Source organism: Niallia sp. FSL R7-0648, from assembly GCF_038007005.1.
Lineage (GTDB): Bacteria > Bacillota > Bacilli > Bacillales > Cytobacillaceae > Niallia > Niallia circulans.
The window spans coordinates 1,845,028-1,902,698 of sequence record NZ_JBBOWE010000001.1; the positions used below are offsets into that span (position 1 = coordinate 1,845,028).

The window sequence follows — 57,671 nt, forward strand, 5'->3', positions numbered from 1 at the left end:
TTAAAAGTAATGACATTAGATTCCCATGTGTAACAATAAGTGTATTTTCAGATTCACTGTTAAAAACGTCTTCTACAATATTTACTATTCGTTTCATTGCTTCCTGACTGGACTCTCCACCTTCAAATGTTAACTCAATATCTTCAAAAGTTGCTTTTAATTTATCTAACCAGTCAGAAAGACTTTCAGTGCTTAATACACGTTCTGTTAATTTTCTATTAATCTCTATCTCCAGATTTAATCGCGTTGCAAGTGGCTGTATCGATTGAATAGCACGCTTATAAGGACTCGAAATAATACGGTCGATATTAATTTCAGCAAAAAAATTAGATATTTCTATTGCTTGTTTAAATCCTTTATCCGTAAGGTGTGCTTCTGAAAGCTGGCCTTCAGCCTCACAATGTCTTATAATATAAACTTTCTTCAACTAGACCACTCCAATAATAATATGTAAATTTATATTAATTTTTTATAACACAATAAGTGGATTCAACGATTCAAAAATTTAAATGATAGAGTCGATTATTCTTTTGCAGTAGCCAAAAGGAAATCGACTCTTATCGTGATAGATCCTTCATCGAGCAGTCCTACTTTAATTTGTCATCATTACTATTTGGATTTATCCTTAAAAATCGTCTGTTTTACAAGCTGGTGTCCAAATACAGATACGCCTGTTGCGATAATTCCATTTGTTATAGCTTCAAATGTCATTCCATAAGCAAAAGCAGCTAAGGAAATGGAGGTTAGAAGAAGAATCCAAATGATCAACCAATCAGAGATAATGGGGGTTTGTTTAAGCGCATAGCCAATAATCCATAGGACAGGTACTAATATATAATAATGTTCTAGTAGAAAACCCTGTAACCATTCCAAAGTATCTTCCCTCCTTTATTTTACATGATTATCATATGCACTGATGAGAAAATCTGATTGTTTACATAACCATTCTCATTTCAGAAAGTACTATTAGCATGCTTGTAAAAAAACAACTGTCCTTTTTGTCTTTTTCTCTCTATGTAATAGTTGAAAGGAGGTGAGAGGCAATGGCACAGGCACTTTGGAATGAAGCAAGTTTAAAGTTGGCTTTTCTAAATGGGATGAAAGAAAATGGGGATCCGAATCTTGTAATAAAGACGTTTAGAAATTTAAATGAAACAGCTACTCCAGAACAAATTTACGCAGCTGCACAAGGACTGACATCATTAGTGACCTATTCTTTATATTCAGTTGAACGAAATGATATTTCAGAAATTGTAGAAGTAGAAGCTTAGTGATTTACACATTAGAGAAAAAAATAGAAAGGAGAAATCATAATGGCAAAAACACTAGAGATAACATTTGAAACGAATAATGGTAAAAGTTCAAAATTATCCCTTGAAAGTCCGATTGAACCAGTTAAGTCTGAAGAAATATTATCTGTCATGCAAAGTATTATTGCATCCAAAGTTTTTACTTCAAATAACGGTGATTTAACGGCGGTAAAAGGAATTCGACTAGTGGAAAGAAAGATTACAGATTATGAAATTTAACGTATAAATAGCAAGTTAACAGTTTACCTATTACGCTGGGAATAATTGATACACCTAAAACGTAATAGGTAACTTTATTGGGAGGCGTTCAGAGTGGATGAGGTTATATCATTTATAAGCCAAGTAGGGTTTCCGATAGTTATCAGCTTTTATCTGCTGAATCGTATCGAAACAAAGCTAGATATAATGATAAAATCTATTCAGAGTTTACCAGAATTAATCAAAAAGTAGTAAATCGCTTAAAAAATGACCCGAAATTATAATTATCCGAAAAATGAAAGGGTTTTCTATTGACAATAATAGTTAAAAATGTTAAATTTACATTAACCGTTATTGACGTATTTAGTATGTTATTTATTCAATCAACAACTTAAAATGAGAGATTAATAGCCAAATGCTTATGCGTGAAAATGGTAATTTAAAGATGAAGCTAGCAAGCTTTTTTAGGAGGATTTTTTTACATGAAAAACGGTAAAGTAAAATGGTTTAATGCAGAAAAAGGGTTTGGATTCATTGAAGCTGAAGATGGCAATGACGTATTTGTACACTACTCAGCGATTCAAGTAGAAGGCTTTAAATCTCTAGAAGAAGGCCAAGACGTATCATTTGAAGTTGTTGAAGGTGCTCGTGGACCTCAAGCAGCTAACGTTACTAAAATATAAGGATAGCTATTCTTCATATATAAAAGGTCAGACCAAAAAATTGGTTTGGCCTTTTTCTTTTGATAATCTGTCAAACGAATAATGACTCCTTTTATAGAAATAATTGATTTACTCCTTCTCCCACATCCTCATCTTTTCATAGTTTGTTATAATAAAAGAATATATTCTTTTATTTATAATGAATATACAAAAAAAGTGTAAGTAGTTTTTTCAAACATAGAGGTGAATGTGATGAAATTTATTCATACAGCCGATTGGCATTTAGGAAAATTAGTGCATGGTTTATACATGACAGAGGACCAAAGATTTATGCTAGCACAATTTATGGAACTAGTGGAGAAAGAAAAACCAGATGCAGTTATTATTGCTGGTGATTTATATGATCGCTCGATTCCTCCGACTGATGCAGTGAATCTATTGGATGAAGTATTATATTTTATTAATGTCGAGTTAAATACTCCGATTCTTGCTATTTCCGGTAATCATGATAGTGCAGAAAGATTATCTTTTGGTAGCTCTTGGTATCAGAAGAATCGTTTTTATTTAAACGGTAAAATAGAAAATAGCTTTATTCCGATTTCATTTTCGGGAGTGAATTTTTATTTAGTGCCATACTGTGAGCCAGTAGTGGTAAGAAAATTATTAGCGGACGATACTATCCTTAATCATCATGATGCTATGAAAGCAATCATCGGCAAGATTGAAAGTAATTTAAATGTAAATGAGCCAAATGTATTCATAGGGCATAGTTTTGTACTTGGCGGAAAAACAACAGATTCTGAGAGAATATTATCTGTAGGCGGATCTGGATGTGTCGGTGCGGAATTATTTGCGCCCTTCTCTTATACAGCATTGGGTCATTTACATAGTCCAGATGCTATTCATCATCCAACTGTAAAGTACTCAGGATCACTAATGAAATACTCTTTTTCCGAGGCAAATCAAAAGAAGTCAGTATCTATTATTGAAATAGATGAAAAAGGGAATTTCACACAAAATTATCAAACGCTTATGCCGAAAAGAGATATGCGAGAATTAGAAGGCCACTTAGAAGAATTGCTAGACGTTTCCTATTATCAGCAGCAAAAAGTAGATGATTATCTAAAAATTACATTACTTGATGAAGGGGCAATTCTTGATCCGATACAAAAATTACGACAAGTCTATCCGAATGTCCTTCATTTAGAAAGAAAAATAGAAAACAAAGACCGGAAAGAAAAGAGTATTTTACAAGTTCAAAAAGAAGTTCAAAAAAACGAACTAGAGTTATTTGCTTCTTTTTATGAAGAAATGACAACAGCTGATTTTACGCAAGAAAAACAGGAATGGATGACTTCGGTTATTAATCAGGTTCTAAGAGAGGAGGGTGCTAAATGAGACCGTTAAAGCTAACGATGCAAGCATTTGGACCATATGCACGAAAAGAAGTCATTGATTTTACTGTTTTAGGAAATCGTACTATGTTTGTTATTTCTGGAAAAACTGGATCTGGGAAAACAACGATTTTTGACGGAATTAGTTATGCGATATACGGGAAAGCAAGTGGAGAAGACCGCAATGGTCCAGAATTAAGAAGCCAGTTTGCTGAAGACTCCTTGTTAACAGAAGTCAGTTTTGAATTTAAGTTAAAAGAAAAGCGATATTTAATTACAAGATCACCTCAGCAAGAGAAGAAAAAGGAAAGAGGAGATGGATATACAACTATCGGTGCTAAGGCAGAATTATATACGTTTGATGCAGAGGGAAATGAACAACTTGTTGCCTCCTCTATCCGTGATGTCGATGAAAAAGTTAGGGAGATTATGCAAATTGACAGCAATCAGTTTCGGCAAATTCTCATGATCCCGCAAGGAGAATTTCGTAGATTACTTACTTCCGATAGCAAAGAAAAAGAAAATATATTACAGAGATTATTCCATACGGAAATGTATAAGCGGATTGAAGAGAAATTAAGGGAACAAGCACAAGCACTAAAAAAAGAAGTGGAACAAAAAGTCCTGTTACGTACTAATGCTTTATCGAAAATAACGGCAGTTTATCATCAGGATCTCATCACTCAATTGGAATCAGATCGAGAAAATGATGTGGCGATTCTTCCCCTGTTAGAACAGGAAATTGTATTAATGGGAGCGGAGATAGAAAAAATACAGAAAAAATTGGACCGAAAAAACAAAGAACGAGATAGTTTGAAGCAACATTTATATGAAGCGGAATCTATATTAAAACAAATAAAGCTTAAAGAAGAGCTTTCTGCTCGTATAAATGAACTAAATAGTCAACAGAAGGAATATACAGAAAAAGAAAATAAAATTAATAAGGCGCAAAAAGCAGCACTTCTTGCCCAGCAGGAAGAAATTTGCCACCATTTAAAAAAACAAATCGATGACAGAAATTTGGAAGAGAAAACAATTCAATTCAACTTGGAAAAGCTTAATATTCAATTAACGGAGGCAGAAAAACAACTTAAACAAGAGGTTGACAAAGAAGTAGAACGTAAACAGTTAGCTGACTATCTTGTCGATTTAAAAAATGTGGAGAAGGATGTCTTTCGTTTCGCGGAAGTAGAAGGAAAACTAAGAACGATAAAAAAAGATTTAGATAGTATAGGTGACAAGGAAAAATTACTTCAAACTCAACGAAAAGAGAAAGAAGTAAGGATACAAAATATGAAAGAACGTTTAAAGCAGTTAGACGGGATAAAGGAAATGCTGCTAGAAAACAAAGACAAGCTTCGGAATTTACAATCTATTTTAGAGAAAATGAATGATTATTTAGAAGTACTTAATCGCGGGATGAGACAAAAGGCAGATGCAGAAGCAAAGAAAAAATTGCTAGATAATACATTAAGAAGAGTAGAAGATGCAAAAGGATTAGTAGAAGAGCTAGAAAAAAAATGGCTTATTAATCAATCATCTATTTTAGCGAGCAGCTTAAAGCAAGATGAGGCTTGTCCGGTATGTGGAAGTGTTCATCATCCTGATCCGGCAATAAATAGGAATCACGATGATAATGCGACGGAGGAAGACCGTAAGAATGCGAAAAAGGATTTTGAAGCAATAGAAAAGGAAAAAGCAAAAGCAGAAGCGGCTTGGCTTGAAGCAAATACGCAATGGAAATTATTAGCGAAAGATGCCCAAAATAAGCTAATGAAAGTGAAAGATGTTTACCCAGCTTTTACTAATGAAGAGAGTACGATAGCAGTAAATACGATTAAAAGCGAACTTCACAGAATTGAGACCGAACAGAAGAGACTTGAGGAACAATTGACAGAAAGAGATAAGATGGAACAATCTCTTGTTAGTGCTGAGCGCGAGTATCAGGAATTGCAATCTGAGCTTGAAAAAATTGCAGTAGCGATGCGAGATACTACTATCCAATATACGGAACATAATACGACATGGAAAAATATGAAAGATGTCATTCCAGCTGAACTGCGTGTTCTATCACAGTATAAAACAGTATGGAAGGAAAGTTCGCTTCAGTTAGAGAAGTTAGAAGCTCAATTTAAGTTAGCGCAAGAAAAAGTACAGATGACGAAAGAAAATTGGCAAAAAGAATCCGTTCGGTTTGAAAGCGTACAAAAACAAATCAAACAGCTAACTGATAGCTTGCAGACAGAAAGAGAGATTTTTTTAGAAAGCATGACAAAGCAAGGATTTCCAACCTATCGCTCTTATTCAGATAGTAAATTGTTGGAAAAGGAAGTGGAAAAGTTAAAAGCATCAGTCCAAGCTTACCGAGAAGAATGTCGGTCTGTTTCCGATCGATTAAGGGATTTAGAAGAGACGCTTAAAGATATTACCATTCCGAACACGGAAGATCTTCAAAACAAACTTAAGACAATTATTGAAGAAGCAGATAAATTGCAGGAAGAACATACAAATATGTTAATAAAGCAGAAAGAAAATAAAGAAATATATAATCAGGTGATTGAAATAAATCGACAAGTAAAGGATCTAGAAAATCAGTATAAACTTGTCGGCCACTTATATGATATTTCCCGAGGACAAAATGCTCAGCGAATTACTTTTGAACGCTATGTACTAGCTTCTTTCCTGGATGAAATATTGCTTCAAGCAAATAGCAGGTTAAATAAAATGACGAGCGGTCGATATCAGCTTGTCCGCAAGAGTGACCGATCAAAAGGAAATGTCCAAAGTGGTTTAGAGTTACTCGTATTTGACCAATATACTGGTCAAGAAAGACATGTAAAAACACTGTCAGGCGGAGAAAGTTTTAAAGCTTCACTAGCCCTAGCATTAGGATTGTGTGATGTTGTGCAAAACTTTGCTGGCGGTATTTCCCTTGAAACAATGTTTATTGACGAAGGTTTCGGTACATTAGACCCAGAATCCTTGGATCAAGCAATTGAAACATTGATGGACATTCAAAATTCAGGTCGATTAGTTGGGGTGATTTCCCATGTTCCAGAATTGAAAGATCGAATGGAAATTAGGCTCGAGGTAATCGCTGGGCAAACGGGAAGTACTACCCGATTTGAATATTTACGATAAAGAAATACATTTTGGTGTAAAACCTAATAATAACTTTTGAAGCTGGGAGCGGTATTTTGAGAAAAAAAAGAAAGAAGCATGGAAGAAGCTTATTTATTATATTGATTTTTTTCTCTATTCTTCTATTATATTGGAAATTAAACCAGCCTGATTATAGGGATGTTCCAATGCCTGTTGAATTAAACCCGGTTGTAAATGAGAAGAAGGATATTCTTGTTAAAAAAGCTGGTAATATTGGAATTCGGGTAGTTATCACAGAGGACTTCAGAAGTGTAGAGGAACAGGATCGCTTATATGAGCAAGGTAGAACGAGCGAAGGTTCTATTGTCACAAATGCAAAAGGGGGACAGTCATATCATAATTATGGACTAGCTATTGATTTTGCCCTTATGGATATTAATGGAGTTGTTATTTGGGATATGAAATATGATGGAAACGGTAATGGCAAAAGTGATTGGTCAGAAGTGGTAGAAATAGCAAAATCTTTAGGTTTTCAATGGGGTGGCGATTGGGCAAACTTTAAAGATTATCCCCATTTACAAATGGATTTTGGTTTAACAATAGAGGAATTGCAAAAAGGGAAAAGGCCTGAATAACAAAAAAGAGGGTGACTCATAATAAAAGATGTCATCCTCTTTTTTCTATTAAGAAACCACTATGTATGGATAGTTGCACTACTGCTATCTATCTGGACGCCTTACAATCTCATAACGTGAACGTCTTACAGCCCATTGATAGTTGGATAGAAAATTAGACTAAATCACTTAACAGATAATGATAAATCAATTGACCTGTTGCCTTAATAGACGAAAAGTGAGTACGTTCGTATGCATGAGAGGAATCGATACCTGGTCCGATTAATGCATGTTTAATATCATGACCAGATCGTATTGCTGCAGATGCATCTGATCCATAATATGGATAAATATCTAGTTGATAGGGAACCTCGTGTTTTTCAGCTAATTGAACAAGATGTTTTCGTAAGGCATAATGATATGGTCCGCTACCATCTTTCACACAGATGGAGACAGTATATTCGTCTGTAGATTGTCCGTCTCCCATTGCTCCCATATCAACAGCCATATATTCGATTGTTTCGGTTGGAATATTGGAATTGCCTCCATAGCCAATTTCCTCATTATTGGAAAGAAGGAAATTAGTTGTATACGGAAGTTCGATATTATTCTCTGTCATTTTTTTCATTAGTAATAACAGAATTGCCACACTAGCTTTATCATCTAAATGCCTTGATTTAATGAATCCAGATGGGGTAATCTCCACACGTGGATAAAAAGAAACAAAATCGCCAACAGAAATGCCTAGTTTTTTTACATCTTCTTGGTTTTTTACGATTTCATCAATTCTAACTTCCATATTGGCTTGATTACGCTCAGCAGTTCTTGCTTCCTTATATACATGAACAGATGCTTGATGAAGGAGAATAGTGCCTGTATATGTCTTGCCAGAAGAAGTTTCAATTACACAATTTTCTCCTTCAATGCTGTTATACGTAAATCCGCCAATTAAATCTAAGCGAAGTCGACCATTTGCTTTAATTTCTTTTACCATAGCACCAAGTGTATCAACATGGGCAGTCAGCATCCGCTGCTTTTCTGAGATTTTGCCTGGAATAGTTGCAATTAATCCCCCTTTATTATTTCGATAAGTTGAAATATTTGCGCTATGTAAGTATTTTTCCATTAATTGAATAATGGTTTCTGTGTTACCTGAAGGACTTGTAACATTCAATATTTGCTCTAATAAATCGAAATACTCTTTTTGATTAATTTGTACCAAGTAGAATTCCTCCTTTTAATATCCTAATCATTATACTATTAATAATAGAAAGATTAAATATGCTTATCCGCTGTTTAACTGACTTAATCTTAGGGTAGTAAGAAAGAGTTGTGAGTATTTACCATTTTCTTTTTGTAAAAGAAATGTTAATATACATTCTTGTCGAAAAAACACAAAACATGTGCTTTTCTTTCTTTTTTTCGTATAAATATAGATATCGCTGGCAATATTCATTCATTTAATGTAAGATGGGGTTGATTTGAAATCCAATTAATGAAAATTTACATTAATAGGAAGAAAAAGAAATGACCATTATAAAAATGATGTGTTATAATGGATTACGTCATTTCATCATCTGCTACTTCATAAAGAGATGAACAAAAGGAAGAGCAGTATCATATGTAGATAAGGTAGCACTTATTAAGGGAAAATAAATATTATATTAAAAATTGTTAATTATTTGAATTGAGGTGAACGGGATTGAAAGGTACAGTAGAATTATTTCGCAAATTTTTAACAAAACATTCTTCTTTCTTTTTAATCGCCATAATTTTATTTTGGTTGAAAACGTATATTGGTTATAAGGTAGAGTTTAGCATTGGTGTCCAAGGGCCTATGCAGGAATTTCTACTATTTATTAATCCATTGAGCTCTGCGTTGCTCTTTATTGGACTTGCTTTATTTGTTAAAGGGAAAGCACAGCCTATTTATATTACGATAAATACGGCATTAATGTCAGCTTTATTATATGCAAACATAGTCTATTATCGCTTCTTTACTGACTTTATAACAGTTCCAGTAGTAATGCAGGTGAAAGTAAATGGTGGTCAATTAAGTGACAGTATTTTATCGTTACTTAAACCTTATGATATACTTTATTTCCTTGATGTTATTATTTTAATCGTATTACTTGCAACAAAAGCATATAAACCTACGATACAAAAAAATAGAAAAGCAGCAAAATCAGTTTTTGCACTAGCTATTTTGACATTTGTTATTAATTTAGGTTTAGCGGAGGCAGACCGCCCGCAATTATTAAGTCGTTCATTTGATAGAAACTATTTAGTGAAATATTTAGGTGCATATAACTTCACTATATATGATATCGTCCAAAATGCTCGTTCGGAAAGTCAAAGAGCATTGGCAGACAGCAGCGACATTACGGAAGTACAAAACTTTATTAGTGCTAATTATGCAGAACCAAATGACAAATACTTCGGAGTTGCAAAGGGCAAAAACGTTATTTACGTTTCATTAGAGTCCCTACAAAGCTTTATTATTAATTACAAATTAAATGGAGAAGAAGTAACACCATTTTTAAATTCACTCATTAAAGATGACAATACATTTTATTTTGATAATTTCTTCCACCAAACAGGACAAGGAAAAACATCTGATGCGGAATTTATGATGGAAAATTCTCTATACGGAATGTCCCAAGGAGCTGTTTTTGTAAACAAAGCGCAAAATACATTACAATCAGCACCAGCTATTCTAAAAGGGGAAGGTTATACATCCGCTGCATTTCATGGGAATTATAAAACATTCTGGAATCGTAATGAAATGTATAAAACGATTGGATATGATAAATTCTTTGACGCAGAGTATTATGATATGTCAGAAGAAAATACAAAAAACTATGGTATGAAGGATATACCGTTCTTTGAACAGAGTATGCCTCTGCTTGAAGGGTTAAAGCAACCATTCTATACAAAGTTCATTACGCTATCTAATCACCATCCATTTGAAATGGATGAGGGAGATACGGACTTCCCAGCAGGTGACTTTGGTGACAATGCTGTTAACCATTACTTCCAATCTGCTCATTATTTAGATGAATCAATCCGTTTATTCTTTAAAGAACTTAAAGAATCAGGATTATATGATAATTCAGTAATTGTTATGTATGGTGACCATTATGGAATTTCTGAAAATCATAATAAAGCAATGGCCCAAGTACTTGGTGAAGAGGAAATCACACCATTTATGAACACGCAGTTACAACGTGTACCATTATTTATTCATGTACCAGGTGTTGAAGGGAATGTCGTAAGCAAATACGGCGGCGAAGTAGATGTAATGCCAACGTTAATGCATCTTCTTGGTATTGATACAAAGGACTATTTACAAGTTGGTTCTGATTTACTTTCTGAGCAGCATCGTGAAACAGTTCCATTTAGAAACGGTGACTTTGTTTCTCCTACACTAACAAAAATAGGTGATAACTATTATGATGCTAACGGCGAGTTAGTGGATGCAGAAAAAGGAAAAGAACAAGCGGAAGCAGCTGCTGCTGAACTACAAGCATCTGATAGCATTGTGATGAAGGATTTATTGCGATTCCATAAACCAGATGGATTTACCCCAATAAACCGTGAGGATTATAATTATATAAAAAGTAATACTAGTAAGACTGATTCAGAAGAATCACCGGAAGAATAAGCATTTAAAAAGTCTCTTTCCAGTATGTGGGAAGGGACTTTTTTATTGTTAATAAAATAGCGACATTTTATATTATTTTAGCTATATCTTGTTATCTGGCATTAGAGGAAGAAATATTTTCTTTATGCTGGAGAGGCTATTTATCATCATTCGGATTATGGCCTATCTAGATTTTGTGACCATGCAGGAGGTCATTTTCTCTCACTGTTTAAAAATGAGAGAAGGGATTAGGTTTCAATCAAAAAGAACATGGCAAAAATATAACTAAACACATAATAAATCCCATATCCGTAAAGGATATGGGATGTCTATTCTTATAATAATGGTAATTTGTTGATAGATATGTTAAAATAAATGAATCTGTTAGTGAATTCATTTTTAGAAAAGATTATATTATTTCTATATTAATGATATCACAAAATGATTCTGCTTGTCAAGATAATTGATTAGGGGTGGAGACACTATGAACAATAAAGAAGAACTAGAAAAAGACCAGGAACAAAAGCGAATAGATTTTGTTCGTCAACAAATTGAAGAGAAGCTAACAGTATTAGAAACTGATATTAACCATATTGGCGGTGATGTAAGCCAGCTGCGTTCTAGTTTCTGGGAAGATGTTACTGTAAACTTAGATGAACCAGATGATGTCATTGAAACATTTACAAGTATTAAGCAGCAAGCAGAGCTACTTGGTGAGCGTGAGCGAACATATGGACAGATCCATAAACAGCAAAAGGTTCTTCATAAATTAAAGGATTCTCCTTACTTTGGTAGGATAGATTTTAAGGAAGAGGGGGAGGAAACTGAACCGGTATATATTGGCATACGTTCGTTCATGGATAAAAAGAATGAAGAGTTTTACATATATGATTGGAGGGCGCCAATTTCTAGTGTTTATTATGATTATTCACCAGGACCAGCGTCTTATCAAACACCAGGTGGTAAAGTTGATGGGGAATTATTATTAAAAAGACAATTTATTATCCGTGATGGAAAGCTAATTAGCTTATTTGATACTGGTGTTACTATTGGAGATGAGTTATTACTAGAGGTGCTTGGTAATAATGCCAGCTCCATGATGAAATCAATTGTTGCTACTATCCAAAAGGAACAAAATCAAATTATTCGAAATGATAAAAGTAAATACTTGCTTGTCCAAGGAGTTGCTGGAAGTGGGAAAACTTCCGTTGCTTTGCAACGAGTTGCCTATTTATTATATAAACACCGAGATACATTAAAATCGGATAATATTATGCTATTTTCGCCCAACCCATTATTTAATAGTTATGTTTCCACTGTACTGCCAGAGCTGGGAGAAGAGAATATGCGTCAGTCCACCTTTTATGAGTATTTGCAATCAAGGATTGGCAAATCTTATCAAGTGGAAGACTCCTTTTCTCAATTAGAGTATTTGTTAACAGAAACAGACAAGGCAAAAAAAGCGCAAAGATTAATAAGTATTCAATATAAAAGTAGTGTTGCATTTAAAGAGCTAATCGATGAATATCTTCAACATCTTCAGAATGATGGGATTGTATTTAAGGATATTATGTTTCGGAAAAAAGTATTTATCTCTAGTGAAGAACTGACGAGGAAATTTTACGAAATGGATAGCACTATCACGATTCCCAATCGAATGCAATTATTAATTGAATGGGCACAAAAAGAAATGAAAAAACATGCTAAAGTAGAAAGAAAGCAGCCTTGGGTGGAGGAAGAAATTCAGCTGCTAGATAAAGAGGAATATTTAGAAGCATACCATGCATCTGAAATGAAAAATGGGAAAGAGCAAGAGTTTGCTTATTTCGAGGAAGAGGAAAAGTTTTTACGTAAGTTTATTGTAAATCGATATTTTAAATCAATTTATGCTTCCATAAAAAAAATGCGATTTATTGATATTGCATCAATCTACAAAAACATTTTTCATTTACCTTGTCCTAAAGAGTTAACAGAGAAAGAGTGGCAAACGATAGGAACACAAACGATTGCTAATCTCAATCGAAGCTTTCTGGCGTATGAAGATGGAACTCCTTTTGCCTACCTAAAAGATAAACTAGAAGGGAAAAAATCTACGTCTGGTATTCGCCAAGTATTTATTGATGAAGCACAAGACTATTCTGATTTCCAAATTAACTATTTGAAGGAACTATTTCCATATAGTAAAATGACTCTTTTAGGGGATATTAACCAAGCTATTTATGCGCATCATCACAATGAGATTGTTAGGAATGAAGAGAGCGGAGAAGTAGAACGAATAGAGTTAATGAAAAGTTATCGTTCAACAAAGGAAATAATAGAGTTTACAAGAGGCTTGACTGTAAATGGAGATTTAATTGAACCATTTAATCGCCATGGTGAAAAACCTACAGTCGTAAATGTGGCAAATGGGGATAAGAAAATAAAGGACATCCAAAAGCGAATGGAAGAGTGGAAGGAAAAAGGCCATAAAACAATTGCGATCATTTGCAAAACAATTGAAGAAAGTAAGGAAGTATATAAACGACTTAAAGCAAAAGTGGATGTTCGTTTTATTCAAAAAGGAACAACTTCTTATGAAAAAGGTGTATCTGTCATACCGGCCTATTTAGCAAAAGGAATTGAGTTTGATGGAGTTATCCTTTATAATGCTTCTAGTTATGAAGGCGAATTAGAGAAAGAATTATTTTACACAGCTTGTACAAGAGCAATGCATGAACTGACTATGTATATCGAAAACGGAAAACAAAATGAGTATTTTGAGAAAATAGACCATACAACCTACGAAGGGTTGGAAATTAATTAGCTAAATTGGTAGTTTAAATAAAGCAGCTCCCATTATCCATGCTAGTGGAGGATTATCCTTTAAAAAAGCAAGGGGATGGGAGCTGTTTTGATATTTAGTGTTAGTTCGCTATTTTCACCACACCTCTGCCAGATCGAACCAGTAATGACAGATTGTTTCTAATCCTTTGTCATAGTTTTTGAGATGAAAATGTTCATTTGGAGCATGGAAGTTTTCATCTGGTAAGCCGAATCCCATTAAGACAACTGGTAAATGTAAAATTTGATCAAAAGCTGCTACGATAGGAATAGATCCTCCGCCTCGTGTATAGGAAGTAGGTACTTTATATACTTTTTCATACGCTCTTCCAGCGGCCTGAATAGCTTTGTGATCAAAGGGAGTAACATAGGGATTGCCTTTGTCAAATAATTGAACTGTTACATCCACTCCTTTTGGCTTATGCTTTTCAATATGTTTCTTTAATAAAGCAACGATTTCATCTGGATCTTGCGCTGGAACTAGTCTACATGTTATTTTTGCACTCGCTTCAGAAGGGATAACTGTTTTGACGCCAGTTCCTTGAAATCCACCTTTAATTCCATTTATCTCAAGGGTTGGGCGTACCCAAAGTCTTTCTAAAGTAGTGAACTCTGTTTCTCCAAATAGGGAAGGAGAGCCGGTTTGTTCGATAATTGATTCATCTGTGATTTCCAATGCTGCAAAAGCATCTTTTTCCTCCCTTGTTAAAGAAATTACCCGATCATAAAAGCCTTCCACAGAAATGACTCCATTATCGTCATGAAAACTTGCTAAGAGGTGGCTTAAAGCAGTAATAGGATTGTGAATTGCTCCTCCAAATAACCCAGAATGCAGATCGCTTTTTGGGCCTTTCACATGGATTTCCATCCCGCATAATCCTCTTAAACCATAGCAAATCGTTGGTTTTCCTTCTTCCATCATCCCTGTATCTGAAATAACGATGACATCGGCACTTAATAACTTCTTATTTGCTTCTACAAAAGACGGCAAAGCTGGACTGCCAATTTCCTCTTCTCCCTCGATGCAGAATTTAATATTTACTGGTAAAGAACCTGTCGTTTTAAGAATTGCTTCGATTGCTTTAATATGCATAAAAACTTGGCCTTTATCATCACTGGCTCCTCTAGCATAAAGCTTTTCGTTGCGAATTTCAGGTGCGAAAGGAGGAGATTCCCATAATTCAAGGGGATCAACTGGCTGAACATCATAATGTCCATACACCAATACGGTCGGCTTCCCTTCCTCATGCAGCCAATCTGCATAAACGACAGGATTGCCGCTTGTTTGATGAATGGCAGCATTCTCTAATCCAGCTTTTGTTAAAGCGTTCACTAACCATTCTGCGGTTCTATCTATATCTTTTTTATGTTCTGGAAGGGCACTAATACTTTCTAATGATAAAAAGGAAAATAATTCCTCTAAGTGGTCTTTTCTTTTTTCTTTTAAATATTGTTGAATAACATCCATTCTATCCATTCCTCCAATTATTTCGATATGGAAAATAAATTCGCTATATAAGAAGAATATCCTCTTTTTTTGAAAATAAAATATATTGAAAAATAAATAACTTCGTTGTAAAATTACACTATTAGTTTAAAAGGTATGAAACGCATGTGTTTATAGAAAGGATGCATACAATGCAAAAAAATATGATTATTTTTTTTAATCGGATGGTAGAATCATTGTATTCGAAGGAATATATAACAGAAACGAGTTATACCGATATTAAGTCTGGTTTCCAAAAGTATTTAGAGGACGAGACGATAAAAGAAAATGGAGAAAAAGAAGAAAAAGTAAAAGTAAAAGTAATGGAGAAAAAAGAAAAGAAAAAGCAGCCTTCCATACAAAAGAAACAACATACTCCAGAACAGCTGCGCGAACGAAATATAGGGGTGTTACTTTATTTAGGAGTTTTTCTATTATTAATAGGTGGATTAGTGGTTGCAACTAGTAATTGGGACTCTATGCCCGGTTGGTTGAAGGCAGTATCTATTTTCTTTGTTTCGATCTTATTTTTTGGTTTTGCCATGTTATCGAAAAAAATAATAAAGATCGACCATACAGCCTTTGCTTTCTTTCTCCTGGGGAGTCTTTTTCTTCCAATAGGATTTTTGTCAATAAGCTTTTTTCAGCTAGCAGGGGACTATCTTTCTATGTATGGCGAGGGACGTTTCTTATTAGGAGTAATAGCTGGTTTCGTATTATTCCCTATATATGCAGCTCTAGCGGTTTATTTAAAGTCCCGTCTTTATAAAATACTAACGATTGGGACCATCACTGGAACGATTGCCTTTCTGCTTGCTTTTTTACCATTAGCACTAGATGGATTCTTCTTCTTTATGATCATCTATCAATTTATAACCATCTATGTTTTATTAAAGTATCAGCACATGAAATGGATTCAATATTTTCAGAAGGAACTCACACCCATTGTTCAAGTTCAATTAATCTTAACTGCTTTATTTATGACTTTTTTGTTTGAGAGCAGTGTGATAAATGGCTTTTACTATTTGATAATCAGCAGTCTATTTATGATGACCGTAGCATTAACGAAACGAAAGCATGATCATTTTTACATAACTATCGCTATAGCCTTTGGGCTTTATCGAATTTTTACCTATCCAATTTTAGAAGACTTATTGCCAATAGCCTTTGCTTGCTTTAGTATTTTCCTTCTTTCTTTTGTTTTTATCTTAAAAGGAAAGATAGAGTGGGGGAAAGTTTGGGAGTTTACAAGCTTTGTCATTGCTTTAGCTACATTTTTCGTAACCATTCTTTTTTATTGGGAACTGTTTCTCGCTGGAAGTTTGTATTTAGTGTTTGCGTATCTCTTACTGGCTGTAGAATTCATCCTTTTAGCAAAAAGGCTGACATATGTAATTATTCGTTATTTGCCAGTTCTCTTTATCAACCTGGCGTTATGGAATGCTGCTCTGTTAGTTCCATTAATAAAAGATCCCGACAGTTTTTTCCTTGTTAGCTACGGGATTAATATAGGGCTTTTATTTTTGTTAGGTATTTTTAATAAATGGCATCCATTACAGGATATTAGAAAGCCATCTGCCATTTATAATATTGCCTGGATGGTACTAATAGCCTTTTTATCAACAGCAATCTTTTTAGGGAAATGGTATATACCTTTTATGATAGCAGGAATTGCCCTAAGTCTATATAGCGGCAGTCGTTTCATAAAAAATAAAACGCAGCAGCAACTTCTTTCCTATATAATTCCGTTTACTGTTTTTGGTGTTTATTTTACAACAGCAGAATCCTTCCGTTTTATCCAAGAGCAAGGCCATCCATTGTCGATTGCATTAGGAAGTGTCTTTACCATCTTAACAGGTAATTTATATGAAAAAGCGGATAAGAATATGGGAAGAAACGGCTATTTCATTGGGCAAATCATGTACGGATTTGGGTTGCTATTAATTTTGGAATATTTCACACTAAATAAATGGGTGACTACTGGTGTATATTTAGCATCAATTATTATTTTTTATGATTTGTATCGAAAAATAAAAAATATCCTTATTGCCTGGTTAATTGGGATCGTTAGTTTGATTAGCTATTTCAGTCTTGTAGGTTCTATTTGGAACACAGATACGCTTTCTTTTGAACTACTTATGAAGTATGGCTGGATGGGTATGTTTATGATGGGTTTAGGATTAAAAAACACATCTTTCAAGCTTCCATTTCTCACGATTTCCCATATTTATATTCTCGGAAGTATTATCATTGATCGGTTAATGATAGAAAATGTTTCCTTTCTTCCGTTTATCTATTTATTTATTGCTTATAGTATAAGTGTCTATTTAGTTGCTAATAAATATGTGAAAATGGTATTTCGATATGGGAGCTATCTATCTAGTTATTTCTTTTTAGCGGCCGCTCTTCCTTTTGGCTTTGCAGGAGGGAACGCTTATAGTCTCGCATTTATGGTAATGTCGATGGCGTTGTTCGGGATATATTTTCTGAAAAAAGAAAAGAAAGAACTTGTTTTCTTTTTCTTACCATTTAGTTCAGTTGGGATAATATATTGGATGTTTGCCTCACCTTTTACCATTATTACTTACATCGTCATCCTTCTATATATTGTACTCCTGCTACTTGTTATCCATCTAGAAAAACTATATCTTGTCTCGTTTATTGGAATAGTTTTCCTATTTATGAATAATGAAGTATTCATGCATGACTTTCTGCCAATCGACCGGTATCTTTTTACGCTGGTTTGGGGTGTTATATTTATGCTTATTAGCACTATTGTATATCCAGTCATTACAAAGTGGCAGGAAGAAGGAGAAAAGTGGATTGATTTTTATTTCCTAGCAAGTTTTCTTACCATTTTCTCTTTATACGCAATAGAAACAAATTTAAAGTGGGATATTGTTATTCCGGGAGTGTTACTCGCATTGCTAGTTTTTATCCAGAAAAATAGGGTGGGGAAAGAAATTCAATGGGTACCTCAACTTATCGGCTTGGTTACACTCATGTTGCCATATTATTCTATGCTATCAATTATTTCTATCCAGAAATATATCGAGACAGAGCTAAAGGTGTTACCAGTACTTGTCGTTATGGTTGCCGCAAAGAAAATCGTCAAGCATGCGTCGGGTCTATTAAGGAAGATTGAATGGGGTGTCGTAACCATTTCGGCCTTGCTTTTAGCGATGGATGGCTATCTTTCTCATACTATCTATGATGCCATCATTTTGGGTGTGCTTGCAGTAATATCCATTTTATCAGGATTTTATTTCCGCTATAAATCTTATTTCTTTGTTGGCATTGGTGTATTAATATTAAATGTATTATTGCAAACTAGACCATATTGGGGTAATTTTCCTTGGTGGGTATATTTATTAATTGCTGGAACAATTCTAATTACCATTGCAAGTATGTATGAAATGCAAAAGCAAGGAAAACAACCAAAAATATTTACAAAAATCCTTTTATGGAAAAATAGAATAAGGGTGTTTTTAAAGACTTGGAAATAGCCTAGAATTTCCGCATGATCACACGAAGGTTCACTTTAACCTTCGTGTGATTTGTTTGGGATATAATAAGCTTGTGGTACATTCATATGTAAAAATCGCTCTAACCAGTTTGAGAATTATTCTGATCGATTATTTTTTCCTAATTCTTCTGAATGTATTAACGCAGCAGTTACTACATATCTTTTTGGTGCATGTCCTATAAAGGAGAAGGGATAACAGGTAGTTAGTGTAAGGACAGCTCTTGATTTAGGAGTAAGAATGGTTCGGTCATTAGGTGAGACAATGGAGAATTTCGTAATTTTATATTCATATTCTTTTTCCATTGTTTGGATTATAAGGGAATCATTCTTTTTTAAATCTCTCAGGAAACGGAAAAAGGTGTCGCGATGTCCTGACAATACAACATTGTTGTTTTCACCGGGTAAGGCACTCTTTGGATAATGACCTGCTCCCTTAGTTAAAACCTCAGCACTTACCCCTTCATAAATGGGAATCGTTTTCTCTAATTTCGGCATGAGGATGACTCCCATTTTTTCTCCTTCTTTTAAAAATTGAGTTGGAGAGAAAACTACATGACTATCTTTAGCAAGGAACGGTTGTTTTGTAATAGTTTCCACTTTTAAATAACAAGACAAAGTATAGAGAATCATTCCCAATCCTATCAAGATAGAGAGAATCCCCATTTTTTTTCTAATTTTCATAGGGAGCTTTCCTAAATGTTATCAACAACCCTAGTAATACTAGCATATAGCCGATGCAAAGGATAATAGGAAGAGAGGATGCTGTATTAGGAAGTTGAGCAGCATATAAATTGGCTAAACCTTCTGTCACTTCCGTCAATTCAACCACTTTGTCGATAACATCTACAGAAGCAACCAAATCAGATGTCACAACTGCATCCCCAATTAAAAATTGCTCATGATCGTATAATTCAATCGCCACCGTCGCATCCATCTGTTTATGATTTAGATCATTCAAGGAAAGTTCGTTTCTTTTTCCGTTATCGTCTATGCTAATAATGACTGGCTTTAAAGAGGTTGCTGTAAAAAAATCTTTCCAAAAATCCGTTAATGCCTGGTTTCTTTCTGCGCTTATTTCACTTTCTTGGTCCATAGCTAGAAAAGTTGATAATTGCTGTTTCCAATCCTCCACTTTTGCAGCTAAAAAAGCAGGGTCCAATTTATTTAGATGCCCATAAAATTGTTGTTTTTCCTTATCATCAAAGCCAATATTCTCGAGAAATTTTTCTAATTGCAGCATCTTATCTTCATGGTTTTTATAAAAATCAATCGCTACTTCTAAGTCTTCTAAAAACCAGAAATCTTCTATACTTTCATGAAATCCCGCCAATAAAATATCTAATTCTTCCTGTGTCATCGAATTTTGTACAAGTAATTTATTGAGATTAGACGGCGTGATTGGGGTTCCAAGTTGTTTTTTTAAAACACGTATATTATCAAAATCACTTATTTTTAATCCTTTAAATGATAAATATTCTTCTAAGTCTTCCGTTGTCCATCCCAAATTATCGGCTAAGCTCTCAACCTCCTTTTCACTTGGAGATGCGGCAACAGGCGATGCTAGAAGAGATAAACCACAAAAAAGAAAAAAAGTAAAAAGTACTTTTTTCATTAGACAAACCTCCACCATCATTATATTGGTATTGTTTGTTAATTTATGAAAAAAATACGTGAATATTAAAAGAGATTTTGGAAATTAGGACGATTTTTTTTAGTGGTGCAAGATTATTGGACAAAAGGGGGAGGATTCTGGACAAAACCGGAAAATATCAGCCAAAGTGGGTAGGGAATCAGCCAAAGTAAAAAAATATCAGCCAAAGTGGGTAGGGAATCAGCCAAAGTAAAAAAATATCAGCCAAAGTGGGTAGGAAATCAGCCAAAGCAGAAAAATATCAGCCAAAGAGGGGAGGAATCAGCCAAACTACAACTAATAGAAATGCAGAAACCTGGTTAGACAGCTTCTGCATAAAATAATTATTAGACTAAAGTAAACGGAAGAACGATTAACTATTCAAATTTAACTCGTAATGAAAAAATTTCGTATCTTTTTTATAGCCATTCTTCTCATATAATCTTTGCGCAGATAAATTATCTATAGCTGTACTAAGACTTAGACTCTTGGCTCCGCTATTCTTTGCGTATTCTTTTACTTGTTGTAATAACATTTCTCCAATTCCTTTTTTTCTTGCTCTTTTTTCAACATATAAATCATTTAATATCCACGTTCTTTTCATCGATAAAGAGGAATAGCTAGGATAAAGTTGAGTAAAACCTATGTAATCATCACCGTCTTGAACAACGAAGATTACAGATTCGTTGTTTTCGATTCGTTCCTTTATATAACTTGCTGCACTCACGATATCATCTTCTCGTTTATAAAACATGCGATATTCATTAAATAAGCGAGCTACTTCTCCGATGTCTTTCTTTGTTGCTTGGATTATGTTCATTTTGCTCCTACCTCCACCAAAAATAATTGTCGCACTACAAAATCATTCCCTTCCATTTCTGGTTCCTTCATTTTAAAATGAAATGAGTATATTACATAGGCACAGTTTACAGAAATTTTAAGGGTACAAAACAGAGAGAAAAAGGAGAATTTGGGTATGAATATGGCTATTCATTTGCATAAAGAAATTACAGAGCCAGTATATATGCAATTATATAATTATTTTAAAGCGGAAATTTTAACAGGGAAGATAGAAGCGGGCACAAAATTGCCATCCATTCGATATTTAGCAAGTTATTTGTACATAAGTAAAAATACTGTTATTGATGCATACCAGCAATTATGGCTGGAAGGGTATGTGGAAAGTAAAGAGAAAAGTGGGTATACGGTTGTTTCCTTACCTAGTTATGAATATAAAAATGAACAAAAGCAATGGAACCATAAAAATAGTTTAAAGCAAACAGGACAGTATTCCGTTGATTTTCATTATGGGGATATTGATCAGACTAATTTTCCAACAAATGCTTGGAAAAAGACCCTGAAAGAAATAATGGAGGACAAGCAAAATGGGTGGATGAATTATGGAGATAAGCAGGGAGAATTAGAATTAAGAGAAGAAGTGGCTGGATACTTATACAGGTCACGTGGAATTCAGACGACAGCAGATCAGCTTGTTATTACAGCGGGCACGGAGCAGCTAATCCAAGTTGTATTATCACTTTTAAATGATTGCCCATTACATATAGGGATGGAGGAGCCAGGTTATAATGATGTGCGCAATGTATTCCAGGAAAAAGGGCTTTCTATATCTTCTATTCCAGTATCAGAAACAGATGGACATGACTTATCTTCTTTATTAAATAGTTCTTGTAATTTGGTCTATATTACCCCTTCCCATCAGTTTCCAACCGGGAAAATTATGCCTATTTCAAAGCGGATTGAGCTATTAGAGTGGGCAGAAAGGGAGAACGGGTATATAGTAGAAGATGATTATGACAGCGAATTTCGTTTTCAAGGTTCGCCAATTCCAAGTATGAAAGCAATTGACCAGCATGATCGAGTAATATATATGGGGACTTTTTCTAAATCATTCTTACCATCATTAAGAATAAGCTATATGGTATTACCTAATGTTTTACTAGAAAAATGGAAAAAGAAAAGGTATAACGAGACTCAACCGTGCTCTCCGCTATTACAGCAAGCTTTAGGGAAATTTATCCAAAAGGGAGAATTTGAACGGCATATTAAGCGTATGAGAAAAGTATATGAAAGAAAATATATCTTTTTGATTCAATGTATCAAGCGGTATATGGGAAATAAGGTGGAAATAATTGGTGAAAAAGCAGGTTTACATTTGCTTATTCGTATAGCTTTGAAAAATGAAGCTATCCTGCTATCAGAAGCAGAAAAAATAGGGATTAACGTTTATTCCACAAAACCATATTTTGCCGAGGAAAGGGCGAGTTACCCTCTGTTATTAGGGTTTGGAGGATTAAAAGAAAAGGAAATAGAAGAAGGAATCATAAACCTAGCAGACGCATGGTTTATGTAGAGGAGGAATATTTTTGGTATCTTTTGGAACATTTATAATCGGAGTAGCTGTAGCTATTATTACTTTCTTTGTACTCGACAATTTTACATCTCCTCTATTTCTAAACATCTTTATTTGTTATGTACTTGTATTTGTAACGATGTTAATAACAACATGGTATCGTATTCATGCAACTAGAAATATTGAGAGATTGGAAAAACTTTTTAGTAAGAATAACAAGCATCCCTATTATAGCTTTGTTCATGCTTTAAGTGTGAAAGAGGATAAAAGGGTAATTGTAAGCTACCGGAAACTAATGAAACGAAAAAAATATCAAGCTCATTATCCAATATTCACGATATTATTTTCTCTTTATTTTGGAAAAACGCTTGGACTTAGAGAAGAAGCTGAGAAAATAAAACATTCGGAAATGAAGTCCTATTATTTAGCCTTAATCAATATAGAAGAGCAACAATTTCATGATGCCCAGCAATGGATAACAAGGGTAAATAAGAAATGGATGAAAGAAGCACTATTAGCGGAAATCGCTATAAAAAAAGAGGAAAAGGATGTAGCGAAAAAGCATGCCAAAAGTGCTTTAAAGCATACGAAAGGAATCCAATATTATGTTTTAAAAAAGACATATGAAAGAGAATTCAACTTATAAAAACTGAATGTCAATCGTAGATGTTAGTTTCTTGTCTTGCTGTTTTTTCTTCTGAATAAAAATTTCCAGAATTTCATTTGTGCATACAGCATAAACTGGATTTTGATCAATTGAAACCGGAAATTCAATTAATCTTTGTTTTTCTTTGAGGAGATTAGAATCTTGCATTATTGCCTTAATAGTAAGCAAATTTTTAGTTACAGAAAGATGGATGCTGTTATCGTGACAATTCGCTAATAATGCTTCCACGATAAATTCTTTCTCCGTTTCGTACACATCAATTCGAAACTCAGTTTCATCTAATACGGAAGTCAACGGATCAAGAAAATGGTTTTTCAGCCATTCATCCATTAAACTTAACCAGTTATCATCATTCATAAAAATCCTCCTTAGTATATTTAATATATTCTTATAAGGAGGAAAGCGTGACGAAAATATAAAAAGGTTGTCTAAAGGCATTACACCTTCTTAAGACAACCCATTTTTTACTCATCATTTTCCACATAAGGCTCATACTCGTAAGCAGGCAAGTCACCAAACGTAGTCATAATTCCTTCTTCATCCAAACTTTGTTCATAGCGTTTATGCTGTTCATTAGGGTAAACCGTTATATTTCTTCCATCTATATCCACACCGACAAAGTTCTCGTAATCTTCCACATAGCCAATATTCTCATCACTTTCTGTGTAGACGTCATTATAATGGTCATAAACAGGATGAGCAAAATCAGACGGTGTTTCCGATGTTCCCCAGCTAGATACTTCCTGCCATGAATCCTCGGCATCATATACGACAGATTCATCTTTATTATCCATATCGAATTTTCCGAAAGGAGGCATTAATATTTCTTCTTCCACTGGCCGTTTCTCAGAGATTTTCTGATCAGGAGAATGCTCCTTACAATAAAGCGTTGTAGGAATAACTTCCAATCTTTCTATCGGGATATCTTGAGAGCATTCCGCACATTTTCCGTATGTTCCTTCATCAATTGCCTTTAAAGCATTTAACACCCCCATATATTCATGATGGTAATGTTCAGCAAGGGCAATATCCTTTTCGCGTTCATAAAGCTCCGTTCCTTCATCTCCTGGATGATTATCATAACTGGATAGCTCTCCAAGAGACTCATGGTAATGTCCATCTTTCAAATCTAAGTTATCATTATGTTCAAATCTAATTTCCAAATCACGTTTTTGTTCATTTAATACTTTTTGAAAATGGGACATTTGTTGTTTATTTAGCATAATAACCTAATCCTTTCAAGAAGTCGTTTGCTTTATTAGTATGAGCAAAAGAAACGATAACATTAAAGGAAATATGTACATAATTCAAATTTTATGTAAATAAAGATGTTTTTTTCCAAAAAATAAATCGTTAAAAATTGCTAGTAAATTAAGAAAAGAAGTTGGGGAAAATAGCGAAGTAATTAAATTAGGACAGGAGGTAATTGGTCATGGAAAGGAACAGCTTAGCTCCGCATGAATCATTAGATTTACATGAAGTGATAAATTTTAAAACACTCTGTGTAGCAAAATCAAAGTTAATGCAAGGTCTTGTTTTTGATGAAGAGCTAAAGAATTTAATGCAGAAAGATGTAGATCAGTCTATTCAGGCGCTTAGGGAACTACAAGAAGTATATAAGAATGTGCCATTCGAAACAGTAATCCCTCAAATGCGTCCAACGCCAATTATAGGTGGAGAGGAAGGTGTTATCCATTGAATAATGACTACTTAGATCCCATTAATGCGTTAAATATGCCAGAGCTTGCTGATATGACATTTGCGGTTGATTTTCTTATTCGCGCAAAAGAAGGGGTGAGAAATATAGCAACAGCTTTAACTGAAACAGCTTCACCAGACTTAAGAGTACTGTTACGAAAACAACTTAATCAGGCAATCCAGATGCACCAAGAAATAACAGATTTAATGATAGAAAAAAAATGGTTCCATCCTCATGATATGAGTGAACAATATAAGTTAGATCAACTTTCGGCAAAGAATACTATTATGATTGGAAATATGCATTTGTTTACTGGTGAAACGAATCGAAAAGGAATGTTTGATCGGACGCCTGATCAGCATTAAATATGGAGGTTAGATAGAATGAAAGCAGTAACTTACCAAGGGATTAAAAATGTGGAAGTAAAAGAAGTAGAAGATCCAAAGATTTTAAAACCTGATGATATGATTATTAAAGTGACAAGTACTGCGATATGCGGATCTGATTTACATTTAATCCATGGAATGATGCCAAACTTACAAGAAAATTATGTGATTGGCCATGAACCGATGGGGATAGTTGAAGAGGTTGGACCAGAAGTGACGAAAGTCAAAAAAGGTGACCGGGTTATTATTCCTTTCAATATTGCCTGTGGAGAATGCCAGTACTGCAAAAGTAATTTAGAAAGTCAATGTGACAATTCCAACGATAATGGAGATGTTGGTGCCTATTTTGGTTATTCAGGGAATGCGGGAGGTTATCCAGGCGGGCAAGCAGAGTATTTAAGAGTTCCTTTTGCAAATTTCACTCACTTTAAGATTCCAGAAACTTGTGAAGAACCTGATGAAAAATTGACGGTTATTGCCGATGCAATGACAACTGGATTTTGGAGTGTAGATAATGCGGGTGTAAAAGCTGGAGATACAGTCATAGTATTTGGGTGTGGACCAATTGGATTATTTGCACAAAAATTCGCATGGCTGAAAGGGGCAAAACGCGTCATTGCTGTCGATTATGTTGATTATCGTCTGCAGCATGCCAAACGTACAAATAAGGTAGAAATTGTTAATTTTGAACAGGTTGAAAATGTGGGAGCTTACTTAAAAGAACTCACAAAAGGCGGTGCCGATGTGGTGATTGATGCTGTTGGCATGGATGGAAAAATGAGCGATATGGAATTCCTAGCGAGCGGCATGAAGCTGCAAGGCGGCACAATGAGCGCTCTTGTGATGGCTGCCCAAGCGGTTCGTAAATGTGGTACCATCCAAATTACTGGCGTTTATGGCGGCAGATATAATGCTTTTCCTTTAGGAGATATCATGCAGCGCAATGTCAATATTCGTTCTGGACAAGCTCCTGTTATTCATTACATGCCATATATGTTTGAATTAGTTTCTACCGGAAAAATTGATCCGAGTGATGTCGTAAGTCATGTATTACCATTGAGTGAAGCAAAAAGAGGGTATGAAATTTTTGATGCGAAAATGGATAATTGTATAAAAGTTGTCTTAAAACCATAAGAAAGGCAGGATTATGTAATGGATTATGTATTACATGAAGTATTAGAAGTTCAAGAACTGGCTACGTTTAAAACGATTTGCATAACAAAAGCTAAAACGATGCGCGCACTTGTTTCCGATCCACAATTAAAAGAATTAATGCTGCAAGATGTGGATATATCAACAAGGCAGCTACAGGAATTTTCAACTATTTTATCGAAAGCGCAAGAAATGCCGAGAATGGGGGGAGAGAACGGATGAATTCCATTATAGAATATTTTACAGGCATGGATGCTTTAACTGATCAAATGATTGCAACAGATCTATTGATTTCTGCCAAAAGCGGAATTAGAAATTATTCCATGGCCATCACAGAAACGGGACATCCAGAGATAAAAGAAATCCTTGTCCGCCATCTAAATGAAGCACTTGACTTACATGAACAACTATCCCAATACATGACTGAAAAAGGGTGGTACCATGCATGGGATCCAAAGGAACAAGTGAACCTTAATTTGCAAAACATTCATACTGCTTTAAACTTACCGATACTTTAAGATAAAAAAGGAACTCGTTTGTGTGAACAGTTCCTTTTTTGTTTTTTGGTAATAGTTGTAAAAATAAAACAAAGTAATTAGGGAGGGTATTTACTTGTAATTTAGGATAAAAGCTGATTAGTAAAGTAACTTTTTGAAAAGTGAGAATAATTATTGAAACCCCTTACAATTAATGTTAATATGCCTATATACCAGCTGAGATATTATTAGTCAGATAGAAAACTTTTTTACATAAACAATTCGCTAAAGGAAGAACTGTAAGATTCAACATGGAGAAAGTTTGAACATAGAGAATTAGTCAAATGTTACTTACACAGGGATCTGCTTTATAAGTTGTAAAGAAAGGAGGAGCAAAAAAAGCAGAAGCTTATATTCCTAAAGATAAACACTTTACCATCTTTCAACAATTTAGGAAGGAAAAAAATTTATTTGATAACGTCATTGATGAATGGACCGAGGTACAGGGATAGGAATACGAAAGGAATATCAGTAAAAGGATAAATCAAAGAAAGCTGGGAGGAGAGGATTACTATGACTAAAATTACATTTCTAGGTGCAGGAAGTACCGTGTTTGCTAAAAATGTTCTTGGAGATTGTATGTTCGTTGATGCTTTAGATGGGTATGAATTTGCATTATATGATATTGATAAACAGCGTTTGCGGGATTCGGAACAAATGCTTACTAATTTGAAGGAAAGTCTAGGAAAAAACATTATAGTAAAAGCCTATACGGATCGAAAGGAGTCTTTGAAAGGAGCTAAATATGTAATCAATGCGATTCAGGTAGGCGGCTATAAGCCAAGTACGGTAATTGACTTTGAAATTCCCAAAAAATATGGCTTACGACAAACGATTGCGGATACAGTCGGCATCGGGGGAATATTCAGGAATTTAAGAACTATTCCCGTTATGCTCGATTTTGCAAAAGACATGGAAGAAGTTTGTCCTGATGCGTTATTTTTAAATTACACAAACCCAATGGCTGTGTTAACTGGGGTTATGAATCGTTTCACACCAATTAAAACAATTGGACTGTGTCACAGTGTGCAAATTTGTACAAAAGAATTATTTGAAGCATTGGGGATGGACCGAACAGGAGTGAAAGAAAAGATTGCGGGTATAAATCATATGGCCTGGCTTCTTGAAGTAAGCAAGGATGGAATTGATTTATATCCAGAAATTAAGCGGAGAGCTCGTGAATTGCAAAAAACTAAGCATGGTGATATGGTTCGGTTTGAGTTGATGGATAAGTTTGGTTATTATGTAACAGAGTCATCAGAACACAATGCTGAATATCATCCGTACTTTATTAAATCGCGTTATCCTGAGTTAATTGACCGTTTCAATATTCCATTAGATGAATATCCTCGTCGTTGTGAAAAGCAAATTAATGATTGGGTTGCAATGAGAGAGGATCTAGTTAACAATAAAGCCTTGGAACATGTTCGTTCCCGGGAATATGGATCACGTATTATAGAAGCAATTGAAACAGATGTCCCCTTTAAATTTGGTGGTAATGTTCTTAATACAGGAAGATTGATCAGCAATCTGCCGGAAAAAGCGTGTGTAGAAGTTCCTTGTATTGCGGATCGAAGCGGGATTACTCCCACCTATGTAGGAGATCTCCCTGAACAGCTTGCAGCACTAAACCGGACAAATATTAACACGCAATTGCTGACCATTGAAGCGGCAATGACATTGAAAAAGGAATATATTTACCAGGCAGCAATGCTTGATCCACATACAGCTTCTGAGTTATCGATGGACGATATCATCTGCTTATGTGACGAGTTAATAGAAGCGCATGGTGACTGGCTGCCGAATTTTACAACGGAAACTAGTGTTGGGTTAGCTAAATAGTACTCTCAAATATAGAGTGATCGTTTCCTCAAGGATTCGGTCTCTTTTTTAGAGTCGTTTTAAGGATTTTCTTATTTAGATGCTGACTTAAGGATTGAGGGAATTTGTCTGACATTTTTATGAAAAGAGAAAAGTAGCAGCAGAATAAAAAGAGTAGTAGTGCTATCATTTCAGGAATTATTTTTTGCTACCAATAGAAAAGGTTAACTGAGTGAATAAGTTTACCGCCCAGTTAACCTCTTTTTCGGATTTTTTAAGAATACTATAATTAAGTACTTTTACTCATTAAGAGGGGATAAAAATGCTCTCAATCTCTTGAAATTAGCTGTGATTTATAAAATGATGATTATAGGAAATAACTTCATAAAATCCATTTTTACTTCCGGGAATACGAATTACCATTCGAATAAACTTATAAGGAGGACCATGGGCTCCTTCAAAGCCAATTACATGTAATGTCACATCATAATTATCAGTCTCGTCAACTTGAGTAATGGATTCTATTCTTTCGTTTGTAAACATCTGTAGGTCACCATGATTTTCCATGATTTGAACAATAGTTGGACCAAGAAATCTTAAAAAGGCAGATTCTATTAGTGTAGGTTTAGAATTTTCCGGGATAACTTCTGTATTGGGATGTGGATTTGCGGCTGCTAGAGAATTTAACGATGTGAGAATTATTAATAATAAAATAAAACTTCTCATAATAATGATATCCTCCTATTGATTTATGCCTATTATTTGTAACAAAAATTAAACTATACGTATGTATATAAATTTGAGGTTCACATTAGTTCGATTTATGACGAATAAATTGAAATGGTTATAAGCCAGCATATTAGCTTTTTACCAAGAATGGAAGAGGAAATTGAACAAAACAATAATGAAGAAGCAAAGGATAGAAATATACTTTTATCTTTGAAGAAAATGGATTACTTAATCCATTGACAGAAACAAAGAATATACAATCTAGGTGGAGAAAGAAACGCTAATCGTATCCTTATTGACTGATGTTGGTTAGGCTATTTAATTAAAAAGGCCAAATGAGTGGCCGCATATTGACCACACATTTGACCACACATATACATCAATTAGGGTAAATACTTGAAAAACCTTTTAAAATAACCTACTTTGTTAACTAGAATGTTGTAGAGTGAATTAGTGTACTTTTCTTACATATCGTGATGATTATTATGTTTTTGTCTAGAATGGTTACGGTTCTTCACCTTTTTGCTCCCGCTAAGTGGCTCTGGCTGGCCAGATTGATTTCCTTTAGGAGCATTTCTGTGCATATCTTTGCTGTCATTTTTGTTCACTTTTTTTCTCTCCTTTCTATTATCATGAAGAGGTAATGCATCACTATCCTTTATAGAATGGTTTTTTATACACACATTTATACCGCATATTTTCACGATTCACTGCACAACTTATTGGTAAGCACCACGAATATAACTAGCAGGAGGATAAGAATATGCCTTATCATAGTAATAAACAAGAAGCTTTTCAAGATGCTCAACGGAATTTACTTGAAACACAAAATCTTTATCAAGATATCGTAAAAGATTCTGCAAACTATGGACATCAGCTAAAGCATCTAAAACAAGAAATTAATGAAACCTATCAACAAATAGAGAATGCTCTAGAAGTAGCATCTGAGCATCAAAGACAGCAATTAGAAAGCTTTCAAAGAGACTTAAAAAGCATTGTGGATGAAGTAAATGAAATTTAAAAAGGTAGACCATCAGAAAGTTTGCAGCTTTTTCGATGGTCTACTTTTTTGCTATGAAAAAAATACCATAAGATAAACTTATCGTATTTGATAACTTTCTTATTATTTACTTATGACAATCCTTGTATTAAAATTATAAATGGTAAATAGATAATAGAGATCAAATTGTTCGACTATTTTTCTATTTTTGGTATATGATTACAATGAGGGGGTAATACATATGGCAAAAGATTTTTATAATGCCCGCCAAACGTTTGAAGTGGGTGGGAAGCGTTATCACTACTATCAATTAGCAGCATTAGAAAAAGCTGGGATCGGTAAAGTATCGAAATTACCGTACTCTATCAAGGTATTACTAGAATCAGTTTTGCGACAAATGGATGATTTTGTTATTAAACAAGAGCATGTAGAAAACCTCGCAAAATGGGGAACAGATGAGGTAAAGGAAATTGATGTTCCATTCAAACCTTCGAGGGTAATCCTCCAGGATTTCACAGGAGTTCCAGCGGTGGTTGACCTTGCATCTTTACGTAAAGCAATGGCTGACCTAGGGGGAGATCCTAGTAAGATTAATCCAGAGAAACCAGTTGATTTAGTTATCGACCATAGTGTTCAGGTTGATAAATATGGAACTCCGGATGCATTAAAAGCAAATATGGAATTAGAATTTGAAAGAAATGCAGAAAGATATCAATTTTTAAGCTGGGCGCAAAAGGCATTTGATAACTATCGTGCTGTTCCGCCTGCAACCGGTATTGTTCACCAAGTGAATTTAGAATATTTAGCAAATGTAGTACATGTAAATGAAACAGCTGAAGGCGAGTATGAAACATTCCCTGATACATTAGTAGGTACTGATTCTCATACAACGATGATTAATGGTATCGGTGTTCTTGGCTGGGGTGTTGGTGGTATCGAAGCGGAAGCAGGTATGTTAGGACAACCTTCTTATTTTCCAGTTCCAGAAGTTGTAGGGGTAAAACTTATTGGCGAAATGCCAAATGGCTCTACTGCAACAGACTTAGCCTTAAAGGTAACGCAAGTACTTCGTGCAAAAGGAGTAGTTGGAAAGTTTGTTGAATTCTACGGACCTGGTGTGCCGCAACTACCACTTGCTGATCGGGCAACTATTGCGAATATGGCACCAGAATATGGAGCAACATGCGGTTTCTTCCCAGTTGATAATGAATCTTTAGCTTATATGAGACTAACTGGGCGTTCTGAAGAGCAAATTAATGTGGTTGAAGCTTACTGTAAGGAAAACGGTTTATTCTTTGATCCAAACTTAGAACCGGTTTATACGGATGTTGTAGAAATTGACTTAGCAGAAATTGAGCCAAATCTTTCTGGTCCAAAGCGTCCTCAAGATTTAATTCCACTTTCTAAATTGAAAGAGGTATTCAATGCGTCTGTAACAGCTCCAGAAGGAAACCAAGGGTTTGGCTTAAAAGCAGACGAATTTGATAAAGAAGTAGTAGTGAACTTTGCAAATGGGGATTCTACTACAATGAAAACAGGTTCTGTTGCTATCGCCGCAATTACAAGCTGTACAAATACATCGAATCCATATGTATTAGTTGGTGCAGGCTTAGTTGCGAAAAAAGCAGTCGAAAAAGGAATGGAAGTACCGAAGTTTGTGAAAACCTCTCTAGCACCAGGTTCAAAGGTAGTTACTGGCTATTTAAGAGATTCTGGTCTTCTTCCTTATTTAGAACAAATTGGTTTCAACCTTGTAGGATATGGATGTACTACATGTATTGGTAACTCTGGTCCGCTTCGCGAGGAAATCGAGAAGGCTATTGCGGATTCTGATTTACTTGTAACAAGTGTGCTATCTGGTAATCGTAACTTTGAAGGACGTATCCACCCACTAGTAAAAGCAAACTATTTAGCTTCACCGCCATTAGTTGTTGCATATGCTCTTGCTGGTACTGTTGATATTGACTTGCAAAAAGAACCAATTGGAAAAGATAAGGATGGTAATGATGTATTCTTCAAGGATATTTGGCCATCTACAGAAGAAGTAAATGAAGTAGTTCATCGTACAGTTACACCTGAACTATTTAATAAAGAATATGAAAGAGTATTTGATGATAACGAACGCTGGAATGAAATTCAAACAAGCAGCGATTCTTTATATAGCTTTGATGATACTTCTACTTATATTCAAAACCCGCCATTCTTCGAGGGCTTAAAACCTGATCCAGAGCAAGTATTACCATTAAAAGGCTTAAGAGTTGTAGGGAAATTCGGTGATTCTGTAACGACTGACCATATTTCTCCAGCTGGTGCCATTGGTGTAAATACTCCTGCAGGTAAGTACCTAAAAGATAATGGTGTACAGCCACGTGATTTCAACTCATATGGCTCTCGTCGTGGTAACCACGAAGTAATGATGAGAGGGACATTTGCGAATATCCGTATTCGTAACCAAATTGCTCCAGGTACAGAGGGTGGTTTCACTACGCACTGGCCAACTGGGGAAGTTACCTCCATTTATGATGCATGTATGAAGTATAAAGACGAAGGAACTGGCTTAATGGTTATTGCAGGAAAAGATTACGGAATGGGATCATCTCGTGACTGGGCTGCAAAAGGAACAAATCTGTTAGGCATTAAGACGGTTATCGCAGAAAGCTTCGAAAGAATTCATCGTTCTAACTTAGTGTTAATGGGAGTACTTCCATTACAGTTTAAAGAAGGCGAGAATGCGGAAAGCTTAGGATTAACTGGAAAAGAAACATTCAATGTTTATGTAGATGAAACAGTTAAACCACGTGATTTCCTAGAAGTTACAGCTACTACGGAAGATGGTAAGAAAATCACATTTGAAGCATTAGTACGTTTCGATTCAGAAGTAGAGATTGATTATTATCGCCATGGTGGTATTTTACCAATGGTATTACGTGATAAATTAAAAAACTAATAGATTAAGAGAAAAACTCTCTCTATTTAAAGTTGACATTATTTTTCTAATCTTTGGGTAAATTTCTTTGCTCACAAGTTAGAAAAAAAGTCTCTTTATAGAGAGAGTTTTTGTCATTCTCTCTAATAGTCCATTTTACTTAATCAAAAACTATAACTTAAGGAGAAAGCTATTTTATGAAAATAATTCCTGTACGCTATGATGTGAATAAGCTTCCTTATATAATAAGAAGTGCGGAGGAAAGTGATGCAGAACAGCTTGCTAGTGTTAGGTTACAGATAGATGGAGAAACAACTTTTCTAGATCGCGAACCTGGAGAGGGAGTACTTACTGAAAAAGAATTTATACACTTAATCCGCTCAGATAGCGAAGAGCCAAATCATTTGTTTTTAATTGCAGAGAGAGAAGATGGGCAAATTATTGGCTTTTCTCGCTGTGAGGGTTCTAACTTGCGGCGTCTTAAGCATAAAGTGGAATTCGGTATTGCTGTCTTAAAGGAATATTGGGGATATCAAATAGGTAGCCATTTATTAGAAGCTTCCATAAATTGGGGAGCGGAAAATGATATTACAAAAATGACATTATCGGTTATAGAATTAAATGAAAAAGCGATTAAACTATATAAACGATTTGGCTTTGAAATAGAAGGAGTCTTAAAAAAAGATAAACGATTAACTAACGGAGAATATTATTCTACCATTATAATGTCTCGATTTTTCTCCTAAAGGTATGGAAAACGATTCATTAGTAATTTAGAATAAACTTTGTTACTATGTATATGTTAGATAATAAAGGAGTGATGAAGATATGGCATTAACTTTTGGAAAAATGGTAGAAGAGGCTAGAAAAAATGTTCAAGGTATTTCTTCCGTTGAGGCGAAAAAGAAAATCGAAGAAAATCCTAATACTTACATAATTGATGTTCAAGATGCTACAGATGCCGGTGCTTGTGGTTTAATTCCTAGTTCCGTTAACATCTCTTTAGGAATGCTGCCAATTCGCGCAGATTTGGAATTACCAGAAGAATTGAGAGATCCAGAATTAGCGGATCGCAACCGTCCAGTTATTGTTACATGTGGTCTTGGAGGACAAGCGTCACTTGGTGCCTACCTATTAAAGCAAATGGGCTTCACAGATGTAGTCTTCATTGAGGGTGGAACTACCGCTTGGAAAAAAGAGGGCTTTGAAACAGTATAATATAAGATATTTGGTTAAATCTGCCGGTAAACAAATGTTTATCGGCAGTAATTGTATTTCCTTATTTTTTAATAACCTAATTGTTTATCGACGACGTTCAAAAGTTCTTTGCCTTCTTTGAAGCGCTCGATATTTTCCAAGAATAAATCCATATAGCGCTCAAGAGTATTGGGAGAAAAATATGCATTATGTGGTGATATAATCAGATTCTCCAGTTGCCAAATAGGATGTTGCGGTGGTAAAGGTTCTGTTTCGAAGACATCAAGAGCTGCACCTGCAATTTTCTTTTCTTTTAAGTGATTAATGAGCTCTTCTTCCACAATTGTATTTCCTCTTCCGATATTAATTAAAAAACTAGTTTTTTTCATGCTTTCTAATTTTTCTTTATTAATAAGATGGTACGTTTCTGGCGTTGAAGGTAAAGCTAGAATTAAAAAATCAGCTTCTGCCATCACTGATTCTAGCTGATCAAGCCCAACAATTTTATCGGCAGGATCGTCAGTTGCACGTATGGACGGTCTTTTTTTGCAGCCGATCACAAACATATCAAGTGCTTTAGCACGTTTTGCGATTTGCTTGCCAATCTCCCCATAACCAATAATCGCAACGGTTGCCCCTGAAAGATCAGTTATAGGGGTAGATGTCCACCTTCGATTTAACTGATTCCGAATCATATAAGAAATTCCCCTCGCTAAACCAGTCATCATTGCAATTGTATGCTCTGCTATAGGAACAGAAGTACATCCCTTTGTATTCGTAATGACGATATCATTCTTTTTGATTTCCTCTGTTAAAAGTGCATCTAAGCCAACACTTAAAGACTGCACCCATTTAAGATAGGGCGCTTGTTTAGTGATGGCTAATGAATCTGTTAATCCCAAAGTCAAGACAATATTGCAACCACTAATATCTTGGCTTATTGGCGGTTCGGGCTCCCCATATTGCCATGGATCTACTATATATTCTCCTCCAGTGGATTTTATTTTATCTAAATACTTTTGTGGAATAGTTCTCCGGATATAAATTTTCGGAATTAATTTCCTTTTAATCATTAATTTACTCCCTCAATTATTTGTTTGCTATTTACATACTCATAATAAATGTTTGCGAGTCGTTTAATGGCTTCTTCAATGATGTCCTCCTGACAGAATGTAAAGCTTAATCGCATATGATTATATCCTTCATCTTTTAAGAAGAAATGCTTACCAGCGATATAGGAAACTCCGGCTGATGCTGCAGCATCAATAAATTCACTTGTATCAATATGGCAAGGGAAGGTAATCCAAAGGAAAAATCCGCCATTTGCTTCATGAAAGGTAACATCATTACCAAAATATTGTTTTATCGCTGAAACCATAGCATTTTTACGCGATAAATAAAGGGAATTTAAATAGCTAATATGTTCATCCATATCGATTTGATCAAGTAAATTTTTTGTTACCTCTTGAACATAAACGCTTGTTAACCCATCGATTTTTAAAATCCGCATCTTTTCGATGATTTCCGTTAAGCCAATAGCCCAGCCGAGTCGTAAACCAGGGGCGATTATTTTGGAAAAAGTACTTAAGTAAACGACTCTTTCTGGCCCGTACGAATAAATAGCTGGAGAAAATGTTCCATCAAAAGAAAGCTCAACATAGGCATCATCTTCGATAATAAAGAAATTATACTCGTATGCTAATTCGGCAAGGCGTTTTCTTCTGTCTACTGATAGATTAACTCCTCCGGGATTTTGAAAATTCGGTATAACATACATTAATTTAGGGAGTGGTAAATTATTTTTAACTCTTTCGCTTAATTCCTGTTCCACTAAATCGACTCTTAAGCCATTTTCATCAATAGGGAAAGAAGTTAATTTCGTTTCTGCCAACTGAAATGTTTTCAGTGCGCCGAAGAATGTAGGTGCTTCTACCCATATTTCATCACCAGGGTCGGTTAAGGTTCTTGTGACTAAATCTATTGCCTGTGAACTGCCTGCAGTTACAAGTATTTCATTCTCCTTGGCTTTTATCTCGCGTAACTTTGATCTTTCTTTAATCCAGTTAATTACATCATTCACTCCTGCTCCACCACTATAAGCTAATGCATATCTTCCTTGTGTTTGCATGGCAGCTTCTGTAGCAGCGGTCATTTTATCAACCGGAAGTGATTCAGGTGCCGGAAATCCAAATGATAAGGGGATCAGATTATCCTGATTACCCGCAAAGGCGGAACCAATTACCTCGATGTTAGGAAATCTTCTACTATAGGAAAAAGGTTTTAATAATTGCATGCATATCACCGTCCAAAAATTAATTAAAAGCTTTATTTATGAATATAAGCTATTTATTTCGTGATGGGAAATATTAAAAATGCCTAAAAATAAGAGAAAACAAGAGATAGATTGATAAAAACATAGTTAAATAACGAATATTCGGAATTTTGTTATTTTTATAATAAGTTTCTCTTATCGCTATCCATATTGGCAAATATCTGTTTCGGTCAATAATCTTACATTAGACCATCATTCGACAAAAATTACAGCAACTATCTAACATGATATATGTGAAAAAAGGAAAATTCACAAAGAAATAAATGTAAACGCTACCTAATAAAATTTTTAAAAAATTTAAAAAAAACATTGTTTTAACAGATTTTTTTTCTTATAATGAAATCAAGTTAGATAATAGAACATGAATTGTGAGGTAAGTTAACATGAGTGAAATTACATTAGAGAAAATTGAAAGTATTGTAAAAGAAAAAAATGTAGAATTATTACATCTACAATTTGTGGATATTGAAGGAATTTTAAAAAATATTACAATTACTGCTCAACAATTAGATGATGCTGTAGAAGGAAAAATCATGATTGACGGTTCATCCATTAAAGGATTTTCTCCTATTAACAAATCAGATTCTTATTTATTACCAGACTTAAACACATTCGCAGTTTTGCCTTGGACTGAAACAGAAGGATATTCAGAAGCGCGGTTCCTTTGTTCTGTAACAAATCCTGATGGATCTTTATTTGAAGGTGATACTCGTAATGTTCTGAAGAAAACAGTGGAGCGTGCTGCTGAAAATGGATATAGTATTTCTGTCGGCCCAGAGTTAGAATTCTTCCTATTTGCAACCGACGAAAATGGATATCCAACTACAGAATTAGGGGATAGAGGCGGCTATTTTGAACCATCACCAAAGGATTTAGGAGAAAAAGTCCGTGTTGAAATTTTCAAAACATTAAGAGCAATGGGCTTCACTATCGAAGCACTTCACCATGAAGTAGCAGAAGGTCAACATGAGATTAACTTCAAATATGCAGATGCATTAACTGCAGCTGACTTGGCGACAACATATAAATGGGTTGTGAAAACAATCGCTTCTCAATATGGTTTACACGCAACGTTTATGCCAAAACCAGTATTCGGAATTAATGGTTCAGGAATGCATGTTAATATGTCATTCTTTAAAGATGGAGAAAATTGCTTCTATGATGCGAACGATGATTTAGAATTATCTGAAACAGCTTATTCATTTATTGCAGGTGTTTTAGAAAATGTTAAGAGTTTCGTAGCTGTTACCAATCCACTAGTAAACTCTTATAAGCGTTTAGTACCAGGATATGAAGCACCTTGCTACTTAGCATGGTCTGCCTCTAATCGTTCTGCTTTAATTCGTATTCCTGCAAAACGCGGAATGGCTACTCGTGTGGAGCTTCGTTGTCCAGACCCATCATCTAATCCATATTTAACATTTGCTGTTATTGCTGCAGCAGGTTTAGACGGAGTGGAAAGAGGTTTAAGAGCACCAGCACCAATTAACGAAGATATCTTCCATATGACAGATGAGCGTCGTGAAGAACTTGGAATTGATAGTTTACCTGGTGGATTAGAAGCTGCAATTGCTGAACTCGAAGCAGGAGAAATTGGTCTTAAAACACTTGGAGAGCATGTATTCACTGAGTATGTTGCTGCTAAGAAAGAAGAGTGGGATAGCTACCGTACAACAATCCATACTTGGGAAATTGAAAACTATCAATATAAATTCTAATTTACAAGTTAAATAGACGATTCCATAAACTGCAAATAACCACCTTTTCGGGTTGTTGATTTGCAGTTTTTCTTTTTATTCAAGCATTTAGGGTAGTATTCATAATGTCTATAGGGGATTTGCCTATTCTTTTTTATGTTCTTTTCTTTAAATTCCGGTAAGTTATGATAAAATAAAGAAGGATGTATGAAACAGAATGGATACGTCATCAGATTATTGTAATAAGGAGATTTGCTAAATGGAAAAAGTATTGATATTTGGTCATAAAAATCCGGATACGGATACTATTTGTTCTGCGATTGCGTATGCAGAATTAAAAAAGGCACTTGGAGTAGAAGCAGAAGCTGTTCGTCTTGGTGACGTTAGTGGAGAAACAAAGTTTGCGTTAGATTATTTTAAAACAGAAGCTCCTCGTTTTATTGAAAAGGCAGCTTCAGAAGCTAATTCAGTTATCTTGGTAGATCATAATGAATTCCAGCAAAGTGTGGAAGACATTAAAGATGTAACGATTTTAGAGGTAATTGATCACCATCGTATCGCTAATTTCGAGACAAGTGATCCTTTATATTACCGAGCGGAACCAGTGGGCTGTACGGCAACTATATTAAATAAAATGTATAAAGAAAATAATGTAGAAATCAAGAAAGAAGTTGCTGGATTAATGCTTTCAGCTATTATTTCTGATTCCTTATTATTTAAATCACCAACTTGCACAGACCAAGATGTACAAGCTGCCAAGGAATTAGCAGAAATTGCTGGTGTAAATGCAGAACAGTACGGATTAGACATGCTGAAAGCTGGTGCTGATTTAAGTGATAAAACAGTTGAACAATTACTAAGCATCGATGCAAAAGAATTTACAATGGGTACATATAAAGTAGAAATTGCACAAGTGAATGCAGTTGATACAAATGATGTCATTTCCAAACAAGCTGAATTAGAAACGTCTATTCAAGCAATCATCGACAAAAAAGGATTAGATTTATTCTTGCTTGTCGTAACGGATATTTTAAATAACGATTCTGTTGGTGTTGCTTTAGGCAATAAAGCAGAAACAGTAGAGAAGGCATTTAATGTATCATTAGAAAATAATAGCGCATTATTAAAAGGTGTCGTATCTCGTAAAAAACAAATCGTACCAGTTTTAACAGAGACTTTTGAAGCGCTATAATTACTTGTTTAAATAATCTTTTTAACACATGGTACTGATTTGGAAAGCAAACAATTGAAATAGAGGATAAGAGGCAGGTCTGTTCGCATGGTGAATGGATCTGTCTTTTTTATTGGTCTACATATGATTGTTCGGGTTTATATTTGGTTGGGTTTCTTGTGTCTCAGCTACTAAGGGAAAAAAACTGCCACTATAACTAGAGTGCAAATCATATTTCTGTTATAAATTCAACTAATTTTACGCACTCAAACTAATAAATATAAATAAATTGGTTAATCTATAAGTAAGTTTACAATAGAATTTAGAAAAAATACTTTATCAAATAAGAGGAGGAGGGAATAGTGTCACGAAAAACAACTATTTTTATATTCATGGTGTTTTCTAGCTTTTTCTTTATTATGTCCACTAATGTAGAAGCAAACACTGGTTTAAATATTGGGGAGGAAGCACCAGATTTTAAACTGAAAGATTTAAATGGAAAGACAGTGCGCTTATCTGATTATAGAGGAAAATCCGTCATGATAAATTTTTGGGCAACTTGGTGTCCACCTTGTAAAAAAGAAATGCTTGATATAGAAACTTTTTCTAAAAAAAAGCAAGATCACTGGATTGTTCTAGCGGTGAATGTGGATGGTGGAAATGAAAAGGGAGTTAGACAGTTTGTGAAGGAAAGAAATTTAACATTCCCGATCTTAATAGATAATAACGATATGGTTTCAAATCAATATGACATTCTAAGTATTCCCACAACGTTTTTTCTTAATGAAGATGGAATTATTATTAAAAAGGGCTTCACTATGTTAACACTTCAACAAATGATGGAAATGACAAAAGACTAACAGAGTAAAGTTCACAAAAAATTAACATTGTAAGCGCTTTACAACGGGTATAACATATACTATAATTACAAATGTAACAAAGGAGTGCACGCCTTGTTTATTTTCTGAAAAAATAAACTTTTCAAATAGATTTAAAGATTATTTCTTTTTATTGTAATAATTATCTAATTTTTTGGGAAATATGGAAATACAAAATACTTATTAAAGGAGAATAAAGATGAGAAAACCTCGTAAACGTTCATTTCAGGAACTTGTATTAGAAAATAAAATGCAATTACTAAAGGATAGAGAAGCGATTGAAAAAATTGAGGAACGGTTAGAAAGAAAGCATTTGAAAAAAGCTCGTTAATGTAGAAATTACCATCAATTCTACTTGTTCTTTTGAACAAACTATGGTAGAAGGAGATGATATGATGAGTAATCCTAAAAAAGACAGCAAACACTTTGTACCGAGTCATATTGGAACTAAATCTAGAAGCTTCGGCGGGAACAAAGGAAAGCAAATGCAGGATAAATCAGGACAACATGCTCAAGTAATACAAACAAAGGGCGAATAAATCCTTCCAATGGAATAAAGGAAGAAGAATAAAAAGCAATGGCTTCTTTTTTAATTGAGGCTATTGCTTTTTTGTTTTCTATAATTGAGTTACACATTTTCAGGGATAGTATATTGCATCCTGCATATATTAATGGTTATTAGATTAACACAGTATGAAAAGTACATAATCATTAACGAAAAAGAAGGAATATGTTAGTATTAATAAGGAATTAAATTTATTAAGAGATGTGAATGTATTGAATAACGAGAAAATAATTACAAATAGAAAATATCCAGAAATTTTCCTGATAGAAAAGGAATTTGAAGAACATGGATTTGTACAGGATGAAAAGAAAATTTTAAATGAAATACAAAAATTAACTGAGGCTGAGAATGGAAAAGAAATCTCTCAGTTATTAACGATTGCTGCCTTATCAAGAATGCACATCAATCAAGAAGATACGATCGCGGTTGCCTGGCTAAATAAAGCGATTGAGCTGGATGAAGAGAATAAAACAGCTCAAAAATACCTTTCCCAATTCGATTGGAAAAATTTCAGCGGCTTACTGGATTCACTGGTCTTTCCTAATATTCGCGAAACGGATAATCGGACCGCCAAACGAAAAATCGCTGAGCAATATATTAATAATTGCCGCTCGTTTTTAGAACAGATGGATGAGGAAGCTGCCCATCTGCAAAATCAGAAAAAAAATGCCTCCCTATATGAAAATGTGGAAGCTGTTGCTAAATATGAAGCAATTGAAGAGTTATTACAAAAGGTAATGGAGAAAACTTCTCAGTTATTAAAATCAGCTGAAGAGTATGAAGAGTCTATTAGTGGTGTTTTTCACACATCGATTTATTATGAGAGTGTAAAAAAATTAATTGAAGAACTGACTGAATTAAAAGATGAATGGACAAGCCTATTTGTAGAAGAGGATGAGGAAGACAACAAGACTCTTTCCTCTTTAGAAGAACTGCAGCAAATGATTGGGTTAGATGCTGTAAAAAAAAGAGTTCATGATTTTTATCAATTTTTACATTATCAAAAATCTCGGAAAAAGCTAGGCTATAATATTCAAGATGAATTAAGCTTGAATATGATCTTTACTGGAAATCCAGGTACTGGGAAAACTACTTTGGCAAGGTTGATGGCAAAAATTTATCATGAATTAGGCGTACTGCCAAGTGCTGAAGTAGTGGAAACTGACCGTTCTCAATTAATCGGCGGCTTTATGGGCCAAACAGAGGAAAATGTCCGTTCTGTTGTAAAACAAGCGGTTGGCGGTATCTTATTTATCGATGAAGCTTATAGTCTAAAAAGAGAGGGTCAGTCTGGAAATGATTATGGCCAAACAGCAATAGATACTCTTGTATCTTTAATGACAGGTTCAGAATTTGGTGGTAAATTTGCTGTCATTTTAGCGGGATATCCTGAAGAAATGCGCCAATTTTTGGACGGGAATCATGGTTTAAGAAGTCGGTTTCCTGCTTCTAATATGATTCATTTGCCTGATTATACACCATCGGAATTATTGGTGATTGGAGAAAGAATTGCTTCTGCGAATGACTATGTCATGACAGAGGACGGAAAAAAGGCATTGCTAAAAAGGCTTGAGAGAGAACAAGTTGATGAGAGCTTTGGAAATGCTCGAGCTGTTCGTAATATTGTACTGGATGCAATATTCAGCAAAGGCTCTCGAAAAGCAAACGAACAAGAAATATTTAAATATACACTATTGCAAGAAGCTGATTTTGTTTGTGAAGAAGAGGACAAACAAATTGATCCTGCAAAAGAGCTTAATGAATTGATTGGTTTATCAAAAGTAAAAGAGGAAATAAAAAAAATTATTGCGCTTGTTAAAGTGCAGCAATTAAGACAGGCTAAAGCCAAAAAGAATCTGCCTATTCAATTGCACGCTGTCTTCACGGGAAATCCAGGTACCGGTAAAACTACTGTTGCTAAATTATACGCCCAGTTTCTTAAGGATTGCGGAATATTAAAAAGAGGTCACTTAGTTGTTACAAGTAGAGCTGACTTTGTTGCCGGCTATGTTGGTCAATCAGCTATCAAGACAAGAAAAAAAATAAGAGAAGCGCTTGGCGGGGTGCTATTTATCGATGAAGCATATTCCTTAGTAGGAAATGGCGGTCAGGATTTTGGTAAAGAGGTCGTTGATACATTAGTCATGGAAATGACAAAGCACAATGAGAATTTAGTTGTTATTCTCGCAGGATATCCGAATGAAACAAATACTCTATTACAAAGCAATCCAGGATTAACGTCAAGGTTTAAAAAGTTTATCCATTTTGAAGATTATTCTGCAGCAGAATTAGTTGAAATCATGCAGTTATATGCGGGAAAATACGATTATTTATTATCAACTGATGCAATCCAATTACTGCAAAATATGCTGCCGACTGTTTCTACAGACGGAAATGGACGATTTGCAACTAATTTAATCGATGAAGCAGTTCAATTACAGGCTTTACGATTATCTGAACAATTGGAACAAGGAATAGATGCAGATGTTTCTACAATAACTGCTGAGGATATCGAAAGTGTGCTAAAAGAGAAAAAGAAAATCGATGAATAGGCTGGGGACGAATATGGATGGACAATTAATTACTTTATCTCCAGAAGGGATATAGAATTGTATTATGCTGATATCGATATGATCGGGGTCTCGTTAACCAATGATATAAAAGGATATGTGTCAAACAATTAAAGCATAAACCTTGGTATATAGGGATTTACAGGCGTTTCTTATGTGGTTTTTACCTTACTGTTTTTTCCTAACTTATCCTGAATTATTCAAATAATTAACAAATTGCTGTGATTAAGGACAATCCATGATAATCACGGTGACAACAAGTAGTAAAAAATATGCGTCGATTTGTTTATCTATTCAATGTTAGTCGCTAGAAGGGACATAGTTGTAGGTGTGGGGAGAGCTTAGAGGGGTGGCATTTCTTTGTTTTCTGAGAGTGAATGGAGAAAAATAAACGTAATATTAAGAAATGGAAATCGTGAGGAAGAATTTGTGGCCTATATGTATAAGAAAAAACTGAGGCTGAAAGAGAAAAAATAAATAACTTATATTAGGTACACTTTCATTATTGGGCAAATGAAATACTTACTCGTAGAACTCCTTAGCCACAGACTTAAAAGAAACAGATTTTAAATCGATCTTGATGCGTTTGAAGGTATATATTTGCTCTTGGTACGTCTTAGTATTAAAAATTTAGACAACAAAAAGTAAAATATATACAAATCTAAAGAGCCTGCAAGAATATTATGGAGAAAGTCAGATAGAAACAGGGTGAAAAGTGAAGATGAAATGTAAAATTAAAATAAGTATGGTGTGTGGATGGAAGTGTTAGAGTTACTTTACAATTGGAGTGATTAAATGGTTATAAATGATATTTACCTAAGAAGAAAAAACAAATTACTATTGAATATAGGTAATGAAAAAACTCCACAGAAAAACTACATTGCGACAATATTATTAAACATTGATAATTTGGGATTTACATTATCGAAAAATATTATTGAAATCCTATATACATATTCCACAAGTCAATTAAACAGTTTCTACATTGCTTTAATTAAAAATTTAAAAGAGTTAGTAGGAGCTAACAAACAATACAATCCAATGTATCCTAACTTTCCTCACCAAGTAATGGATGCAGATAACTCCGAGTTATTCATTAATGCTATTTTTCATTACTGGTCATTTGGATCATTACTTCCTAATTATAAAAAAGAAGAGAGATTACCATTATATGATATAACAACCAAGAAAGTAATAGAGATAGGTACCGAGGAAGAATTTGAAAGTATTTTTATAAATCTATTATCTTCTAAAACTTCTATTTCTGAAACTGATAAAGAGGATTTAAGATGGTTTTTCAATGAATATCCTGACAAAGTTAACAATATCTTACCTAAAGAAATACCTTCAAAAGAAAATGTAGCTTTGTTATCTAAATTGTTACTGCATAATAACATAAATACTTCTGTATTATTTGATTATGTAAAGACAGCTACTGATGTATTAAGAATTGCAGTTGCTATGTCAGAAGGAGATATTAGTTTAGCAACTAATACAAAGTTTAAAAGTTTCAAACGTAAGGAAAGACGTTTATTAATGTCCTTATTAGAAAATTGTTCTAATATTGAAGAGGATATGAAACGATATAAGAATAGATGGATTAGATTAGGTGAAAGATTACATCCTACAGAATTCAAAAGATATGAAAAAGTAAAAGAGGCTTTTACTAAGCTGAGAAATAATCAACCAATTCAAACATTTAATGGTGTGTTAACTGATGCGTTAGAAAATAATAGAATGGATCAAGCATTATCTTTATTAGTGAAAAGACCAGGGGAATTCGCACGTAAATTAGATCATTTAATAAGGTTGCATACTAACCCAAATGTAATACTAAATGAATTTAAAAATGTGGCGGATAGTGTTGAAACTACAGTGCTATTGCAAGTTAGAGAGCACTTTAAAAATAGAAATAATCAAAAAGAGAAAAGAACATTTTTCCCTAAGGGTAATGTTGCTAAATTATTTGTCATAGATAATAACCTTCCTGAGATTGAGGAGAATATATGCAATAGCATAGTACAAATCTGCGAAAATAGTTTAGTAAATGAGTATAAGAAAAGGGACTATCTTGGTAAGGTTTATCTAGATGAATCATTAAAAAATTATCTTGTGCCTTTTTCGCAACGGTCAGCAAGTAAATCACTTAAATCAGTAGTAAGAGGTTCAAAATTAGATATAAGCGATTCAACCAGTACTATTCGCTCCTTTATTTATTGGAAAGAAAATAATTTGGATAGAGCAGATATAGATTTGTCTGCAGTAATGTATGATGATAATTGGAATTATTTAGAGCATGTGTCCTATACAAATCTGAGATCATCAAAGTATAAAGCTTTTCATAGTGGGGATATTACTTCAGCTCCTCATGGAGCAAGTGAATTTATCGATTTAGAAATTGATTCTGTTAGAAAATTTGGAGGAAGATATACAGTACTTTCAATTCAATCCTTTACTGGTCAAACTTTTAGTGAATTACCCGAATGTTTTATGGGATGGATGGATAGGGAAAATCCTAATTCTGGAGAAATTTACGAACCTAAAACAGTCGAGAATAGAATGGACGTAACTTCTGATACTAGAGTTAGTATACCTATGATAATCGATCTTCATGAAAACAAAGTGATATGGACAGATATAGCACTTAGAAACAATCCTGATTATTACAATAATGTGGAAGGTAATAAAATAGGTATGGTATTAATGGGTAAAGCAATGACTACTTTAATTAAACCTAATCTTTATGAATTAATAGAATTGAATATTAAGGCAAGAGGGGAAAAATGTGATAATATAGAAGAGGCAGATATTGTATTTTCAATAAATCAAGGTATTACTCCTTTTGACCAGGATGTAATTGTGTCACAATATTTATAAGTTAAAATTGGGCTATTGCTCGTCTTCCTTCTATATCCATCTTCCTGAATTAGATGAGCAAATTCCCCGATTGTATAATTAAGGCTATGTTATATCTTCCTTCAAACTACAATCTGTGTGAATGAATTAGATATGACAATTTCCTTTATAAAGGTTAGGGTGATAATAGCCCTGACCTTTTATTGGATTGGATTTATTTAAAAGATGTAGTATTATGGATAATATTCGGTGGTACTCCTTTCTTTGTTTTGAAGCAGTAAAAACCAAGGAATCGGACTACTTAAAATGCTTTCTAATGAAAAATTAAATTCTAGTTGATACCATTTACATACATAAAATGAGTAATATTATGACTGTATTAAAAGAATTTGTTGAATAAATAAAAAAGAGAAAGTGTAAGTCGCTATTATAAGTAATTTAGTTGATGAATTTATGAGACTAGGTGAAAGAGTTATTTAATAAAACAGCTTATATATAATTGCTGGACAATAAAAATCTTTTTAAGAACCTATGGTCATATAATACATCAATTGGCATATCTGATGCAGCTGCGAAATTTAACGTTATCACAGAGTGATAAAAATGGTGATTATTTTATAAAAAGTTGAGTAAAGGAAGTGCTAGAAACCGTGGTATATGTGAGTTCTAGGAATATTGAATTATATTATGCTGATACCGATATGATGGGTGTTATTTATCATGCGAATTATCTTAAATTTTTTGAACGAGGAAGAACAGGTTTAATTGAAGATCTTGGGTATAGTTATTTAGAAATGGAGAATAAGGGGTATTTCGCCCCTGTATATGATGTGTATGCTCAATATAAAAAGCCATTACGCTATGGAGATCAGGCAAAGGTGAAAACCTGGGTAGAAACAAATGATGGCATAAAAACTGTATACGGATATCAGATTATTAATCAGGACGATGAAGTTTGTGTAGAGGGTACTACTACGCATATTATAGTCTCAAAAGAAACATTTAGACCTAAATCGTTTAAAAAGATGTTTCCAGAATGGTTTAATAAATATGAAGAAATTAAAAAGCAACCATCTGACAAGTAAGAATAGCAAAAGGGGGTTGCGATTATGGCCTTTGGTTTGAAGAAAAAGGAACTGATAGAATGGAAAAGAAAAATCGATAATGGAGAAATTGCTTTTTTAACTCATTATTGGCTGGATGATCGTTTTCCAGGCTGTAAGACTGTTACGAAAGTTGGCTGTGCGGATCTGGAGAAATTAAAAAACTGGGGAAAGAAATATGGCTTAAAAGAGGAATGGATACATTATCGGCATGACGGCTATTCTCATTTTGACCTATTAGGCGACACACAAAAGAAGATTTTAAAAGAAGAAGGAATTGACCATCCTTTACAATAGAGAAATAGTTTTTTTACACTTGATTAAGATAAGGGTGGAAAAAATATGTTGTTAAAAAAAACAGTGAGACACTTGATGTATCTCACTGTTTTTTTAAATTTTGCCCCTAAACAACAATTGAGCTTATTGAGCATGACGATATTCTGGTTCATTTGCAACTTCATTGAAATCTGCAAATAGATCATGATCATCAAAATACCATAAATCTTTTTCTTCGATATAGTAATGGATACCGTCTTTTTCTGTTTCTACCCCAATGTTAACTGGCTGCTCATTAGAAATTCCTAATGAAAATCCTTGCTGAACAGTACTGCATCCACCATAACGTGCAAAGAAGCGTACATAGTCACCGTCTTTTAACATCATTTCATCTTTATACCACTCAGCTGCTTTGTCACTAATTACAATTTTCATATTAACACCTCTTATGAATTTTGCTTCGACTACTTGAAGCATTTTAATTCTATTCCTAATTATAAGTTCATTATAAAGGAATGGACGAGAATTATCGAATATTTGAATTTAAGATAATTTCAAAAACATTCCTAAAGAGCTGTAAATTTTACTTTACTCTGCTTGTCCCTCTTTTTGCATATGCTCCATGATTTCTTTATAAATAGAAGGACTATATTTATTAATTGCATGCTCTGAATCTTGTAATGGATACATCTTATAATCTTTTTCATCCTTACTAGAAACAAAAGTGGGATAGAAAGAAGGTGCGTCCATTGTAATAGATGTCTGCTTTCCTAATTGCTTTTTCTTGACTGTAACAGTTACCATTCCACCAATATCCCGATACTCTTCGTCCTGACCAGATAAAAAGTTTCCTAATGAATAGACTACTAATCCTTTATGTCCATTTTTACCTTTTACCCACTCGATTGGCTGCAAAACATGTGGATGACTGCCGAATATAATATGCACACCTTCATCTACTAGAAATTGTGCCAATTCTTTTTGCTCATTAGATGGGAACCGTTGGTATTCATTTCCCCAATGAATCATCATCACGACAACATCTGCTTCTTTTTTTGCTTTTTGGATTTCACTGCTCATTCTTTTTTTATCCAATATATTTACAATATATTCTTTTCCTTCGGGAATAGGGATTCCATTTAAGCCATAAGTATAGGCTAGATAAGCAACTTTGATGCCCTTTTTCTTCAAGACAACGACTTTATCTTGATCATCCTGAGACAAGTAAGTTCCAACATGAGGGAGACCAATTTGATTTAAATAATCAAGGGAGAGCTTTTGTGCATCAACTCCACGATCTAGGGCATGATTATTAGCCGTTGTGACAATATCGATGCCTGCTTTTTTTAAACTATCAGCAATTTCATGTGGACTATTGAAAGCAGGATATCCGGATAAACCAATCGATTCTCCGGCAACAATTGTTTCTTGATTTGCTATTAGCAAATCAGGTTTCTTTAATTCGCTTGTTATATTATCTAGCATTTTATCAAAATTAAACCGATTTCCTTCTCGTGCATCATTGTAGACACGATCATGGATTAAAATGTCGCCGATTGCAGCTAATGTAATTTCGCTGGATTCTTCTTTTGCTAAATTTCCTTTGTCGCTTCCTGAATTAGGACGCACTTCTTTATAGGCAGAAGATGAATGGTCTATTGTATATGTAAGTATTATGCCGATTATACCAAAAAGAAGAAGGAGGAAAACGAATAATAGATGTGTTTTTTTCTGCATAGCTAGCCTCTTTACAATTCTAAATTTTATTTATTTCTTTACATTTAATAGCATACCAAAAAAATACTAGTTTGTAAGGAAAATAGGAGATTTTTACATAAAATAGGCATTCAGTAACTTTTTTGTGTCGTACATACTTTAAGAATTATACAACGGAAAAAAGATACTCATAGTTGTACCTTTCTCTCGTGAACTAATGATATTCATCTTTCCATCATACTTCTCAACTAGTTGTTTACACACATATAGACCCATCCCTGTTCCGTTTTTTTTAGTTGTTTGCAGTGGTATAAATAAGTTTTTTAATTGTGCTTCCGGTATTCCGCATCCATTGTCTTTAATCTCAATAACTAATTGATTTCTTTGTTTTCTTGTGGCTATTGTTACTTCTTTTGGAATAGATGAAAGATTTGCTTCTGTTGCTTCGAAAGCATTTTTTACTATATTAACTAACACCTGTGTTAAATGTTGTTTATGGCCCTTGCATAAAAGTACGTCAGTGGAAAATTTTGTTATTAGATTTATGTCTTTTAAATGAGCCTCACTTTTAAAAATAGGTATTAAATTTAGGAGTAATTCGTTTATAGATAATGGAGTGATATCGTCTGCTTGTTGTTTGGAAAGCGTTAAAAAGTCTGTGATTAACTCATTTGCACGTGTTAATTCTCCAAGAGCGATATCGGTGTACTGATGAATAAGTTCGACATTATTTGTTTGTTTGATTAATTGAAGGAAGCCACTTACAGAAGTTAATGGATTACGCACTTCATGTGTAATACTTGTAACCATTTTGGCAATATTTTCACTGTAAGTGGTGGAAAGAGAGAGTGATTGCAAACTATCTGTTAGTGCTTCCATGGTTGCTGATTGTTCTTGCAGCTTTTCCTCCACATGCTTCCATTTATTGATAAAACATTTATAAGTTGCCTCAGATACATGAAAAGATGTAGCGGGTAAGGTCATTTTGTATTCGCTCCTTTAACAATTATAGTAAAAGGTATGACGAAATAAATCATTTTATGTCAAATAAATATTCGACCAAGAAAAAAAGACCATAATCGGTCTTTTTTTCTTATAACCAGTTTACTTTTGGCTCTGTTTTATTAATAATTCGTTTAATATTCGCTCGATGTCTATAGACAACAAAAATTGTAAGAATCGCCAGGATGATAATGAGTAATTTATCTTCCCATAGAATAAAGGAATATATTAATCCCGCCAAACCAGCAATCATTGAGGACAGCGACACATATTTTGATAAATAGAGCGAAATAAAAAAGACCGCAACAATAATCAAGAATAAGATAGGTTCGTGTCCAAGAAGAATTCCTGCTGAAGTAGCAACTGCTTTTCCTCCCTTGAAACCTGCAAAAATGGGATACATATGGCCAATAACGGCAAATACTCCGATTATAAGCGGATTAATATCTATTTCCACATCCCAAATAAGTGCGACCAACAGTGGGAGAACTGTTGCAATTGTTCCTTTCAGTATATCGGAGATTGTAACAGCAAAGCCTGCTTTTTTTCCAAGAACTCGAAATGTATTTGTACCACCTAAGTTGCCACTGCCATGTTCTCGTATATCTATATTGTAAAAGGATTTGCCTATTATTAGTCCAGAAGGAATAGATCCAATTAAATAAGCGAGTATAATTAAAAGTCCAATAATCAATTTCGTATTCTCCTTCACGTATACTATTTGCCTTTATATTGTACCATGTAATTGCGAAAACTCATCATTTTTTCAAAAAAAATTATCTATATATCTTTGCCACTAATGGTAAAAACTAAAGGGAAATAAGTTGGATTTTGTTGAGAAGAGGGGGGAAAAGATGAAACAATTATTCTTTTTTCTATTCATTATTTTTATCATTTTTTATAGTAGTACCATTTATCACCATTTGAAAAAACCACTGCCAAGGGGATTGTCAATGGAAGGCGTTATTCATCAGGTGAAGGATGTTGAACTATTAACAGATTTAACCTACAAAAATAACCAAAAGAAAAGAATGGTTCAGCATGAAATAATTAATTCCATGATAAAGGAAGTAGAGAAAGCAAATGAATTTATCATAATTGATATGTTTTTATTTAATAAAGATACAAATGAAGACCAGCAATATCCAAAGTTAGTAGAAAAGTTTACAGAAGTGTTAATTAAGAAAAAGCAAGAAAAACCAATGATAAATATTATTTTTATAACGGATAAAATTAATACTGTGTACGATTCTTATCCGTCAGAAGAATTTAAGCAATTAAAAGAAAACGGAGTGAAAGTGATAGAAACAGAGCTGAATGACTTGCGAGATTCTAATCCACTTTATTCTGGCTTTTGGCGTATGTTTGGACAGTGGCTAAAAACAAGAGGAGATGGTCATCTACCTAATTTGCTTGCAAAAAGCGCTCCAAAAGTAACAGCTATATCCTATTTAGAATTACTTAACATAAAAGCAAATCATCGGAAAGTCATAATTACCGAAACAACAGCGATTATCTCGAGTGGTAATATTCATAATGCAAGCGGTTATCACTCTAATGCTGCCTTTAAAGTGCATGGGAATATCCTTAACGAATTGCTAAAAAGTGAGGAGAGTGCAGCAAGATTAAGTGAACCGATTGATTTGCCGAGAATAAAAGAACAAGCTGAATCGAAAAGTGCTAATGTGAAAATTCAATTATTAACTGAAGGGAAAATTGGTAAGCATATACTACAGGAAATTAAAAATACCAAAAAAAGCGAAACGATTTGGATAGGCATGCTCTATTTAGCAGATCAAAAAGTAATCAAGGAAATAAAGGCAGCTGCTAAAAGAGATGTAAGGATATATATAATATTAGACCCAAATCAAAATGCATTTGGCAATAAAAAAATTGGCTTACCCAATATCCCAGTTGTTGCTGACCTAAGAAAAGCAAAAGCCGCAAAGAACATTCACATTAAATGGTATAACACAGGAAAAGAGCAATTTCATCCGAAACTCTTATATATAGAAAGATTGAAAGATAGAGAAAGTATCATTATAAGCGGTTCAGCCAATCTTACGCAAAGAAATCTTTATGATTTTAATTTGGAAACAGATATAAAAATCATAGCCAACCATAAAGAAAAAATTATGAGAGAAACAAAGACCTATTTCCAAAAATTATGGGGAAATGAACAGGCTCTTTTTACAAAAGGGGTAGATAAGCAAAAAAACTTCCCCATGTTTCGCTATATTATTTATCGTTTGCAAAGGATACTAGGTTTTACGACTTATTAATTTAATTAATAATTTCTGACCCTTTTCAAATAATAATATTACGGAAATGGAGGGAAAGATAATGAATAAAAAAGAAATTTTAACTTCATCAGAGCTTGCAACATTATGGATGACATATCAAGAAAAAACAATGTTTCTTCGAGTCGTTGAGTATTTCCATGCTGTTAATGAAGAGAAGAAAGAGAAAAACTTCTATGAAAGACATTTAACCAAGTTAGCAAAAGAAATAAAGAAAATAGAAGCGATATTGATAGCGGAAGGTGCAGTTATTCCACATGGATTTTCTGACCAAGATGTAAATAAACAAGCTCCACCTTTATTTCAACCAACCTTTGCCTTGCAAATCGTAAGAATGCTCGCAGAAATAGGCATGGGACTACATGCTTTACATTTAGCAAGATCCTATCGAAAGGATATAATTCGTTTATACCAAGAATTATCAGTTACAACCCAGCATTGTTATGAAGAATGTACAGAACTGCTAATAGAAAAAGGAGCATTAAGCCGCCCACCTCAAGTCGCAATGCCTGAGCAAGTAGAAGTGGTTGTTAGTACGGAGTATTTGAAAGGCACAAAGATATTAGGAGATAAAAGGGTTTTAAATACGGTAGAGGTTTCTTTTCTCTATCAATCGATTGAAAGCAATAGTATTGGTCAACAATTAATAACTGGTTTTGCTCAAGTAACAAAAGATCCTGAGTTAAAAAAATTTTTTGCGGAAGGAAAAGAACTATCCAAAAAAATCATTGCGAAACTTTCCAAGAAATTAACGGATGATGATATACAAGTTCCCTTAGGGTGGGTTGGTAGTCCAACACTTTCCACGACTGCCCCATTTTCCGATAAATTAATGCTATATTGTATAAGTTTATTTTGTAGTTTTGGACTTGGCAGCAATGCTATTGGTACGACCTTCAGCTTACGCAAAGACTTGTCAGCAACCTTTATTCCACTTATTGCAAAGATTTATGATTATGGAGTACAAGGTGCAGAGTTAATGGCAAAAAAAGGATACACAGAAGAGCCGCCAGCAATGGAGAATCGTCAAAATTTAATAAACAGAAAATAATTCATTCCTATTTAAAGGGATTTGCATTTTACTTATCAGTATATAGAAATAGTGCTATGATTACCATATAGATGATCTTGTTAAAGGGAGATGGCGCTATAGTGACTGGATTTTTCAGTTTGGAAAAAGATTTAGCACAAAAAATAAATAAACTTATGGAAATGAGCAGGAGATTTTCAGAAAGAGCAAAGGAAATAGATGAAACTGCATCATTTCCCTTTGATAATGTAAAAGAATTACAGGAATCAGGTTACACAAGTTTAACCATACCAAAGGAGTTTGGCGGACAAGAAATCTCATTATATGAATTGGTAAGATTACAAGAAGTGATTGCCCAAGGCGATGGATCTACTGCTTTATCCATCGGTTGGCATATGGGAATCGTAAGAAATATCCAAGAAGCAAATTGGAATAAAGATACATTAACAGAGGTATATGAGAACCTTTTATCTGGTTCCTTAATTAATGGAGCTGCGACAGAACCGCAAACTGGCAGTCCCACTAGAGGTGGAAAACCACAAACTACCGCAGAAAAAAAGGGCCAGAGTTGGGTTATAAATGGACATAAATCCTTTACAACGATGTCTCCTGTTTTAGATTATTTTCTTGTAACGGCATCCATAAATGATACAGACGATGTAGGGAATTTCTTAATTCCTAAAGAGTGTAGAGGCATTCGTATAGAAAACACATGGGATAGCATTGCTTTAAGAGGAACAGGAAGCAACGATGTTTATTTTGAAAATGTGGAAATTCCAGCTCGTTATTTTGTCGAAAAATTAGATAGTCGAAAAAAAATTAATCCCTGGCTTCTGCATATTCCGGCATGTTATTTAGGAATCGCTGGTGCTGCACAAAAAGAAGCTGTTGCTTTTGCGAAAAACTATTCTCCAAATAGTATTAAAGGAACAATCAGCGATATTCCGAGCGTAAGATCCAAAATAGGGGAAATAGAGTTAAAAATGCAAACGGCTAAACACTTTCTATATTCCGTAAGTAAAAAATGGGATGAAGCAGATAAAGAGCAGCAATCCCATATGCTGCCAGAATTAAGTGCTGTTAAATTAGTGGTCACGAATACTGCCATTGAAGTGGTAGATATAGCAATGCGTATCGTCGGCGCACGCAGCCTTTCTGCAAAAAGTCCGCTTCAGCGCTACTACCGAGATGTACGCGCAGGCTTACATAACCCACCAATGGATGATATGACGATTGAGCAGCTGGCACGAAAGTCGATAAATGAATATTAAATAATATTTCAAAGAAATCTGGGAAAAAACCTATCTATCGCAAAAGTCGAGCGTCCTTCTCTGCATGTCGCTATTTTTTAAGGTTGTTCAGTGTGCGAATAATTACCGCCAATTTCTTTGTGGAAAGAATAAAAATCCCGAACAATTATACAGAATTTTAATTGAAAACGACGGATAATTAACTGGTTATAAATGACGGCTGGAATACTAATGTCCAGCCGCCATAAACAGATGTTTAGCTAACTTTTTCCCTATCAACTTTTATTTTATTTGTCCGATAATGGCGTAGAAAATGATTTTCTATTTTAAATGAACCATTTATGTATCTTTTTAATCCAATCACTGCCAATTCCTCTATCAAAATTAAACCAAGAAAAGCATAAATGAAAATACTCAATAAAAATCCCTCCTTCAGCAGGTTTATAACTTCTATTTCAATTCCTTTTTTTCCGAAAATCAAAACAATGGACTATCATAAAATAATATGAACATCTATATTTTTAAGAACATAAATATAAATAGTAAATTCCAATAAAAAAATAGTGCAAAACGATTGAAAAATATAGAAGAATAACGCATAATCAAATCTTGAATAATCATTTTTATGAACATTAAACACATTTATGTAAAAAGTGTTTTATCTATATAAGATATAAAATAAACATATAAAGGGAGATGGAAGATGAAAATAAGAGTTTCTGCCGTACAATACAAATTAGAAAACATTAAGTCATTTGAAGAATTTGCTAAACAATGTGAGCATTATGTTCGAACAGCGCTTGAATTTGGTGCAGAATTTGTTTTATTTCCTGAATTTTTTACAACACAGCTGTTATCTATGGGAGATGAAAATAACGCCTTAACAATCAATGAGCTCCCTGGATTTACGGAGCAATATCAGGAATTATTCAGATCATTTGCTGTGGAAACGGGAATGCATATTATCGGTGGAACTCATGTTATTCGCAGAGAAGATAAATTATTTAATGTAGCTCATTTGTTTTATCCAGATGGAAGAATAGAAGAACAAGCAAAACTTCATATCACACCTACAGAAGAATATGAATGGAATATGGAAAAAGGGGACTCCTTCCGTATTTTTGATACAGATAAAGGAAAAATTGCCATTCTAACTTGTTATGATATTGAATTTCCAGAAATTGTCCGTATGGCAAAAGCAGCAGGAGCAGATGTGATTTTTTGTCCATCTTGTACAGATGATCGTCATGGTTTTCATCGCGTTCGCTATACTTGTCATGCAAGGGCCATTGAAAATCAAGTATATGTAGTTGTAACAGGAACAGTTGGAAGCTTAACGAATGTGGACTTTATGCGAGCCAACTTTGGGCAGGCAGCAGTCATTACTCCTAATGATATCCCATTCCCCCCACAAGGAATTCTCGTTGAAGGGGAATTAAATAATGATATGATTGTAACAGCAGATTTAGATCTTTCCTTATTATATGAAGTAAGAGAAAAAGGTTCTGTCACAACATGGAGAGATAGAAGAACAGATCTTTATCCAGACTGGAATTCGACTGTGGAAGGATGATTACTGCATGATCTTTAGTGAGTTTTTTCTTTATGATGAGGAAAAACCGATTCGATGTACGGTCCGAAATTATCAAGAAAGAGATTTTAACGAACTAATTGCTATTCAAGCAGAATGTTTTCCTGCCCCGTTTCCAGAAGATCTCTGGTGGAACGATGAACAATTAGCAAGTCATCTTGCTTATTTCCCACAAGGGGCAATCTGTGTGGAAGTGGAGGGAGAACTTGCTGGATCATTAACAAGTCTCCGTACAATTTATGATCCTGAACATTCCCAGCACACTTGGGGGAAAATAACCGATAATGGCTATATTACCACACATGATGAGAATGGAAATGCATTATATGTAGTCGATATTAGTATCCGGCCAAAATATCGTAAGCTCGGTTTAGGTAAAGTGCTAATACAAAGTGCCTATTATTTAGTTATACACTTAGGCATAGATCGATTACTGGGCGGTGGAAGAATGCCAGGTTACAGAAA

54 protein-coding genes (2 of these 54 only partly in view) are annotated in these 57,671 nt (G+C 34.3%); 36 read left to right on the forward strand and 18 right to left on the reverse strand.

Translation table 11 applies throughout. The features are described from left to right. Positions 1-427 carry the 5' portion of a histidine phosphatase family protein gene (locus NSQ89_RS08855; protein ID WP_047943483.1) on the reverse strand. The gene continues 113 nt to the left of window position 1, outside the view, so the window shows 427 of its 540 coding nt (coding positions 1-427); its start codon is at positions 425-427; its stop codon lies beyond the left edge, outside the window. 182 nt (positions 428-609) lie between these two features. Continuing rightward, complete coding sequence (locus tag NSQ89_RS08860) at positions 610-873, reverse strand: phage holin family protein (RefSeq protein ID WP_047943484.1); 264 nt, start codon at positions 871-873, stop codon at positions 610-612. A 170-nt stretch (positions 874-1,043) separates the two neighbouring features. On the opposite strand from NSQ89_RS08860, the gene NSQ89_RS08865 reads away from it, so the two are divergent. From NSQ89_RS08865 to NSQ89_RS08895, 7 genes are all read left to right on the forward strand, one after another. Then, complete coding sequence (locus tag NSQ89_RS08865) at positions 1,044-1,271, forward strand: DUF1659 domain-containing protein (RefSeq protein ID WP_328283663.1); 228 nt, start codon at positions 1,044-1,046, stop codon at positions 1,269-1,271. A 42-nt stretch (positions 1,272-1,313) separates the two neighbouring features. Further along, positions 1,314-1,529, forward strand: a complete 216-nt coding sequence (locus NSQ89_RS08870) for a DUF2922 domain-containing protein (RefSeq protein WP_047943486.1) — start codon at positions 1,314-1,316, stop codon at positions 1,527-1,529. A 93-nt stretch (positions 1,530-1,622) separates the two neighbouring features. Beyond that, positions 1,623-1,760, forward strand: a complete 138-nt coding sequence (locus NSQ89_RS08875; RefSeq protein WP_047943487.1) for a YvrJ family protein — start codon at positions 1,623-1,625, stop codon at positions 1,758-1,760. A 230-nt stretch (positions 1,761-1,990) separates the two neighbouring features. Next, entirely contained in the window at positions 1,991-2,191 is a 201-nt protein-coding gene (locus NSQ89_RS08880; RefSeq protein ID WP_031537602.1) for a cold-shock protein, read from the forward strand. A gap of 231 nt (positions 2,192-2,422) precedes the next feature. Continuing rightward, entirely contained in the window at positions 2,423-3,568 is a 1,146-nt protein-coding gene (locus NSQ89_RS08885) for an exonuclease SbcCD subunit D (protein ID WP_047943488.1), read from the forward strand. Further along, complete coding sequence (locus NSQ89_RS08890) at positions 3,565-6,705, forward strand: SMC family ATPase (protein ID WP_341132498.1); 3,141 nt, start codon at positions 3,565-3,567, stop codon at positions 6,703-6,705. Before NSQ89_RS08885 ends, NSQ89_RS08890 begins: the two co-directional genes overlap by 4 nt. Before the next feature lie 56 nt (positions 6,706-6,761). After that, positions 6,762-7,301 (forward strand): M15 family metallopeptidase, encoded by a 540-nt coding sequence (locus NSQ89_RS08895; protein WP_341132499.1) that lies wholly within the window; start codon positions 6,762-6,764, stop codon positions 7,299-7,301. Positions 7,302-7,455: 154 nt separating this feature from the next. Here NSQ89_RS08895 and NSQ89_RS08900 read toward each other — a convergent pair whose 3' ends face one another. Beyond that, positions 7,456-8,502, reverse strand: a complete 1,047-nt coding sequence (locus NSQ89_RS08900) for a M42 family metallopeptidase (RefSeq protein WP_047943491.1) — start codon at positions 8,500-8,502, stop codon at positions 7,456-7,458. Between the two features lie 480 nt (positions 8,503-8,982). On the opposite strand from NSQ89_RS08900, the gene NSQ89_RS08905 reads away from it, so the two are divergent. Together NSQ89_RS08905 and helD are read left to right on the forward strand one after the other, a co-directional pair. Next, positions 8,983-10,944, forward strand: coding sequence for an LTA synthase family protein (locus tag NSQ89_RS08905; RefSeq protein WP_341132500.1), 1,962 nt, complete (start codon positions 8,983-8,985; stop codon positions 10,942-10,944). Positions 10,945-11,407: 463 nt separating this feature from the next. Further along, positions 11,408-13,726, forward strand: coding sequence for an RNA polymerase recycling motor HelD (helD, locus tag NSQ89_RS08910; RefSeq protein WP_341132501.1), 2,319 nt, complete (start codon positions 11,408-11,410; stop codon positions 13,724-13,726). Between the two features lie 114 nt (positions 13,727-13,840). Here the strand turns inward: helD and NSQ89_RS08915 are convergent, their stop codons facing one another. Then, positions 13,841-15,220 carry a dipeptidase gene (locus NSQ89_RS08915; RefSeq protein WP_418789663.1) on the reverse strand — a complete coding sequence of 460 codons (1,380 nt, stop codon included), beginning with the start codon at positions 15,218-15,220 and terminating at the stop codon, positions 13,841-13,843. A 161-nt stretch (positions 15,221-15,381) separates the two neighbouring features. Here NSQ89_RS08915 and NSQ89_RS08920 point away from each other — a divergent pair, with 161 nt between their 5' ends. Further along, the gene (locus NSQ89_RS08920) at positions 15,382-18,735 is read left to right on the forward strand and encodes an SCO7613 C-terminal domain-containing membrane protein (protein ID WP_341132502.1); all 3,354 of its coding nucleotides are present in this window, start codon (positions 15,382-15,384) and stop codon (positions 18,733-18,735) included. A 116-nt stretch (positions 18,736-18,851) separates the two neighbouring features. On the opposite strand, the gene NSQ89_RS08925 is transcribed toward NSQ89_RS08920, so the two are convergent. The 3 genes from NSQ89_RS08925 to NSQ89_RS08935 all read right to left on the reverse strand — a co-directional run bounded on the left by NSQ89_RS08925 (position 18,852) and on the right by NSQ89_RS08935 (position 21,205). Next, positions 18,852-19,436, reverse strand: a complete 585-nt coding sequence (locus tag NSQ89_RS08925) for a class D sortase (protein WP_095321478.1) — start codon at positions 19,434-19,436, stop codon at positions 18,852-18,854. Next, positions 19,426-20,367, reverse strand: a complete 942-nt coding sequence (locus NSQ89_RS08930) for a processed acidic surface protein (RefSeq protein ID WP_341132503.1) — start codon at positions 20,365-20,367, stop codon at positions 19,426-19,428. The genes NSQ89_RS08925 and NSQ89_RS08930 overlap by 11 nt, the downstream gene beginning before the upstream one ends. Before the next feature lie 391 nt (positions 20,368-20,758). Further along, positions 20,759-21,205 carry a GNAT family N-acetyltransferase gene (locus NSQ89_RS08935; protein WP_144546013.1) on the reverse strand — a complete coding sequence of 149 codons (447 nt, stop codon included), beginning with the start codon at positions 21,203-21,205 and terminating at the stop codon, positions 20,759-20,761. A 156-nt stretch (positions 21,206-21,361) separates the two neighbouring features. Here NSQ89_RS08935 and pdxR point away from each other — a divergent pair, with 156 nt between their 5' ends. Then, positions 21,362-22,756 carry a MocR-like pyridoxine biosynthesis transcription factor PdxR gene (gene pdxR / locus NSQ89_RS08940; protein ID WP_341132504.1) on the forward strand — a complete coding sequence of 465 codons (1,395 nt, stop codon included), beginning with the start codon at positions 21,362-21,364 and terminating at the stop codon, positions 22,754-22,756. Between the two features lie 13 nt (positions 22,757-22,769). Further along, complete coding sequence (locus tag NSQ89_RS08945) at positions 22,770-23,402, forward strand: hypothetical protein (protein WP_341132505.1); 633 nt, start codon at positions 22,770-22,772, stop codon at positions 23,400-23,402. Here the strand turns inward: NSQ89_RS08945 and NSQ89_RS08950 are convergent. Both NSQ89_RS08950 and NSQ89_RS08955 read right to left on the reverse strand, forming a co-directional pair. Beyond that, positions 23,397-23,780 carry an Hsp20 family protein gene (locus NSQ89_RS08950; RefSeq protein WP_047943500.1) on the reverse strand — a complete coding sequence of 128 codons (384 nt, stop codon included), beginning with the start codon at positions 23,778-23,780 and terminating at the stop codon, positions 23,397-23,399. The genes NSQ89_RS08945 and NSQ89_RS08950 overlap by 6 nt on opposite strands. Before the next feature lie 107 nt (positions 23,781-23,887). Then, positions 23,888-24,646, reverse strand: a complete 759-nt coding sequence (locus NSQ89_RS08955) for a TraR/DksA C4-type zinc finger protein (protein ID WP_341132506.1) — start codon at positions 24,644-24,646, stop codon at positions 23,888-23,890. A 209-nt stretch (positions 24,647-24,855) separates the two neighbouring features. Between NSQ89_RS08955 and NSQ89_RS08960 the strand changes: the two genes are divergently transcribed. The 6 genes from NSQ89_RS08960 to NSQ89_RS08985 all read left to right on the forward strand — a co-directional run bounded on the left by NSQ89_RS08960 (position 24,856) and on the right by NSQ89_RS08985 (position 29,038). Continuing rightward, a complete protein-coding gene (locus tag NSQ89_RS08960; protein WP_095257346.1) occupies positions 24,856-25,122 on the forward strand; it encodes a spore gernimation protein GerQ in 267 nt (88 codons plus the stop codon). After that, the gene (locus tag NSQ89_RS08965; protein ID WP_047943503.1) at positions 25,119-25,487 is read left to right on the forward strand and encodes a spore coat protein; all 369 of its coding nucleotides are present in this window, start codon (positions 25,119-25,121) and stop codon (positions 25,485-25,487) included. Before NSQ89_RS08960 ends, NSQ89_RS08965 begins: the two co-directional genes overlap by 4 nt. Before the next feature lie 18 nt (positions 25,488-25,505). Continuing rightward, a complete protein-coding gene (locus tag NSQ89_RS08970; RefSeq protein WP_341132507.1) occupies positions 25,506-26,642 on the forward strand; it encodes a zinc-dependent alcohol dehydrogenase in 1,137 nt (378 codons plus the stop codon). Between the two features lie 18 nt (positions 26,643-26,660). Next, complete coding sequence (locus tag NSQ89_RS08975; protein WP_047943505.1) at positions 26,661-26,882, forward strand: hypothetical protein; 222 nt, start codon at positions 26,661-26,663, stop codon at positions 26,880-26,882. Next, positions 26,879-27,178, forward strand: a complete 300-nt coding sequence (locus NSQ89_RS08980) for a spore coat protein (RefSeq protein WP_047943506.1) — start codon at positions 26,879-26,881, stop codon at positions 27,176-27,178. The genes NSQ89_RS08975 and NSQ89_RS08980 overlap by 4 nt, the downstream gene beginning before the upstream one ends. Before the next feature lie 531 nt (positions 27,179-27,709). Continuing rightward, complete coding sequence (locus NSQ89_RS08985) at positions 27,710-29,038, forward strand: alpha-glucosidase/alpha-galactosidase (RefSeq protein WP_341132508.1); 1,329 nt, start codon at positions 27,710-27,712, stop codon at positions 29,036-29,038. A 321-nt stretch (positions 29,039-29,359) separates the two neighbouring features. Here NSQ89_RS08985 and NSQ89_RS08990 read toward each other — a convergent pair whose 3' ends face one another. Further along, positions 29,360-29,743 (reverse strand): DUF3888 domain-containing protein, encoded by a 384-nt coding sequence (locus NSQ89_RS08990; protein WP_341132509.1) that lies wholly within the window; start codon positions 29,741-29,743, stop codon positions 29,360-29,362. Positions 29,744-30,210: 467 nt separating this feature from the next. Beyond that, positions 30,211-30,354 (reverse strand): small acid-soluble spore protein P, encoded by a 144-nt coding sequence (locus NSQ89_RS08995; RefSeq protein WP_082138385.1) that lies wholly within the window; start codon positions 30,352-30,354, stop codon positions 30,211-30,213. Positions 30,355-30,509: 155 nt separating this feature from the next. Here NSQ89_RS08995 and NSQ89_RS09000 point away from each other — a divergent pair, with 155 nt between their 5' ends. The 4 genes from NSQ89_RS09000 (at position 30,510) to NSQ89_RS09015 (ending at position 34,890) form a co-directional block, all read left to right on the forward strand. After that, positions 30,510-30,767 (forward strand): hypothetical protein, encoded by a 258-nt coding sequence (locus NSQ89_RS09000; protein ID WP_047943508.1) that lies wholly within the window; start codon positions 30,510-30,512, stop codon positions 30,765-30,767. A gap of 220 nt (positions 30,768-30,987) precedes the next feature. Beyond that, positions 30,988-33,693, forward strand: coding sequence for an aconitate hydratase AcnA (gene acnA / locus NSQ89_RS09005; protein WP_341132510.1), 2,706 nt, complete (start codon positions 30,988-30,990; stop codon positions 33,691-33,693). 176 nt (positions 33,694-33,869) lie between these two features. After that, on the forward strand, positions 33,870-34,418 hold the full coding sequence (locus NSQ89_RS09010; protein ID WP_144546007.1) for a GNAT family N-acetyltransferase: 549 nt from the start codon (positions 33,870-33,872) through the stop codon (positions 34,416-34,418). An 82-nt stretch (positions 34,419-34,500) separates the two neighbouring features. After that, complete coding sequence (locus tag NSQ89_RS09015) at positions 34,501-34,890, forward strand: rhodanese-like domain-containing protein (RefSeq protein ID WP_061798913.1); 390 nt, start codon at positions 34,501-34,503, stop codon at positions 34,888-34,890. A gap of 68 nt (positions 34,891-34,958) precedes the next feature. On the opposite strand, the gene NSQ89_RS09020 is transcribed toward NSQ89_RS09015, so the two are convergent. After that, complete coding sequence (locus NSQ89_RS09020; protein ID WP_061798912.1) at positions 34,959-35,942, reverse strand: D-2-hydroxyacid dehydrogenase; 984 nt, start codon at positions 35,940-35,942, stop codon at positions 34,959-34,961. After that, a complete protein-coding gene (locus tag NSQ89_RS09025; protein ID WP_095257340.1) occupies positions 35,942-37,162 on the reverse strand; it encodes an aminotransferase-like domain-containing protein in 1,221 nt (406 codons plus the stop codon). The genes NSQ89_RS09020 and NSQ89_RS09025 overlap by 1 nt, the downstream gene beginning before the upstream one ends. A gap of 422 nt (positions 37,163-37,584) precedes the next feature. Here NSQ89_RS09025 and glnA point away from each other — a divergent pair, with 422 nt between their 5' ends. The 9 genes from glnA to NSQ89_RS09070 all read left to right on the forward strand — a co-directional run bounded on the left by glnA (position 37,585) and on the right by NSQ89_RS09070 (position 48,338). Further along, positions 37,585-38,919, forward strand: a complete 1,335-nt coding sequence (gene glnA / locus NSQ89_RS09030) for a type I glutamate--ammonia ligase (protein WP_047943513.1) — start codon at positions 37,585-37,587, stop codon at positions 38,917-38,919. A 238-nt stretch (positions 38,920-39,157) separates the two neighbouring features. Further along, the gene (locus tag NSQ89_RS09035; protein WP_047943514.1) at positions 39,158-40,090 is read left to right on the forward strand and encodes a manganese-dependent inorganic pyrophosphatase; all 933 of its coding nucleotides are present in this window, start codon (positions 39,158-39,160) and stop codon (positions 40,088-40,090) included. A gap of 341 nt (positions 40,091-40,431) precedes the next feature. Next, positions 40,432-40,929, forward strand: coding sequence for a redoxin domain-containing protein (locus NSQ89_RS09040; protein WP_235850554.1), 498 nt, complete (start codon positions 40,432-40,434; stop codon positions 40,927-40,929). 217 nt (positions 40,930-41,146) lie between these two features. Next, a complete protein-coding gene (locus NSQ89_RS09045; protein WP_031540139.1) occupies positions 41,147-41,278 on the forward strand; it encodes an FbpB family small basic protein in 132 nt (43 codons plus the stop codon). A 64-nt stretch (positions 41,279-41,342) separates the two neighbouring features. Further along, the gene (locus NSQ89_RS09050; protein ID WP_016205356.1) at positions 41,343-41,486 is read left to right on the forward strand and encodes an acid-soluble spore protein N; all 144 of its coding nucleotides are present in this window, start codon (positions 41,343-41,345) and stop codon (positions 41,484-41,486) included. Positions 41,487-41,724: 238 nt separating this feature from the next. Next, positions 41,725-44,064, forward strand: a complete 2,340-nt coding sequence (locus NSQ89_RS09055; RefSeq protein ID WP_341132511.1) for an AAA family ATPase — start codon at positions 41,725-41,727, stop codon at positions 44,062-44,064. 813 nt (positions 44,065-44,877) lie between these two features. Beyond that, the gene (locus tag NSQ89_RS09060) at positions 44,878-46,959 is read left to right on the forward strand and encodes a TerD family protein (RefSeq protein WP_341132512.1); all 2,082 of its coding nucleotides are present in this window, start codon (positions 44,878-44,880) and stop codon (positions 46,957-46,959) included. A gap of 617 nt (positions 46,960-47,576) precedes the next feature. After that, entirely contained in the window at positions 47,577-48,023 is a 447-nt protein-coding gene (locus NSQ89_RS09065; protein ID WP_268876323.1) for an acyl-CoA thioesterase, read from the forward strand. A gap of 24 nt (positions 48,024-48,047) precedes the next feature. Beyond that, the gene (locus tag NSQ89_RS09070; RefSeq protein ID WP_047943517.1) at positions 48,048-48,338 is read left to right on the forward strand and encodes a hypothetical protein; all 291 of its coding nucleotides are present in this window, start codon (positions 48,048-48,050) and stop codon (positions 48,336-48,338) included. A 123-nt stretch (positions 48,339-48,461) separates the two neighbouring features. Here the strand turns inward: NSQ89_RS09070 and NSQ89_RS09075 are convergent, their stop codons facing one another. The 4 genes from NSQ89_RS09075 to plsY all read right to left on the reverse strand — a co-directional run bounded on the left by NSQ89_RS09075 (position 48,462) and on the right by plsY (position 51,729). Then, on the reverse strand, positions 48,462-48,752 hold the full coding sequence (locus NSQ89_RS09075) for a HesB/YadR/YfhF family protein (RefSeq protein ID WP_047943542.1): 291 nt from the start codon (positions 48,750-48,752) through the stop codon (positions 48,462-48,464). 153 nt (positions 48,753-48,905) lie between these two features. Further along, complete coding sequence (locus NSQ89_RS09080) at positions 48,906-50,054, reverse strand: CapA family protein (RefSeq protein ID WP_095257337.1); 1,149 nt, start codon at positions 50,052-50,054, stop codon at positions 48,906-48,908. Positions 50,055-50,192: 138 nt separating this feature from the next. Continuing rightward, positions 50,193-51,017: a two-component system sensor histidine kinase NtrB gene (locus tag NSQ89_RS09085; protein ID WP_341132513.1), complete on the reverse strand. Its 825-nt coding sequence runs from the start codon at positions 51,015-51,017 to the stop codon at positions 50,193-50,195. A 109-nt stretch (positions 51,018-51,126) separates the two neighbouring features. Next, a complete protein-coding gene (plsY, locus tag NSQ89_RS09090; RefSeq protein ID WP_095257335.1) occupies positions 51,127-51,729 on the reverse strand; it encodes a glycerol-3-phosphate 1-O-acyltransferase PlsY in 603 nt (200 codons plus the stop codon). 160 nt (positions 51,730-51,889) lie between these two features. Here plsY and NSQ89_RS09095 point away from each other — a divergent pair, with 160 nt between their 5' ends. From NSQ89_RS09095 to NSQ89_RS09105, 3 genes are all read left to right on the forward strand, one after another. After that, positions 51,890-53,317: a phospholipase D-like domain-containing protein gene (locus NSQ89_RS09095; protein ID WP_047943521.1), complete on the forward strand. Its 1,428-nt coding sequence runs from the start codon at positions 51,890-51,892 to the stop codon at positions 53,315-53,317. Between the two features lie 61 nt (positions 53,318-53,378). Continuing rightward, positions 53,379-54,386: a DUF3231 family protein gene (locus NSQ89_RS09100; RefSeq protein WP_341132514.1), complete on the forward strand. Its 1,008-nt coding sequence runs from the start codon at positions 53,379-53,381 to the stop codon at positions 54,384-54,386. Between the two features lie 155 nt (positions 54,387-54,541). Then, the gene (locus NSQ89_RS09105; protein WP_235850033.1) at positions 54,542-55,636 is read left to right on the forward strand and encodes an acyl-CoA dehydrogenase family protein; all 1,095 of its coding nucleotides are present in this window, start codon (positions 54,542-54,544) and stop codon (positions 55,634-55,636) included. Between the two features lie 235 nt (positions 55,637-55,871). On the opposite strand, the gene NSQ89_RS09110 is transcribed toward NSQ89_RS09105, so the two are convergent. Then, on the reverse strand, positions 55,872-56,033 hold the full coding sequence (locus tag NSQ89_RS09110; protein ID WP_156485421.1) for a hypothetical protein: 162 nt from the start codon (positions 56,031-56,033) through the stop codon (positions 55,872-55,874). Positions 56,034-56,318: 285 nt separating this feature from the next. On the opposite strand from NSQ89_RS09110, the gene NSQ89_RS09115 reads away from it, so the two are divergent. Next, positions 56,319-57,188, forward strand: a complete 870-nt coding sequence (locus NSQ89_RS09115) for a carbon-nitrogen hydrolase family protein (protein ID WP_047943523.1) — start codon at positions 56,319-56,321, stop codon at positions 57,186-57,188. Between the two features lie 7 nt (positions 57,189-57,195). Next, positions 57,196-57,671 carry the 5' portion of a GNAT family N-acetyltransferase gene (locus NSQ89_RS09120; protein ID WP_341132515.1) on the forward strand. Its footprint extends 193 nt past the window's final position, so 476 of the gene's 669 nt are visible here — the first part of the coding sequence; the start codon lies at positions 57,196-57,198; its stop codon lies off the right edge, out of view.

What these genes read in the sequence shown, in the direction of transcription:
- NSQ89_RS08865 (WP_328283663.1), top strand. Translation starts at nt 1,044, where the DNA reads ATGGCACAGGCACTTTGGAATGAAGCAAGTTTAAAGTTGGCTTTTCTA.
- NSQ89_RS08870 (WP_047943486.1), top strand. Translation starts at nt 1,314, where the DNA reads ATGGCAAAAACACTAGAGATAACATTTGAAACGAATAATGGTAAAAGT.
- NSQ89_RS08880 (WP_031537602.1), top strand. Translation starts at nt 1,991, where the DNA reads ATGAAAAACGGTAAAGTAAAATGGTTTAATGCAGAAAAAGGGTTTGGA.
- NSQ89_RS08885 (WP_047943488.1), top strand. Translation starts at nt 2,423, where the DNA reads ATGAAATTTATTCATACAGCCGATTGGCATTTAGGAAAATTAGTGCAT.
- NSQ89_RS08890 (WP_341132498.1), top strand. Translation starts at nt 3,565, where the DNA reads ATGAGACCGTTAAAGCTAACGATGCAAGCATTTGGACCATATGCACGA.
- helD (WP_341132501.1), top strand. Translation starts at nt 11,408, where the DNA reads ATGAACAATAAAGAAGAACTAGAAAAAGACCAGGAACAAAAGCGAATA.
- NSQ89_RS08915 (WP_418789663.1), bottom strand. Translation starts at nt 15,220, where the DNA reads ATGGATAGAATGGATGTTATTCAACAATATTTAAAAGAAAAAAGAAAA.
- NSQ89_RS08920 (WP_341132502.1), top strand. Translation starts at nt 15,382, where the DNA reads ATGCAAAAAAATATGATTATTTTTTTTAATCGGATGGTAGAATCATTG.
- NSQ89_RS08925 (WP_095321478.1), bottom strand. Translation starts at nt 19,436, where the DNA reads ATGAAAATTAGAAAAAAAATGGGGATTCTCTCTATCTTGATAGGATTG.
- NSQ89_RS08930 (WP_341132503.1), bottom strand. Translation starts at nt 20,367, where the DNA reads ATGAAAAAAGTACTTTTTACTTTTTTTCTTTTTTGTGGTTTATCTCTT.
- NSQ89_RS08935 (WP_144546013.1), bottom strand. Translation starts at nt 21,205, where the DNA reads ATGAACATAATCCAAGCAACAAAGAAAGACATCGGAGAAGTAGCTCGC.
- pdxR (WP_341132504.1), top strand. Translation starts at nt 21,362, where the DNA reads ATGAATATGGCTATTCATTTGCATAAAGAAATTACAGAGCCAGTATAT.
- NSQ89_RS08950 (WP_047943500.1), bottom strand. Translation starts at nt 23,780, where the DNA reads ATGAATGATGATAACTGGTTAAGTTTAATGGATGAATGGCTGAAAAAC.
- NSQ89_RS08955 (WP_341132506.1), bottom strand. Translation starts at nt 24,646, where the DNA reads ATGCTAAATAAACAACAAATGTCCCATTTTCAAAAAGTATTAAATGAA.
- NSQ89_RS08960 (WP_095257346.1), top strand. Translation starts at nt 24,856, where the DNA reads ATGGAAAGGAACAGCTTAGCTCCGCATGAATCATTAGATTTACATGAA.
- NSQ89_RS08970 (WP_341132507.1), top strand. Translation starts at nt 25,506, where the DNA reads ATGAAAGCAGTAACTTACCAAGGGATTAAAAATGTGGAAGTAAAAGAA.
- NSQ89_RS08975 (WP_047943505.1), top strand. Translation starts at nt 26,661, where the DNA reads ATGGATTATGTATTACATGAAGTATTAGAAGTTCAAGAACTGGCTACG.
- NSQ89_RS08980 (WP_047943506.1), top strand. Translation starts at nt 26,879, where the DNA reads ATGAATTCCATTATAGAATATTTTACAGGCATGGATGCTTTAACTGAT.
- NSQ89_RS08985 (WP_341132508.1), top strand. Translation starts at nt 27,710, where the DNA reads ATGACTAAAATTACATTTCTAGGTGCAGGAAGTACCGTGTTTGCTAAA.
- NSQ89_RS08990 (WP_341132509.1), bottom strand. Translation starts at nt 29,743, where the DNA reads ATGAGAAGTTTTATTTTATTATTAATAATTCTCACATCGTTAAATTCT.
- NSQ89_RS09000 (WP_047943508.1), top strand. Translation starts at nt 30,510, where the DNA reads ATGCCTTATCATAGTAATAAACAAGAAGCTTTTCAAGATGCTCAACGG.
- acnA (WP_341132510.1), top strand. Translation starts at nt 30,988, where the DNA reads ATGGCAAAAGATTTTTATAATGCCCGCCAAACGTTTGAAGTGGGTGGG.
- NSQ89_RS09010 (WP_144546007.1), top strand. Translation starts at nt 33,870, where the DNA reads ATGAAAATAATTCCTGTACGCTATGATGTGAATAAGCTTCCTTATATA.
- NSQ89_RS09015 (WP_061798913.1), top strand. Translation starts at nt 34,501, where the DNA reads ATGGCATTAACTTTTGGAAAAATGGTAGAAGAGGCTAGAAAAAATGTT.
- NSQ89_RS09020 (WP_061798912.1), bottom strand. Translation starts at nt 35,942, where the DNA reads ATGATTAAAAGGAAATTAATTCCGAAAATTTATATCCGGAGAACTATT.
- NSQ89_RS09025 (WP_095257340.1), bottom strand. Translation starts at nt 37,162, where the DNA reads ATGCAATTATTAAAACCTTTTTCCTATAGTAGAAGATTTCCTAACATC.
- glnA (WP_047943513.1), top strand. Translation starts at nt 37,585, where the DNA reads ATGAGTGAAATTACATTAGAGAAAATTGAAAGTATTGTAAAAGAAAAA.
- NSQ89_RS09035 (WP_047943514.1), top strand. Translation starts at nt 39,158, where the DNA reads ATGGAAAAAGTATTGATATTTGGTCATAAAAATCCGGATACGGATACT.
- NSQ89_RS09045 (WP_031540139.1), top strand. Translation starts at nt 41,147, where the DNA reads ATGAGAAAACCTCGTAAACGTTCATTTCAGGAACTTGTATTAGAAAAT.
- NSQ89_RS09050 (WP_016205356.1), top strand. Translation starts at nt 41,343, where the DNA reads ATGAGTAATCCTAAAAAAGACAGCAAACACTTTGTACCGAGTCATATT.
- NSQ89_RS09060 (WP_341132512.1), top strand. Translation starts at nt 44,878, where the DNA reads ATGGTTATAAATGATATTTACCTAAGAAGAAAAAACAAATTACTATTG.
- NSQ89_RS09070 (WP_047943517.1), top strand. Translation starts at nt 48,048, where the DNA reads ATGGCCTTTGGTTTGAAGAAAAAGGAACTGATAGAATGGAAAAGAAAA.
- NSQ89_RS09075 (WP_047943542.1), bottom strand. Translation starts at nt 48,752, where the DNA reads ATGAAAATTGTAATTAGTGACAAAGCAGCTGAGTGGTATAAAGATGAA.
- NSQ89_RS09080 (WP_095257337.1), bottom strand. Translation starts at nt 50,054, where the DNA reads ATGCAGAAAAAAACACATCTATTATTCGTTTTCCTCCTTCTTCTTTTT.
- NSQ89_RS09085 (WP_341132513.1), bottom strand. Translation starts at nt 51,017, where the DNA reads ATGACCTTACCCGCTACATCTTTTCATGTATCTGAGGCAACTTATAAA.
- NSQ89_RS09095 (WP_047943521.1), top strand. Translation starts at nt 51,890, where the DNA reads ATGAAACAATTATTCTTTTTTCTATTCATTATTTTTATCATTTTTTAT.
- NSQ89_RS09100 (WP_341132514.1), top strand. Translation starts at nt 53,379, where the DNA reads ATGAATAAAAAAGAAATTTTAACTTCATCAGAGCTTGCAACATTATGG.
- NSQ89_RS09105 (WP_235850033.1), top strand. Translation starts at nt 54,542, where the DNA reads ATGGAAATGAGCAGGAGATTTTCAGAAAGAGCAAAGGAAATAGATGAA.
- NSQ89_RS09115 (WP_047943523.1), top strand. Translation starts at nt 56,319, where the DNA reads ATGAAAATAAGAGTTTCTGCCGTACAATACAAATTAGAAAACATTAAG.